At 32.4% G+C, this 51,404-nt stretch carries 52 protein-coding genes, 2 tRNA genes and 2 riboswitches (1 of these 56 cut by a window edge); of the genes, 42 read left to right on the top strand and 12 right to left on the bottom strand.

Annotation, left to right across the window (positions count from 1 at the left end):
* Positions 1-122 precede the first annotated feature (122 nt).
* Positions 123-563 (bottom strand): hypothetical protein, encoded by a 441-nt coding sequence (locus tag ABEY15_RS11525; RefSeq protein WP_429890216.1) that lies wholly within the window; start codon positions 561-563, stop codon positions 123-125.
* Between the two features lie 94 nt (positions 564-657).
* Between ABEY15_RS11525 and ABEY15_RS11520 the strand changes: the two genes are divergently transcribed.
* The 6 genes from ABEY15_RS11520 (at position 658) to ABEY15_RS11495 (ending at position 5,615) form a co-directional block, all read left to right on the top strand.
* The gene (locus ABEY15_RS11520) at positions 658-1,173 is read left to right on the top strand and encodes a hypothetical protein (RefSeq protein WP_429890215.1); all 516 of its coding nucleotides are present in this window, start codon (positions 658-660) and stop codon (positions 1,171-1,173) included.
* A 112-nt stretch (positions 1,174-1,285) separates the two neighbouring features.
* The gene (locus ABEY15_RS11515; protein WP_069034571.1) at positions 1,286-1,639 is read left to right on the top strand and encodes a hypothetical protein; all 354 of its coding nucleotides are present in this window, start codon (positions 1,286-1,288) and stop codon (positions 1,637-1,639) included.
* A 2-nt stretch (positions 1,640-1,641) separates the two neighbouring features.
* Complete coding sequence (locus ABEY15_RS11510; RefSeq protein ID WP_429890214.1) at positions 1,642-2,886, top strand: glutathionylspermidine synthase family protein; 1,245 nt, start codon at positions 1,642-1,644, stop codon at positions 2,884-2,886.
* Positions 2,887-2,909: 23 nt separating this feature from the next.
* Complete coding sequence (locus ABEY15_RS11505) at positions 2,910-3,311, top strand: DUF350 domain-containing protein (protein WP_069034569.1); 402 nt, start codon at positions 2,910-2,912, stop codon at positions 3,309-3,311.
* Between the two features lie 189 nt (positions 3,312-3,500).
* Positions 3,501-4,385, top strand: a complete 885-nt coding sequence (locus ABEY15_RS11500) for an ABC transporter ATP-binding protein (protein ID WP_429890212.1) — start codon at positions 3,501-3,503, stop codon at positions 4,383-4,385.
* Positions 4,386-5,615: an ABC transporter permease gene (locus tag ABEY15_RS11495; RefSeq protein WP_429890211.1), complete on the top strand. Its 1,230-nt coding sequence runs from the start codon at positions 4,386-4,388 to the stop codon at positions 5,613-5,615.
* Between the two features lie 64 nt (positions 5,616-5,679).
* On the opposite strand, the gene ABEY15_RS11490 is transcribed toward ABEY15_RS11495, so the two are convergent.
* From ABEY15_RS11490 to dat, 3 genes are all read right to left on the bottom strand, one after another.
* Positions 5,680-6,516, bottom strand: coding sequence for an SGNH/GDSL hydrolase family protein (locus ABEY15_RS11490; protein ID WP_429890210.1), 837 nt, complete (start codon positions 6,514-6,516; stop codon positions 5,680-5,682).
* 277 nt (positions 6,517-6,793) lie between these two features.
* Positions 6,794-7,093, bottom strand: coding sequence for a hypothetical protein (locus tag ABEY15_RS11485; RefSeq protein WP_429890209.1), 300 nt, complete (start codon positions 7,091-7,093; stop codon positions 6,794-6,796).
* 69 nt (positions 7,094-7,162) lie between these two features.
* A complete protein-coding gene (dat, locus tag ABEY15_RS11480) occupies positions 7,163-8,047 on the bottom strand; it encodes a D-amino-acid transaminase (RefSeq protein ID WP_429890208.1) in 885 nt (294 codons plus the stop codon).
* A 154-nt stretch (positions 8,048-8,201) separates the two neighbouring features.
* Here dat and ABEY15_RS11475 point away from each other — a divergent pair, with 154 nt between their 5' ends.
* The 6 genes from ABEY15_RS11475 (at position 8,202) to ABEY15_RS11450 (ending at position 14,378) form a co-directional block, all read left to right on the top strand.
* Positions 8,202-9,011 carry a sugar nucleotide-binding protein gene (locus tag ABEY15_RS11475; RefSeq protein WP_429890207.1) on the top strand — a complete coding sequence of 270 codons (810 nt, stop codon included), beginning with the start codon at positions 8,202-8,204 and terminating at the stop codon, positions 9,009-9,011.
* Positions 9,012-9,137: 126 nt separating this feature from the next.
* Positions 9,138-10,844, top strand: coding sequence for an AMP-binding protein (locus ABEY15_RS11470; RefSeq protein WP_429890206.1), 1,707 nt, complete (start codon positions 9,138-9,140; stop codon positions 10,842-10,844).
* Between the two features lie 264 nt (positions 10,845-11,108).
* Positions 11,109-11,696 carry a TetR/AcrR family transcriptional regulator gene (locus tag ABEY15_RS11465; protein WP_056472373.1) on the top strand — a complete coding sequence of 196 codons (588 nt, stop codon included), beginning with the start codon at positions 11,109-11,111 and terminating at the stop codon, positions 11,694-11,696.
* Positions 11,697-11,733: 37 nt separating this feature from the next.
* The gene (locus ABEY15_RS11460) at positions 11,734-12,504 is read left to right on the top strand and encodes an enoyl-CoA hydratase (RefSeq protein WP_429890205.1); all 771 of its coding nucleotides are present in this window, start codon (positions 11,734-11,736) and stop codon (positions 12,502-12,504) included.
* Positions 12,505-12,560: 56 nt separating this feature from the next.
* Complete coding sequence (locus tag ABEY15_RS11455; protein WP_429890204.1) at positions 12,561-13,334, top strand: electron transfer flavoprotein subunit beta/FixA family protein; 774 nt, start codon at positions 12,561-12,563, stop codon at positions 13,332-13,334.
* A 66-nt stretch (positions 13,335-13,400) separates the two neighbouring features.
* The gene (locus ABEY15_RS11450; protein ID WP_429890203.1) at positions 13,401-14,378 is read left to right on the top strand and encodes an electron transfer flavoprotein subunit alpha/FixB family protein; all 978 of its coding nucleotides are present in this window, start codon (positions 13,401-13,403) and stop codon (positions 14,376-14,378) included.
* 179 nt (positions 14,379-14,557) lie between these two features.
* On the opposite strand, the gene ABEY15_RS11445 is transcribed toward ABEY15_RS11450, so the two are convergent.
* The 3 genes from ABEY15_RS11445 to ABEY15_RS11435 all read right to left on the bottom strand — a co-directional run bounded on the left by ABEY15_RS11445 (position 14,558) and on the right by ABEY15_RS11435 (position 15,942).
* A complete protein-coding gene (locus ABEY15_RS11445) occupies positions 14,558-14,797 on the bottom strand; it encodes a hypothetical protein (protein ID WP_429890202.1) in 240 nt (79 codons plus the stop codon).
* 308 nt (positions 14,798-15,105) lie between these two features.
* Positions 15,106-15,264 (bottom strand): FbpB family small basic protein, encoded by a 159-nt coding sequence (locus tag ABEY15_RS11440; protein WP_129687991.1) that lies wholly within the window; start codon positions 15,262-15,264, stop codon positions 15,106-15,108.
* 207 nt (positions 15,265-15,471) lie between these two features.
* Positions 15,472-15,942, bottom strand: a complete 471-nt coding sequence (locus tag ABEY15_RS11435) for a GNAT family N-acetyltransferase (RefSeq protein ID WP_429890201.1) — start codon at positions 15,940-15,942, stop codon at positions 15,472-15,474.
* Positions 15,943-16,112: 170 nt separating this feature from the next.
* Here ABEY15_RS11435 and trxA point away from each other — a divergent pair, with 170 nt between their 5' ends.
* From trxA to ABEY15_RS11420, 3 genes are all read left to right on the top strand, one after another.
* Positions 16,113-16,430, top strand: a complete 318-nt coding sequence (gene trxA / locus ABEY15_RS11430; protein WP_056472391.1) for a thioredoxin — start codon at positions 16,113-16,115, stop codon at positions 16,428-16,430.
* A gap of 278 nt (positions 16,431-16,708) precedes the next feature.
* Positions 16,709-17,146, top strand: a complete 438-nt coding sequence (locus tag ABEY15_RS11425) for a MarR family winged helix-turn-helix transcriptional regulator (protein ID WP_098860166.1) — start codon at positions 16,709-16,711, stop codon at positions 17,144-17,146.
* 77 nt (positions 17,147-17,223) lie between these two features.
* Entirely contained in the window at positions 17,224-18,852 is a 1,629-nt protein-coding gene (locus tag ABEY15_RS11420) for an MDR family MFS transporter (protein ID WP_429890200.1), read from the top strand.
* A gap of 477 nt (positions 18,853-19,329) precedes the next feature.
* Here the strand turns inward: ABEY15_RS11420 and ABEY15_RS11415 are convergent, their stop codons facing one another.
* Positions 19,330-19,761 carry a hypothetical protein gene (locus ABEY15_RS11415; RefSeq protein ID WP_429890199.1) on the bottom strand — a complete coding sequence of 144 codons (432 nt, stop codon included), beginning with the start codon at positions 19,759-19,761 and terminating at the stop codon, positions 19,330-19,332.
* A 147-nt stretch (positions 19,762-19,908) separates the two neighbouring features.
* Between ABEY15_RS11415 and uvrC the strand changes: the two genes are divergently transcribed.
* Both uvrC and ABEY15_RS11405 read left to right on the top strand, forming a co-directional pair.
* Complete coding sequence (gene uvrC, locus ABEY15_RS11410) at positions 19,909-21,684, top strand: excinuclease ABC subunit UvrC (protein ID WP_429890198.1); 1,776 nt, start codon at positions 19,909-19,911, stop codon at positions 21,682-21,684.
* 74 nt (positions 21,685-21,758) lie between these two features.
* A riboswitch (Lysine riboswitch) is annotated at positions 21,759-21,934 on the top strand.
* 106 nt (positions 21,935-22,040) lie between these two features.
* The gene (locus tag ABEY15_RS11405; RefSeq protein ID WP_429890197.1) at positions 22,041-23,282 is read left to right on the top strand and encodes an aspartate kinase; all 1,242 of its coding nucleotides are present in this window, start codon (positions 22,041-22,043) and stop codon (positions 23,280-23,282) included.
* 614 nt (positions 23,283-23,896) lie between these two features.
* Here ABEY15_RS11405 and ABEY15_RS11400 read toward each other — a convergent pair.
* Positions 23,897-24,343 (bottom strand): YslB family protein, encoded by a 447-nt coding sequence (locus tag ABEY15_RS11400; protein ID WP_097978386.1) that lies wholly within the window; start codon positions 24,341-24,343, stop codon positions 23,897-23,899.
* A gap of 301 nt (positions 24,344-24,644) precedes the next feature.
* Between ABEY15_RS11400 and ABEY15_RS11395 the strand changes: the two genes are divergently transcribed.
* The 8 genes from ABEY15_RS11395 (at position 24,645) to ABEY15_RS11360 (ending at position 34,128) form a co-directional block, all read left to right on the top strand.
* On the top strand, positions 24,645-25,280 hold the full coding sequence (locus tag ABEY15_RS11395; RefSeq protein ID WP_429890196.1) for a succinate dehydrogenase cytochrome b558 subunit: 636 nt from the start codon (positions 24,645-24,647) through the stop codon (positions 25,278-25,280).
* 9 nt (positions 25,281-25,289) lie between these two features.
* Positions 25,290-27,059: a succinate dehydrogenase flavoprotein subunit gene (gene sdhA, locus ABEY15_RS11390; protein WP_091022795.1), complete on the top strand. Its 1,770-nt coding sequence runs from the start codon at positions 25,290-25,292 to the stop codon at positions 27,057-27,059.
* Between the two features lie 7 nt (positions 27,060-27,066).
* Positions 27,067-27,828, top strand: coding sequence for a succinate dehydrogenase iron-sulfur subunit (gene sdhB / locus ABEY15_RS11385; RefSeq protein ID WP_429890221.1), 762 nt, complete (start codon positions 27,067-27,069; stop codon positions 27,826-27,828).
* Positions 27,829-27,987: 159 nt separating this feature from the next.
* The gene (locus tag ABEY15_RS11380) at positions 27,988-28,464 is read left to right on the top strand and encodes a hypothetical protein (RefSeq protein ID WP_429890195.1); all 477 of its coding nucleotides are present in this window, start codon (positions 27,988-27,990) and stop codon (positions 28,462-28,464) included.
* Between the two features lie 417 nt (positions 28,465-28,881).
* Positions 28,882-29,355: an acyl-CoA thioesterase gene (locus tag ABEY15_RS11375; protein ID WP_429890194.1), complete on the top strand. Its 474-nt coding sequence runs from the start codon at positions 28,882-28,884 to the stop codon at positions 29,353-29,355.
* 407 nt (positions 29,356-29,762) lie between these two features.
* A complete protein-coding gene (gene thrS, locus ABEY15_RS11370; RefSeq protein ID WP_429890193.1) occupies positions 29,763-31,679 on the top strand; it encodes a threonine--tRNA ligase in 1,917 nt (638 codons plus the stop codon).
* A gap of 245 nt (positions 31,680-31,924) precedes the next feature.
* Complete coding sequence (locus ABEY15_RS11365; RefSeq protein WP_429890192.1) at positions 31,925-33,604, top strand: DUF2339 domain-containing protein; 1,680 nt, start codon at positions 31,925-31,927, stop codon at positions 33,602-33,604.
* A 17-nt stretch (positions 33,605-33,621) separates the two neighbouring features.
* Positions 33,622-34,128, top strand: coding sequence for a GNAT family N-acetyltransferase (locus ABEY15_RS11360; protein WP_429890191.1), 507 nt, complete (start codon positions 33,622-33,624; stop codon positions 34,126-34,128).
* A 684-nt stretch (positions 34,129-34,812) separates the two neighbouring features.
* Here the strand turns inward: ABEY15_RS11360 and hmpA are convergent.
* Positions 34,813-36,057, bottom strand: a complete 1,245-nt coding sequence (gene hmpA, locus ABEY15_RS11355; RefSeq protein ID WP_429890190.1) for an NO-inducible flavohemoprotein — start codon at positions 36,055-36,057, stop codon at positions 34,813-34,815.
* Between the two features lie 186 nt (positions 36,058-36,243).
* Here hmpA and ABEY15_RS11350 point away from each other — a divergent pair, with 186 nt between their 5' ends.
* Complete coding sequence (locus ABEY15_RS11350; protein WP_429890189.1) at positions 36,244-36,687, top strand: RrF2 family transcriptional regulator; 444 nt, start codon at positions 36,244-36,246, stop codon at positions 36,685-36,687.
* A 97-nt stretch (positions 36,688-36,784) separates the two neighbouring features.
* Here the strand turns inward: ABEY15_RS11350 and racE are convergent, their stop codons facing one another.
* Positions 36,785-37,576, bottom strand: coding sequence for a glutamate racemase (gene racE / locus ABEY15_RS11345; RefSeq protein WP_429890188.1), 792 nt, complete (start codon positions 37,574-37,576; stop codon positions 36,785-36,787).
* A gap of 231 nt (positions 37,577-37,807) precedes the next feature.
* A riboswitch (TPP riboswitch) is annotated at positions 37,808-37,917 on the top strand.
* Positions 37,918-38,004: 87 nt separating this feature from the next.
* Between racE and ABEY15_RS11340 the strand changes: the two genes are divergently transcribed.
* Genes ABEY15_RS11340 through ABEY15_RS11320 form a run of 5 tightly spaced genes read left to right on the top strand, consistent with a single transcriptional unit; the run spans position 38,005 to position 41,567 of the window.
* Entirely contained in the window at positions 38,005-38,997 is a 993-nt protein-coding gene (locus ABEY15_RS11340; protein ID WP_429890186.1) for an ABC transporter substrate-binding protein, read from the top strand.
* Between the two features lie 12 nt (positions 38,998-39,009).
* Positions 39,010-39,300, top strand: coding sequence for a thiamine-binding protein (locus tag ABEY15_RS11335; protein ID WP_069035213.1), 291 nt, complete (start codon positions 39,010-39,012; stop codon positions 39,298-39,300).
* Positions 39,300-40,067 (top strand): ABC transporter permease, encoded by a 768-nt coding sequence (locus tag ABEY15_RS11330; protein WP_098566247.1) that lies wholly within the window; start codon positions 39,300-39,302, stop codon positions 40,065-40,067. The genes ABEY15_RS11335 and ABEY15_RS11330 overlap by 1 nt, the downstream gene beginning before the upstream one ends.
* Positions 40,064-40,795, top strand: coding sequence for an ABC transporter ATP-binding protein (locus ABEY15_RS11325; RefSeq protein WP_429890185.1), 732 nt, complete (start codon positions 40,064-40,066; stop codon positions 40,793-40,795). Before ABEY15_RS11330 ends, ABEY15_RS11325 begins: the two co-directional genes overlap by 4 nt.
* A 4-nt stretch (positions 40,796-40,799) precedes the next feature.
* Positions 40,800-41,567 carry a TatD family hydrolase gene (locus tag ABEY15_RS11320; RefSeq protein ID WP_429890184.1) on the top strand — a complete coding sequence of 256 codons (768 nt, stop codon included), beginning with the start codon at positions 40,800-40,802 and terminating at the stop codon, positions 41,565-41,567.
* Between the two features lie 294 nt (positions 41,568-41,861).
* On the opposite strand, the gene ABEY15_RS11315 is transcribed toward ABEY15_RS11320, so the two are convergent.
* Positions 41,862-42,086: a helix-turn-helix domain-containing protein gene (locus ABEY15_RS11315; protein WP_056472461.1), complete on the bottom strand. Its 225-nt coding sequence runs from the start codon at positions 42,084-42,086 to the stop codon at positions 41,862-41,864.
* A 200-nt stretch (positions 42,087-42,286) separates the two neighbouring features.
* Here ABEY15_RS11315 and ABEY15_RS11310 point away from each other — a divergent pair, with 200 nt between their 5' ends.
* The 11 genes from ABEY15_RS11310 to lonB all read left to right on the top strand — a co-directional run.
* Positions 42,287-43,330, top strand: coding sequence for a GerMN domain-containing protein (locus ABEY15_RS11310; RefSeq protein WP_429890182.1), 1,044 nt, complete (start codon positions 42,287-42,289; stop codon positions 43,328-43,330).
* Positions 43,331-43,517: 187 nt separating this feature from the next.
* Positions 43,518-44,258: a ribonuclease PH gene (gene rph / locus ABEY15_RS11305; protein WP_069035208.1), complete on the top strand. Its 741-nt coding sequence runs from the start codon at positions 43,518-43,520 to the stop codon at positions 44,256-44,258.
* A 24-nt stretch (positions 44,259-44,282) separates the two neighbouring features.
* Positions 44,283-44,903, top strand: coding sequence for an XTP/dITP diphosphatase (locus tag ABEY15_RS11300; RefSeq protein WP_429890180.1), 621 nt, complete (start codon positions 44,283-44,285; stop codon positions 44,901-44,903).
* Positions 44,903-45,406, top strand: a complete 504-nt coding sequence (locus ABEY15_RS11295) for a YfcE family phosphodiesterase (RefSeq protein WP_429890179.1) — start codon at positions 44,903-44,905, stop codon at positions 45,404-45,406. Before ABEY15_RS11300 ends, ABEY15_RS11295 begins: the two co-directional genes overlap by 1 nt.
* 238 nt (positions 45,407-45,644) lie before the next feature.
* Positions 45,645-45,718, top strand: a tRNA-Gly gene (locus ABEY15_RS11290).
* Between the two features lie 3 nt (positions 45,719-45,721).
* Positions 45,722-45,795, top strand: a tRNA-Arg gene (locus ABEY15_RS11285).
* A 207-nt stretch (positions 45,796-46,002) separates the two neighbouring features.
* Positions 46,003-46,560 carry a DUF4240 domain-containing protein gene (locus ABEY15_RS11280; protein ID WP_429890177.1) on the top strand — a complete coding sequence of 186 codons (558 nt, stop codon included), beginning with the start codon at positions 46,003-46,005 and terminating at the stop codon, positions 46,558-46,560.
* A gap of 116 nt (positions 46,561-46,676) precedes the next feature.
* The gene (locus ABEY15_RS11275) at positions 46,677-47,660 is read left to right on the top strand and encodes a hypothetical protein (protein ID WP_429890176.1); all 984 of its coding nucleotides are present in this window, start codon (positions 46,677-46,679) and stop codon (positions 47,658-47,660) included.
* Positions 47,661-48,077: 417 nt separating this feature from the next.
* Positions 48,078-49,358, top strand: a complete 1,281-nt coding sequence (gene tig / locus ABEY15_RS11270; protein ID WP_429890175.1) for a trigger factor — start codon at positions 48,078-48,080, stop codon at positions 49,356-49,358.
* A gap of 353 nt (positions 49,359-49,711) precedes the next feature.
* The gene (gene clpX, locus ABEY15_RS11265) at positions 49,712-50,983 is read left to right on the top strand and encodes an ATP-dependent protease ATP-binding subunit ClpX (protein ID WP_098860190.1); all 1,272 of its coding nucleotides are present in this window, start codon (positions 49,712-49,714) and stop codon (positions 50,981-50,983) included.
* A gap of 187 nt (positions 50,984-51,170) precedes the next feature.
* Positions 51,171-51,404 carry the 5' portion of an ATP-dependent protease LonB gene (lonB, locus tag ABEY15_RS11260; protein ID WP_429890173.1) on the top strand. It continues 1,464 nt past the right edge of the window, so 234 of the gene's 1,698 nt are visible here — the first part of the coding sequence; it begins with the start codon at positions 51,171-51,173; its stop codon lies off the right edge, out of view.

Raw genomic sequence — 51,404 nt, 5'->3', positions numbered from 1 at the left:
CATCCTGTAGTGGAAATCAGCCCCACGCAGGCTCCTTTTACGAAAATTTGGTAATTAATTGACTAGAGTGTTTTTCAATAGCGTGAAATAAGCTACCTAAGAAGACTTAGGTAGCTTATTTTTTATTCATTATACCGCTTGACATACATCACGTAAGTATTACGGTCTTGATCAACTTCATTTGAAGTTTGCTCGTAAATTTGATGATTTATTGTTATATAAGTTGATTGAAGCCAAGATAGTAGATCCAATTCATCTCCGCTCTCAAAGAAATGAATTTCATCAAAAGAATCCACATCTCTAATTTCAATGCCTAACGGTCTGTTTAAATGGTAAAAAGGAGTATTTTCCATATCTGACTCAATTACTTCAATTACATATCGATCCTCTTCGATATAAGAACCTCTATTCTCGTAAACGAAACCATTTAAAATAAAGTAATCGCAATATCTTCTTGTAAAGATTTGGACCTTAGATAAAAATGGAAAATGATAAATAGGTCGTGTAAATTCTCCATCAAGTAATCGATATTCAAGAACAAAGATGTTGTCTGTATTAAACATTGTTCAAACTCCTTTAATAATTGTATATACATTAGTATATAACACAGTTTAGGATAGAAATGTATGTATTTATATATTGAACTAGGAGAAAACAATGTCAAAAACATCAAAATTAATGAAAAAAGTAAGTATTGCCTTAACAAGTGGTATTGTAATAAGTTCATTAACCGGGTGTGGATCTGAACAAGAATCGATTGAGACAACTGATAATTCTCAAGATTATTATGAATCAAGTCAACCGGCCTATGAAAATACAAAGCAAGTAAATGAGGTTGATGAGGGGACGACGACTGAAGATAATTTAGATGAGACAGATTATACTGATAGTGAGGAAACAGAATTTGCGTATACAGATTCTGAAATGCCTGATGACGAAAATTGTAGTGATTGGGAATTTGACTATGAAGATAATATTTGGATTTGTGATGATAGTTCAAGCTCATTTTACCGAAATTTCTTCTTTTTAGGCTCATTCTTTGCAACAAAAAATATGTTATATAGCAATAATGATTTTAATCAATACAAATCCGCAGGCATTATTAAAGAAACAAATTCCTCAGTTAAAAAAAGTGGTTTTGGTAGTGGAGTTTCTGGAGGTTTTGGCGGTTAGTTTAAAAGATAACGAGAGTAAGAGGGATAGTTAAAGTTAATTTCTATATACTTTAATAGAGGGATTAGTTTAGTATAGATTAGAATAATTCAATACTTGAAAGGAGATCCCAATGTCAAAAACATCATTATTAATGAAAAAAGTTAGTATCGCATTAACGAGTGGATTAGCAGTAAGTACATTAGCTGGCTGTGGTTCTCAAAATGCTGACAGGCCAGACAAACCGAAAAATGACGATTGTCGTGATTGGGAGTTTGATGATGACGAAGGTGTTTGGGTTTGTGATGATAGCACTAGTCATTACTACCATAGTTATTATCATGGCGGAATATTTTATCCAACAAGAACTGCACTTCATGCAAGTAGTTCTTATAAGAGTTATAAATCTTCTAGTAAATATGCAGGGCATACTTCGTCTTCTAAAAGTGGTTTTGGAAAAGGTTCATCTGGAGGATTTGGTGGTTAATAATGGATAATGTGAATTTACAGAATCATAGACGAAAACGTAAAGAAGTATATCAAAAACTTCCAGATTTTTGGGCGAATCTACAAGATTCATATTATGCTTTATTAGACTACTATCCATTGACTGAAAGTGAAGTTGATGAAATTCATTCAATTACGGAGCAAATTGGAAAAATCTATGATAAGACTGCTCGGTTAATGAGACAGTTACCAGATGATATTTTTTATATGCTTGGTTATTCAAAGGAAATCGTACCATTTTTACGTCATAAAACGATTGAAAGTGAAGGAATCATTAGAAGAATTGACCTTGTTCGTACAGTAGATGGGTGGAAACACTATGAATGTAATAGTGACACCCCAACTTTTATTATGGAGACCCATCATGTCAATGGTTACATTACGGATTATTTTAACTTGAAGAATCCTAATGCTGATAGTGAAAAGAAACTTTCGAACATCATAAATCATGTTGTCAATAAAAGCATAAAAGGGTTAGATAAACCAATTATTGTTTTTACAGCTCATAGTGATCATGAAGAAGATTGGAAGACAGCTAAATATATCCAATCCCTATACAATGGTAAGAGTCAATTAATATCGCTAGAAGATATACAGATTATTGAGAACGATGGTCTATATACACCTAAAGGGGAAAGAATACATATTCTTTACCGACAGACCTATCCAATTGAACACCTAGAGCTTGATCAATCTTCAGATGGAACAAAAATTGGCCTGGCACTATTAGAACTTGTAAAAGACGGTAAATTGATTATTTTCAATCCATTATCTTCATTCTTACTACAGTCCAAGGCTATTCAAGCATTAATTTGGAATTTACATATAGAGCAATCAGATGTTTTTACTGTAGAAGAACATGATGTAATTAGAAAACATTTTCTACCAACATTTTTAGAGCCAGATTTCTTTATAGAAAACAATCTTCCATATGTTGAGAAACCTGCATTTGGCCGTGAAGGAGATTCAATTAAGATTATTAACGGAGAAAACTGTCAACAAAGTAAACAAAATAACTATCATGATCAAGTTATGGTGTTTCAACAATATTCACCTTTACCAATGAGAAAGGTGATGACTCCTGATGGAATGCTAGATTTACATGTATTAATAGGTAGTTTTTTAATGAAAGAAGAATACGGCGCAATTGGTGTCCGTGCCGGGAATATTATTACCGGAAACGAAAGTTGTTTTTTACCAGTAGGAATCGTTGAAGAAAAAAATTAATTAATGAGGGGATGAGAAGATAGATGGATAGTATTGTTAGTACGTTGATGTATTTAGGATCGGGACTTATTCTTTTATTTATTGGATTTTTAGCTTTTACTTTTACCACTAAGATGAGTGAACAAAAATTAATTTTAGAAGATGGTAATATTGCCGTTGCACTGAAATTAGCGGGAAAATTAGTAGGGCTAGCAATTGTTATTATGTCAGCAGCAAAGTATTCAGTTAACTATGGTGATTTCATTATTTGGAGCTTAGTTGGTATTATAGCTCAAATGGTTACATATTGGATCGCAGAATTTGTATTATTTCCAAAAATTTCGTTTGCTAAAAAGGTTGAAGAAGGAAATATTGCAGTAGCTGCTTTATTGTTTACTCTAAGTGTAACGGTAGGTTTATTAATTTCAGGTAGTATTTCATATTAATAAATAAATGAGAATGCTAGAGCGGCATTCTCATTTTTTCATTTCTATCTTTAGTCTAATCAAGTTAGATAAACTGACTAACTAATTACGAATTTTACCTTTTATTAAAATTCTTTTAAATGTATGCTTTATATATAGGAATTACATTTAAGTATATTTTTGCTTAAACTTCAAAAAGGGGGAAGAGCGTTGACTTTAGAAATAAAACAGCTTTCTAAAAATTTTGGAGATACTATTGCCGTTAACGAATTGTCATTTACTTTGCCTACAGGAAGAGTATTAGGTTTATTAGGTAGAAATGGAGCAGGTAAAACGACCACCATTAAAATGTTATTAGGTCTTCTTACACCTACAAAAGGAGAAATAACTTGGAAAGGGAGCCCATTTAAATCCGATAAAGTTAAGGTAGGATATTTACCAGAAGAAAGAGGATTATTTACCAAAAGCAAGGTTGTTGATCAGCTTAAATATTTCGGGAAATTAGAAGGGATGTCTAATAAAGAGGTTGATGTAGCAATAACATATTGGCTAGATCGTCTAGAAATACCACATTATCGAAATAAAAAAGCAGGTGAGCTTTCAAAAGGTAACCAACAAAAAATTCAACTAATTGTAACTTTATTACATAACCCTGAATTGATTATTTTAGATGAGCCTTTTAGTGGACTAGATCCAGTTAATGCGGAGTTAATGGCTTCAATTATTACCGAACAAATTCAGAAAGGGAAAACGGTTATATTATCAAGCCACCGTATGGATCAAGTGGAGGCTTTTTGTGAGCATGTTTGTATACTTAAGAACGGTAATGTTGTCGCAGAAGGTAGTTTAAGTAGCTTAAAAGAAGACTATGGGTATAGAAATTTAATTTTAGAAGATATAACAACGATTAAACAAATACTAGATTCCAATAATGTAAGTTATGAACAAAAGCAATTAGGAATTTACGTAAAGGTAAAAAGTGATGAGGAGGCTTTTACGATTTTAAATCGTATTAAGTCAGACTTCGGTTCTATAAAGAAGTTCCAATTATTAGAGCCTACACTAAATGATATCTTTATAGAGAGGGCGAAATAAATGAAAAAGTTTAGAACGGTCTTTTTATTTCATTTACGTGAAGGTCTTTTGGCGAGAGCAACGATGATTATGAGTATTATTTTATTTGTATTAGTCGTTGGAATATTTGGAGTACAAAAATATTTTGCTGGTACAGAAAAGAGTAATAAGGATAAAGATAAAATTGTTTTAATAGATAACTCGAAAAATTATTCGTTAGATATTGCTAGTTTAAACAAAACGATTAAATCTGCAAAGATTGAGCAAAGCGATGCATCGAAAGAAAAAGATTTAAAAAATCAAATTGAAGATGGTTCAAAAGATGGACTGATTATTCTTTCCGAAAAGAACAATATCCCGTCAATTCAATATACGTATAAAAAGTTTTCAAATAGTGAATTGCTTTCAGTCGTAAATATGACTTTACAGCAAAATTACTTAAATAAAACTGCCCAAGATTTAAAGCTATCACCTGAATCTGCAACAAAGTTATTGCAAAAAGTAGAAGTAAATGAAATTGTTCTAAAAAATCCAATGGCTACATTCGGAATTGCTTACTTTTTTGGTTTCTTATTGTATATGTTTCTATTAATTTATGGAAACTCAATTGCAACAGGAATTGTTGCTGAGAAGTCTTCTAGGGTAATGGAGGTATTACTACCAAAAGTAAGTCCTGTCGTGACCCTATACGGAAGAGTCATTGCGGTATTTTTTGTAGCTTGTGCACAATTAATTGTATTAGGAATAGGATTTCTTTTTGCCAATTTATTAGGCTGGGTTAATACTAATGCGATCTCTTTTTTCGGAATGAAAATAGATTTAGAGGCATTAGATACTACAACCATCATTGCATTTGTAGTTTATTTCTTATTAGGCTATTTACTTTATGGATTACTTTACGCTGCAATTGGATCAGTTGTTTCAAGAACAGAAGAGCTTCAAATGGTTCTGATGCCAATTACTATTTTAGTCGTGGCTGCATTCTTTATTAGTATTAATGCATTAGTAAATCCAGGTGGTACATTTGTTCAAATTAGCTCATATATTCCATTTTTTGCTCCACTTGTAGCATTTTCTAGATTTGTAAGTGGAGAAATGAATTTTATAGAAATAAGTGCTAGTATATTAATTTTAATTGTTTCAATAATGATTTTAACTCGTGTTGCAAGCCGTATTTATGTTAATGGGGTAATGTATTACAGTGAAAAAGTAAAGTGGAAAGATGTAGCTAGATTATTAAAAAGACAATAAAAAAATAGATCTCATAGGTCAAATTTCTGACTCTTGAGATCTATTTTTTAGCAGTTTTTATTGTCTAAATTTCTGTTGTATGACTATTACCCTCTTCTTCTATACTACTTTTAACATCCTGCTGTAGAACTTCTAACTCTCCAATTACAATCTCTGAAACACGTTTATATCCTCTTGTTTTATTTGGATGCATACTATCAATTAAATAATATTCACCGTTCATTCTATTCCATCCAACATTAGAGTATAGGTCGATGCATGGCAATGCGTAAAATGAAGCTACATCTTTAACAGCTCTAGCATAATCAGATGTTAAAAATCCAGCCTTGTTTTTATCTTCATATTTTCCGTTGTGATATCTAGGTACAGGCGTCATAAGAATAATCCTACAATTTGGTAACCTTTTTTGTATTTTTTCAATCATTGAACACAAAGCACCGATAAATGTAGATTCGTCTAAATTGGGTCGTTCATTTGTTGGAAACCCTTTTCCTAAAGGAATACCTCTACCAAAGTCATTTGTTCCACCCATTATTGTTAAAAGTTGAGTATTAAGTGGAATCGTAGCATTGATCCTTTGACTGTTACACATACTTGATAAAATTTCAGTCGTTCCATTTGGCTGTGGTTTAGGTGGTTGACCTTTGTAATTTCCATTCTTATCAATCCAAGCAATCGAACCATTTTCAGCTATAGTTGTGCCACCAATCCCTCTATTAACATGAGTCAAGCCTAACTTTTCTGCTACAGCAGGCTGCCATCCGTTAGACGAAGTGATACTATCTCCGTAACTAATCCAATTTTTTGATTTGTAACCGGTTATTTTTTTTCCTTTTGCCTCAGCTATATTTGTAAATAATGAATTAAAAATACGTTTTACATACGATGTTAATCTTGCCATAGCAATCACCCTTTTTACATATTTACTTCATAAACATGTAAAGCCTATATACTAAAAATGAAATTACAATGACAGTAGTGGATTTTGCAGTATGTAACATTTTATATTTAAAAATTATTCTATATTACATTTATTCAAATAAAATCAACTGCACAATTTTACTTTATTCAATTGTTTAAACTGTTTAAAAGAAAGTTGCACTTCGATAGTTAGCAAAACAACAAAAAGCCTGTATCTTATAATTCTAGTCTAAGATACAGGCTATACTTTTAGGTATTTAATGGTACTTGTAAATGTTATTATCAGAGCTTTTTTTCATGAAGAGCCCTATAATTAACTGAATGAGACCAATAACAAATATGATTGGATACAATACCCACATCAACATCCCTGCCCAGCCATTTCCTTCGATAATAGCGTACGTAATTCCAATGGCAAATGACAAAAATGGCCCAATGGCTACCATATTCGCGATACCCCATATGATGTATTTTCGTTTTCTAGATTGCCCTACAGTAAAAACGAGAGCAAAAGCTGCGCCAAAAAAGGCGATCAAAATTGCTATAAAAATTGCCAAATCAAGTCACTCCTCACTAAGGTAAACCAGCATCTTTTAATGTGGTTTTATAATGCTATTTAGTGTAGTCTAGTTAGTTGACTGATCCTGCGGAATTTTATCAATTAAATTAGTGTATGAATCTTGTATTCTCTTTGTTATTTCTCCACGCTTTCCTAAACCAATAGGATAGGACTTTTCATCAATTAAAACAGAAGTAACAGGTAGAATGTCAGAAACGGATGCTGTCGTAAAAGCTTCATCTGCATTTAAAAGTTCATCAATTGAGAATGGAATCTCTTTTACTTCGAGTCTTTCTTTTTTCGCAATTTCAAGTACCACTTTTCGAGTAATGCCATTTAGAATTAAGTGATTGGCAGGATGAGTGAATAGAGTAGAGTTTTTTACGATAAAGACATTTGTTGCTGATCCTTCTGTAATGATCCCATCCCTATGCAAAATTGCTTCTTTCGCTCCTTTAGCGTAAGCCTCATTTTTTACTAAAACACTACCTAATAAGTTTAAACTTTTTATATCACAGCGAAGCCATCGAATATCATTCGTTATATAAGCAGTTATTCCTTTTTCCATTTGTTGTAATGGTCTATGATCTTCTCTTACTGTATATGCAATCAGTTGTGGCTTTAAATTAGCTTCGTCTTGGTAAATATGATTGCGGTTCATTACACCCCTACTAATTTGGATATAAACATATCCATTATCGTAATCGCAAGTATTCATTAAATAAACTAAATCACTTTCAAGCTTTTTCAGGTGCATTTTAAAAGGTATGAATATTTTTTCACAGCTTTCCTTCAAGCGAATTAAATGTGCATCGAGTTCAAAATATGACTTATTGAAAAAACGAATAACCTCATAAACGCCATCTCCGAATTGATAACCTCGATCTAAAATATTTACATTTGCAGATTTTAAATCGACAATACGGTTGTTTAAAAGAACCTTTGCTTTCATATGAACCCCACTCCCTATTATCATTAAAGTCTGTTTGATTAAAAGATTGCAACTAGTCTGGACTTTAAATTTATGACCTTTGTAAACACTGTTAATTATGATACATTCAATATATCACAAGTTTATTAAATATTTTGTAAAAAGGAGAGAGACAATGAAATTATTAATTTTAGGTGCTAGTGGACTAGTTGGGAAGGCTTTAATAAAAGAATTTTCTCCTGATTATGACGTTTTTGGAACGTTTAATCAAACAAAGTTAGATTTGAAAAATGATCATCAATTACAATGGGATATTAATGATTCAGAGAAAATATTGACTTGGATTGGCCGTATTTGCCCAGATGTAATAGTTTCTTGTTTACGAGGTGATTTTAATGTTCAATTTGAGGCACATTCTAGAATAGTAGAAAAAATAAAATCGACTTCAACGAAATTTTTATTTTGTTCTACAACAAATGTTTTTGATGGAGAAGTTTCAAAGCATCACGCTGAAAACGATTTCCCTGTTGCCGAATCGGATTATGGACAATTTAAAATAAAATGTGAAGAATTAATTAAGAATGAGATTGGCGATAATGGGATCGTATTAAGATTGCCAATGGTTTGGGGAAAACAGTCACCAAGACTAAATGAAATAAAAGATAAAATAGAAAAAGGTCAAGAAATTGACGCATATGATAATATTTTTTTAAATCATGCAATTGATACGGGAATTGCTAAGCAAGTAAGAAAAATTATTGAAAATGATTTAAAAGGGATATTTCACCTGGCAACAACTAATATTGACTCGCAATACTCATTTATTTTTAAACTTGTAAAAAGTTTATCAAAAGGGGGGAAAGTCAAATCTCTTACTTTAGAAAACTTTGATGAATACAATTTTGGATTATTGACTAATCGCACCGATTTGTCACCTAATTTTTACTATGATAGCGATGAAGTAATTGATCAATTAGTTCATTAATTTCCAAAACATATTCAAAATCCACTAGTGATTAAATATTCTTAATATTTTGATTGTATAGCTGAAATTTGTAACATATACTAATTTTAGTATGAACATACTTTTAAAATACTGGTGGTGAATGGTATGGAGGAACCAAGATTAAAGCCTTGGGTGAGTCAGTATCCAGAGCAAATACCAGCTACATTAGACGAACAGTTTGATCTATTACCAACATATTTAAAGCAAACAGCTTCAAAATATCCAGCTAAGAAAGCGCTTAATTTCCTTGGGAAATCGATGACCTTTAATGAAATTTATATTCAGTCTTTAAGATTCGCCAATTTCTTAAGGAATTTAGGAATTAAAAAAGGTGACCGAGTTGCAATTATGCTTCCTAATTGCCCTCAAGCAGTGATTGCTTATTATGGGATTCTTTTTGCAGAAGCAATTATCGTCCAAACAAATCCGCTATATACAGAACGTGAGCTTGAATATCAAATGAATGATAGTGGTGCAACAGCTATTATTTGTTTAGATTTATTAATTAATAGAGTGTACGAAGTAAAAAAATCTACTAATCTACAACATATTTTTGTTACTGGGATTAAGGACTATTTACCATTTTTTAAAAAGCTGTTATATCCATATTCAAAACAGCCAAAGGCACCTGAGATTCCAAATGATCACTCGATTCATCAGTTTAGTTTTATTATGCAAATATCTGCACCGATTGAACAGGATCTCTCAGATAGTAGTGTAGAAGATGTAGCAATACTTCAATATACTGGAGGAACTACTGGATTTCCTAAAGGTGTCATGCTTACACATAAAAATTTAGCATCAAATACGTTAATGGCAGAAAAATGGTTATATAAAAGTCAGAAGGGCCAAGAAAAGATTTTGACTGTCTTACCATTTTTTCATGTATATGGAATGACGACATGTATGAATTTATCAATCATGTGTGCGTATGAAATGATTATTGTTCCTAGATTTGATGCAACTCAAATGCTTAAAGCGATCAATAAATATCGACCTACATTGTTCCCGGGTGCACCAACAATGTATATCGCATTATTAAATCATCCTGATTTAAAGAATAACGATATCTCATGTATTCATGCTTGCTTAAGTGGTTCTGCAGCATTACCTGTTGAAGTTCAAGATCAATTTGAAAAGGTGACAGGTGGAAAATTAGTAGAGGGCTATGGTTTATCAGAAGCTTCTCCAGTTACACATAGTAATTTCCTATGGGATAAGCGAGTAACGGGAAGCATTGGAGTTCCTTGGCCAAGTACAGATGCTAAAATAGTATCTCTAGAAACTGACGAAGAATTACCTTATCGTGAAATTGGGGAATTAATCGTTTCAGGACCACAAGTAATGAAGGGGTATTGGAATAGACCAGAGGAAACCGCAACCACGTTAAAAAATGGCTGGTTATATACAGGTGATTTAGGCTATATGGATGAAGAAGGCTTCTTTTATATCGTTGACCGTAAGAAAGATATGATCAATGCAGGAGGGTTTAACGTTTACCCTAGAGATATCGAGGAAGTATTATATGAACACGAGGCTATTAAAGAAGCGGTTATTGTTGGTATTCCTGATGCATATCGTGGAGAAACAGTTAAAGCTTACATTGTATTAAAAGAAGGAAAATCAGTGACTGAGGCTGAACTAGACGATTTTTGTCGGAAATATTTAGCAGCTTATAAGGTTCCGAGAATTTATGAATTTAGAAATGAATTACCAAAAACAATGATTGGTAAAATCTTAAGAAGAACATTACTAGAAGAAGAAAAACAAAAGAATCCGAAACCAGAGGATTCTGATGAAAATTTAATATAATAATATATGGGGGATGATAACATAAGCATCCCTCTTTATTTTACGAACTGCTATAAAAATACTATGCTAAAATAAATTTAAAGATTGATTAAAAGATACCTGATAAAATTAAATGTAAGTACAAAGATTAAAAAGAATATTAAAAGTTTTGTAAGAAACTTTATACACAAAAAATATTACAGGACAATTGACAATTTTCTGATAAATTTGTATTATGAGAATATGAATGATTATTCATTCACTGTAAGAAGGGGTTAATAAAAAATGAAAAGAGATAAACCAAAATATAAACAAATAATTGATGCTGCAGTTGTTGTAATTGCTGAAAATGGTTACCATCAGGCGCAGGTTTCTAAAATTGCAAAACAGGCTGGTGTAGCTGACGGAACAATCTATTTGTATTTTAAAAATAAAGAATCCATCTTAATTTCACTGTTTGAAGAGAAGATGGGAAATTTTACTGAAAAAATTCGTGAAAAAATTGAAGGTAAACCGGACGCGATATCGAAATTATTAATGTTGGTAAAAACTCACTTTTATGAAATGTCTAAAGATTCACATTTAGCAATCGTTATGCAATTGGAAGTAAGACAAACAAATATTGACCTGAGATTAAGAATAAATGAGGTACTAAAAGAGTATCTACATATCATTGATTCCATTTTAAATGAAGGAATCAATAGTGGTTTGTTCGACAAACAATTGGATATTCGTACAGCTAGACAAATGATCTTCGGCACGATTGATGAAGTGATGACCCATTGGGTAATGACCGGTCAAAAACAAGATTTAGAGTCAAAAGCCGATAAAGTTCACCAACTATTAATAAGAGGATGCGGGTACCAAAATTAACGTTCTAGTACATTTTGAAAAATAGGGAGGAATAGTTGTGAGTTTAATTCAATGTAAAATATCCGATGGTATTGCATTATTAACAATTCAAAATCCACCAGCAAATGCAATGTCTTCGGTTGTATTTGCTGATTTAGTTAAGCATTTAGATGAATTAGAAAATAACAATGATGTAAGCGTTTTAGTTGTTCATGGAGAAGGTAGATTTTTCTCTGCAGGTGCAGATATTAAAGAATTTACTTCTTTCAAAAATGCTGAAGATGCAGCAGCAGTTGCAAGAAGAGGTCAACTAGTTTTTGATCGTGTTGAAAATTATTCTAAGCCGATCATCGCAGCAATTCACGGAGCTGCATTAGGTGGCGGACTTGAATTTGCAATGAGCTGTCATATTCGAGTTGTTGCAGAAAACGCAAAACTTGGTTTACCTGAATTAAACTTAGGAATTATTCCAGGGTTTGCTGGGACACAACGATTACCACGTTATGTAGGTAAAGATAAAGCGTTAGTTATGCTTGCGACTTCTGAACCAATTTCTGGTGTTGAAGCTGGGAAAATTGGATTAGCTACAATTGTAGTGCCAGAAGAAACTTTATTAGATGAAGCAAATGCATTAGCAGCTAAAATTGCTAATAAAAGTATGCAATCAATTGAATATATTCTACAACTACTATCTTCTACTAGAACTACTTCATATCATGAAGCGGTGGAAGAAGAGTCTAAATTATTTGGAGAAATTTTTACAACTGAAAATGCAAAAGAGGGTATTTCGGCATTTTTAGAAAAAAGAAAACCAGTGTTTAATAAATAAGTAGTTTAATATTTTAAAAAAATAGATGTAGTTACATTTCCTGGGAGGGTATAACAATGAACATTTATGTACTATTAAAAAGAACATTTGACACTGAAGAGAAAATTACAATTTCAAATGGTGCAATCCAAGAGGATGGCGCTGAATTTATTATAAATCCATACGATGAGTATGCAGTTGAGGAAGCGATTCAAATTCGTGACGCTAATGGTGGCGAAGTAACTGTCATAACAATTGGTAACGAAGATAGTGAAAAAGAACTTCGTACAGCACTAGCTATGGGTGCTGATAAAGCTGTATTAATTAACGTTGAAGATGACGTTACAAATGCTGATCAATATACAACTTCTAAACTTATTGCTAAATACTTAGAAGATAAAGATCCTTCAATTATTTTAGCAGGTAATGTTGCAATTGATGGAGGTACTGGTCAAGTAGGTCCACGCGTTGCTGAATTATTAAATATTCCTTACGTGACAACAATTACTAAAATTGATATTAATGGTACGACAGCTACAATCGAACGTGATGTAGAGGGTGACACAGAAATCATCGAAACGTCTTTACCATTATTAATCACTGCTCAACAAGGCTTAAATGAACCAAGATATCCTTCTTTACCTGGTATTATGAAAGCTAAGAAAAAGCCTTTAGATGAATTAGAATTAGATGATCTAGATTTAGAAGAAGATGAAGTTCAAGCAAAAACGAAAACAATTGAAATTTACCTACCTGCGAAGAAAGAAGCGGGCAAAGTTTTAACTGGTGAATTAAAGGATCAAGTAAAAGAATTAGTTTCGTTACTACGTTCTGAAGCAAAAGTAATCTAATTTTATTGAATATTAGAACAGAATAATAGATTAATATCGTAATAGAAAATTTTGGAGGGAAATAACATGTCACGTAAAGTATTAGTATTAGGCGAAGTTCGTGAAGGATCACTACGAAATGTTTCATTTGAGGCAGTAAGTACGGCTAAAACAGTTGCTGAGGGCGGAGAAGTAGTTGCTGTATTAGTAGGTAAATCAGTTAGTGCATTAGCTACTGAAATGATTCAATACGGTGCAGATCGTGCAATCGTTGTTGAAGATGAAAAATTAGCATCATATACTTCTGATGGGTATTCTCAAGCACTTTTAGCAGTTATTGACCAAGAAAAACCAGAAGGTCTAGTTTTCGGTCATACAGCTTTAGGTAAGGATTTATCTCCTAAACTTGCTGCTCGTATGCAAAGTGGACTTATTTCAGATGTTACAGCAATCGAAGTAGCTGGTGGAAATATTGTTTTCACTCGTCCGATTTACTCAGGTAAAGCATTCGAGAAAAAAGTTATGGTAGATCCATTTATTTTTGCGACAATCCGACCAAATAACATTTCAGCATTAGAAAAAGATGCTACTCGCACTGGTGATGTAGCAACTATTTCAGTTGAAATTAAAGACTTACGTTCAATCGTCAAAGATGTTGTGCGTAAAGCGAGTGAAGGTGTAGACCTTTCAGAAGCGAAAGTGGTCGTTGCTGGTGGCCGTGGAGTTAAGAGTGAAGAAGGCTTTAATCCATTAAAAGAATTAGCTTCAGTACTAGGAGCTGCTGTAGGTGCATCTCGTGGTGCATGTGATGCTAACTATTGTGACTACTCTTTACAAATTGGTCAAACTGGTAAAGTTGTAACACCTGATTTATATATTGCATGTGGTATTTCAGGAGCTATTCAACATTTAGCTGGTATGTCAAACTCTAAAGTAATCGTTGCAATTAACAAAGATCCAGAAGCTAACATCTTCAAAGTAGCTGACTACGGAATCGTTGGTGACTTATTCGAAGTATTACCTTTATTAACAGAAGAATTTAAAGCTGTATTAGTTAACTCTTAATATAGAAACTTTAAATGATAACCCACAAGAACTTTAGTATCTTGTGGGTTTTTTTGTTTTTTCAAGTGTACGTCACCCAAATGCCCTGAAAAAAATTTGAAATAAAAAAGAGGTGTTCAAAAGTACTTTAACTTTTGTAACACCTCCTTTATAGTTTTTCTATTTACAAGCCATTGTCATTACATCCTAACAATGACTGATCCACCGCCACTTGTTACAACTTGATTTTGTTTTTGTTCAAGCTGTCTAAGTAATTCGTTATTTGCTTCGATTGCTTTTACAAGGTTTGTAATTTGATTTTCAAGATTCATAAACATTTGCATGATTGATTGATGATCAGTTTGTACATGACCTTGAACACCGTTTCTCATAGGATGTTGGGGATGATGCGGATGTGAATTCCAAAATGGATGATGCATACTTTTACCTCCAATTTCTAGACCAATGTACTATATTGTACGTCTTATTATGATAAGAGTTCGCCTATTTTAGTTTTTATTGCTACTTATATATATGAGAGAAGGTAAGAGTCAAATTTAACTTCATTTAAATGAATTTTTGTGATAAACATTGCACTGTATATATAAGAAAGAAGTATTTTTTTACACCTGGTGTTTGCTTATATGGAGGAACTTGAACATTGACAAATTGGTAGTTTCAAGGGAAAGGATTAAATCTTTTTAGAACAACACAAAAAAAGTAATCCCTTTATAGGATTACTTAAAATTTATGATATAGCTTTGTTTAGTTTGTTTTTTTCAGATAATAATTCGTGGCGCTTTTCAATTTTTCTTTCAATTTTTTCGATTTCTTCTTTGTTTCGTAATAAAGATTGTTTATTCTCATGAACTAATTGATTAAACGATTTACGTAAAGGTTTTCTCATAAATGCCACTCCTATCGTGTTAAATTTTTTGAATATTATTATTATATTCAACAATATATTAACATAAAAATCTGACATTAATTCGAGTAAGATTTTACGAATTTGTGACAAAAGTAGCGAATAGAATCGTTACTCATGGACTAAATCGATAATCTTGGCGTCTCATGAAGCTGACAATCAATAATTTAACATTTAAATATGAAAATATTATGAATAAATCTTTTCATAAACTTCTACTTCAATACCATCTGCATTCGTTTTATTTTCTATATATTTAAATCCTTGAGATTTCCAAAAAGATTTTGCTTGTTGGTTATTAATTAACACACCTAATCGTAAACCGTGAATTTTTCTTTTTATAAGTAGTTCTTCAAATAATATAAATGCGTTTGTTCCAAATCCATAACCATGGTAATCATGATGGATCATTAAAAGACCTAGCCATGGGAAACCATCTTTAGGATTTAACGCTAAATAATCAATTAATCCTATATAAGTATCATCTAATTTAATAAAATAAGTTTCCGTTTGGTGTGAGGAAAAAAAATATTCCTTCATTAGTTCTTCTTTTGTTCGTGTTAAACGACCATTCTCCATTAAATTGTAATTTTGATTTGAATTTGTAATTTCTTCAATCACTTCAATTAAGTCTGTTGTAATTCTTTCAAATGTTATCACTTTTTTAGTCCTTTCATTGGTATATCAACTATTTGTTTGGAAATAGTAAGTTTGAGCAAATAAATAGAAAATGCTAATTCTCATATGGTATACTTTCTTTAAAATTATAACAAATTATGTCAATCTACATATTTTACTTATGTAGCTTGCGCAGGTAGGAGGAAAAATAAATGGCAATTGTAAATGCAACAAACGCAACGTTTGCAGAAGAAACAAAAGAAGGTGTAGTATTAGTTGATTTTTGGGCAACTTGGTGTGGTCCTTGTAAAATGATTGCTCCTGTATTAGAAGAATTAGCTTCTGAATACGGAGAAAAAGTTAAAATTGTTAAAGTTGATGTTGATGAAAACCAAGAAACAGCAGCAAAATTTGAAGTTATGAGCATTCCATCATTATTCGTTCTTAAAGACGGCGAAGTAGTTGAAAAAACTTTAGGTTTCAAACCTAAAGAAGCTTTAGAAGAATTAATTACTCCGCATATTGGTTAATTATAATTTGTAAGAAATGCACTCATAATATGAGTGCATTTTTTTTTGCATTTTTAACTAAAAAAAGCTGGCTAGAACAATATTTATAAAACCAATACATTAAGCCAATGTAAATGTTTTCATTATAATTAGCAATATTAATAATTAGAGTCATGTTAAAAATTTCTAATGTAAATAAGATTGACTATTTTTCTGTCACGTTTTATATTTAATAAGCATTAATATTTAACAGGCATTAAATATTTATTTGGATTAATTTTTAAAGGAGGTTAACTTTCTTGGGTAACAAAAATGAGTACATTGAAAGGATTCAGATTGCACTTCAAAGTACTATTCATAAAATGCAACCAAAAGTGACAGAAAGTATGAATAGTCATGGTGTAACGGCTACTCAATTTTTTGTTTTAATGTACTTACGAAAAAAAGAAAGCTGTAAAATATCTGAAATAGCAGAGATGATGGGTGTAAAACCAAGTGCGGTATCATTTATGATTGATCGACTTGAACATAATGACTTTGTATATAGAGAACATGATAAAAAAGACCGAAGAGTTGTAAATATTATGTTAACTGAGGAAGGTATTAAAAAATTAGAATCAGTTATAAAAGATCGTAAAGAAATTTTTGAAAGTTTCTTGTTTAACCTTTCTGACGATGAGTTATTACAATTTGCAAAGATTACCGAAAAGCTTGCAAATGCTGCAGCAGATTTATAGAAATTTTTACAAAATACTTTTTTGTATTAGTAATTATAAAAAGAAAAAAGATATGGGAGAGAAGGGAGAAATATATTTTGACTACAAATACAGTTGTTCAAAAAGAAGGCAATCGTAAACTTTTGCTAATTGGTCTAATTATTGCAATGTTTTTCTCGGCATTAGATGGCACAATAGTTGGTACTGCAATGCCTAAAATAGTTGGGGACCTTGGTGGTTTAAGTATGATGACTTGGCTTACAACAGCATACTTATTAACTTCAACTACTGTAGTGCCGATCGCAGGTAAATTAGCAGACTTATTAGGTCGTAGAAGTGTTTATATTGCAGGTTTAGTTATATTTATGGCAGCTTCAGCATTATGTGGTATTGCCCATAACATGACTGAATTAATTATTTACCGTGGTATTCAAGGTATCGGTGGCGGCGTAATGATGCCAATGGCGATGATTGTAATCGGGGATTTATTTACAGGTAAAGAACGTGCGAAATTCCAAGGGGTTTTCGGTGGTATTTATGGTTTAGCTTCAGTAATCGGTCCACAAATCGGTGGTTGGATTGTTGACTCATTAAACTGGAAATGGGTATTCTACATTAACCTTCCAGTAGGGATTATCGCGACAATTTTTATTGCATTAGGTTTAAAAGGAAGAAAAAATACTGGACCAATCAATTTCGATATCGCTGGTATGGTGACTATGATTATCGGTGTAGTAAGCTTACTCCTTGCTTTAAGTTTAGGTGGAGTTAAGTATGATTGGAATTCTTGGCAAATTATTAGTTTATTTGTATTAGCAGTAATTGGAATCATTAGCTTCGTGATCGCAGAAAATAAAGCTAAAGAGCCAATACTACCAATGCATTTATTTAAAAATAGAACGTTCGTAACATTGAACTTAATTGGTTTCTTTATGACAATTGCGATGTTTGGTGCAATTATGTTCGTACCATTCTTCATGCAAGGAATTGTTGGAGTAAGTGCAACACAATCGGGGACAATTATGACACCAATGATGATCACTATGATTATTGCAAGTATTATTGGTGGTCAGGTTGTATTTAAAGTAGGTATTAAACCACAGATTATTACGGGTATGTTCGTAATTGCATTAGGTTTATACTTATTAACAACTTTAGATATGAATTCAACTAAAACTATTGCAACAATCTTTATGGGAGTTATGGGTCTAGGTATTGGTTTAGTAATGCCGACAATTACACTAGCTCTTCAAGAAGTATTTGATAAGAAGGAATTAGGGATTGTAACATCTTCTAGCCAATTCTTCCGTTCAATCGGTGGTACTTTTGGAGCAACTGTTTTAGGTGCTGTAATGAATAGTAAATCAGGAACACTTCTAAACAATGATTTAGTTCCATTTTTAAATAAATTACCAGCTCAAGCTGCACCATTAGTAGACAAATTTAAAGACATGATTAATACAACTCCTCAATCTGTATTTACAATGTTATTTAATGCGGATGCTAAGAAGCTAATTCCTAAGCCAATTTTAGAAGGAATGTTACCGATCATTAAAACATCATTAATGGATTCGTTACACCAAGTATTCTTTGTTGGTTTAGGATTCATCATAATTGGTGCAGTCGTAACATTATTCCTAACACCAATTAAATTAACGAATAGAAAAGCTGGAGATAAAGAAGGTAATGAGCAAGAACAAGTGGAAGTTGAAACTGCGACTTCTTAATTTCTCAAGCTGTAATATAAAAGTAAAAACCATCCAGAATATTTTGGATGGTTTTTATTTTTATGCTTTTCGAGAACATGAATTATGAAGTGTTGTGGGAGGTATTACAACTGCAAGAGTTAAAAAACTCAATCTTCATTTTTATTTTTATCAATTTTTTAATTGACGAGTGAAATAGATAAATTTGCAAGCCGTTTGAAAGTAGCTTCTAGTGTATAATTTTATAGGCTATAATACCTTAACTGGTAAGGGTAATTTTCAACTTTAATTGCAGTTTTGTTGATTTTATTTTTATTTACCGTTATCTAATTTTAATTGCTGTTTTGCTTATTTTAATTACGATTATCAGATTTTATTTGCAGCTCACTATTTAAATGCGCAAATTGATCTTTTTGCGTTTCAATGGTGCTTTTTTACAGAATGAAGAAAAAAGAAAGGTCCCATAAAAGATTTACCTTTTCAGGGACACCCTCTTTGCTATATAGCCATGGACACTTTTTCTTTTCTTTTTTTCATTTTTCGTTTATTACTCCACAAAATCCAAGATAAAGCTAATCCTGTTCCAGTAAGTATAAAAAGACCGATACCACTAATTAAGCCTATTATGCCAGTATGTAGGCTTTTCACTGAAAATGCAGACTGCTCAGGTCTCTTTCCCAAATTTTGAAATGGAGTTTGAGTATTATCTCCATTTTGTCCATTTTGAAGTGTAGTGGTTTGATCGCTATTTTGAGATTGTTGGTTTCCATTAAACTGTCCACCCGATGGAAACTGACCTTGCATAGAAAATCTTCCTTTTTCTTCGCCACCTTTATTGAAATACAGGATAATCCCTGTAGTAGATTCGATTAGTAGGAAAACCGAAACAATGACACCAATCCAAAAATGCACTACTCTTACTTTTTTCATCTTAACATTTCTCCTTTTCTTCTCTTGATGAAATTAAAGTTACAATAGAAAACTTAATTTTTACTTAATATCATTAAATTATTTTCAGTTTTTAAATGTGGAGATTATAATATTAAGTGTACAATTGCACGAAAGAGGTGAGAGGAAATGGACAATCACTTAAAAGAAAAATTAGCGCTTCTACCCGATCAGCCTGGTTGCTATTTGATGAAAGATATTCAAGGGACGATCATTTATGTAGGAAAAGCTAAAGTTTTAAAAAATAGAGTTAGATCTTATTTCACGGGATCCCATGATGGTAAGACATATCGATTAGTTCAAGAGATAACTGATTTTGAATATATTGTTACTTCTTCAAATATGGAAGCTTTAATTCTTGAGATGAATTTAATTAAGAAATATGATCCGAAATATAACATCATGTTGAAGGATGATAAATCATACCCCTTTATTAAAATAACTGCTGAAAAACATCCTCGCTTATTGATTACGCGAAATGTAAAAAAAGATAAAGGAAAATATTTTGGACCATTCCCTAATGCTACAGCCGCTAATGAAACAAAAAAATTATTAGATCGTCTATATCCATTACGAAAATGTTCTTCATTACCAGATAAAATTTGTTTATATTATCATATTGGTCAGTGTCTTGCTCCTTGTGTAAAAGAAGTAACTGATCATCAAAATCAGGAAATAGTTAATGAAATTGCCCGTTTTCTAAACGGTGGGGAAGACCAAATACGAAAAGAATTAGAGGCAAAAATGCTTGCTGCATCTGAACAATTAGATTTCGAGCGAGCGAAAGAGTATCGGGACCAAATTGTATCAATTGAAGCGACTATGGAAAAGCAGAAAATGATGAGTAGTGATTTAGTTGATCGAGATGTATTTGGATATGCGGTTGATAAGGGATGGATGTGTGTTCAAGTATTCTTTGTTAGAAGAGGAAAATTAATTGAAAGAGATGTATCATATTTTCCAATTTACGATGAACCAGAAGAAGAGTTCCTATCATTTATTGGGCAATTTTATGAAAAACCACACAATATAAAACCAAAAGAAATTTTTGTTCCAGATAAAGTTGATACTGAAATTTTAAAAGGGTTACTAAAAATTCCTGTATTCCAACCAAAAAGAGGCCAAAAAAAGGAACTTGTAGTATTAGCAAATAAAAATGCCAAAATTGGACTCGGTGAGAAATTTAAATTAATTGAACGAGATGAAGAAAGAACAGTTAAAGCAATAGAAAAACTAGGGGATATTCTAGATATTGAAACTCCATATCGAATTGAAGCATTTGATAATTCAAATATTCAAGGAACAAATCCTGTTTCAGCTATGATTGTCTTTATAGACGGAAAACCTTCAAAAAAAGATTACCGCAAATATAAAATCAAAACTGTCGTAGGACCTGATGATTACGATTCAATGCGTGAGGTAGTACGTAGAAGATATTCGAGAGCATTAAAAGAGAATTTACCTCTACCAAACTTAATAATCGTGGATGGTGGGAAAGGACATTTAGCTGCAGTTGAAGATGTACTCCAAAATGAGTTAGGCCTATTCATCCCAACAGCTGGACTTGTAAAAGATGAAAAGCACCGCACGTCAGAGTTATTAATAGGACAACCACCTCAAATTGTCCAACTTGGAAGACAAAGCCAAGAATTCTTTTTATTACAAAGAATTCAAGACGAGGTACACAGATTTGCGATTGAATTCTATCGTCAGCTTCATAGTAAATCAATGGTTCAATCTGCTTTAGATGGCATAGCAGGTGTTGGTGGAACAAGAAAGAAAGCCCTTCTTAAACATTTTGGATCAGTCAAAAAAATAAAAGAGGCATCAATCGATGAGTTAATAGCAGCTAAAATGCCAAAAAATGTTGCAGAAGAAATTTATCAGCATTTCCATAAAGAGTAACATAGTTACCAAAAATTTTATCTTGACACTATTTTCAAAATAATTTATATTTTAGTTAAAATTAAATGATTTTCTCTCGTAATAGAGGTGCAAAACTTAAAAGTATGCTGTCATAGACGTGTGGCGTTGTGATGGACAGTTGAAAGGAAGTTTTGCCGAAATAAAATGAATCCACAATTCATTTTGTTGGGACTGCATTTAAGAAATGTAGTACTGTCGCATAATAATTATGCGGGGAGCTATTGAAGAGATGTTGATGATTTGTCTATTTTATTTTATTTGTAAATTAGGCGCGTGAACATTGCTTCACGCGCTTTTTTGTATTCTTTTTTAAGTAAAAAGTGAGGATGAGAAAAATGGGAATTATTGTTCAGAAATTCGGTGGTACTTCAGTAGGCTCAATTGAACGAATTCAGCATGTTGCTGAAACAGTAACCAAATCATATAAAGAAGGAAACCAAGTAGTTACAGTTGTATCTGCGATGGGACATCATACAGACGAACTAGTTAGTTTAGCAGCTCAAATTAGTCCGCAAAACAGTAAACGTGAATTAGATATGTTACTTACTACAGGGGAACAAGTTTCGATTTCTTTACTAGCAATGGCAATCCAAGCAAAAGGATTTAAAGCTATATCACTAACTGGTTGGCAAGCTGGAATTCAAACTGAATCTGTCCATGGAAATGCGCGTATAGAAAACATTCATACTGATCGAATTCAACAATTACTTGATGAAGGATATATCGTAATTGTTGCTGGTTTCCAAGGTTTAAGTAACAACAATGAAATTACGACATTAGGTCGTGGTGGTTCAGATACAACAGCTGTTGCATTGGCGGCAGCTTTAAATGCAGAACGTTGTGATATTTATACGGATGTATTAGGTGTTTATACTACGGATCCAAGAGTTGAACCAAATGCATCTAAATTAAGCCATGTCTCTTATGATGAAATGCTAGAGCTTGCAGCTTTAGGAGCAGCGGTTTTACATCCAAGAGCAGTAGAATTCGCAAAAAATTATAATTTAATTATTCAAGTTCGTTCAAGTCAACATGATGAAATCGGTACATTTATTGGGGAGGAAACACAAATGGAACAACAATCAGTCGTAAGAGGAATCGCATTCGAATCTAATGTAACAAGGATGACTTTAAATGGTTTAGATAACCATGTTGATTTATTACCTAAAATCTTTACTTTACTAGCAAGTGAAGGTATTGATGTTGATATTATTATCCAAAGCGTAACATCAGATAACTTAGTAAATCTTTCATTTTCGATCAAATCTGAAAATATGATGGAGGCAATAACGGTTCTAGAGTCAAAGAAAGAATTTTTAGGTTACCGCTCATTTGATTTTGAAAGTGAACTTGCTAAAGTTTCAATTGTAGGCAGTGGAATGGTTTCAAATCCAGGTGTTGCTGCAAAAATGTTTAAATTTTTAGCTGAAAGTGAAATCCCTGTAAAAATGGTAAGCACTTCTGAAATTAAAGTATCAACTGTTGTACCAAAATCAAAATTACAAGAAGCAGTTCACGCTCTTCATAAAGGATATGAATTAGATCGTATTAATGAAGAAGTAATAGTAGAAAACTAAATATTAAAATAAACCTTTTTAAGCGTTCAAATTATTATATATAGGCTTTGAAATATTGATTTTATCAATATTCATCACGTTCAGATATACCGAGCCGTATAGTATAGAGATAGCGCTTAAAAGGGTTTTTTATTTGTTAAGCGAATAAATTATATAAAGATTCTGTAAATTAAAAATAAGTAAGGCGAACGGCTAAATGGTAAATAAAAGAAGGAGGTATTAATAATGAGGCATAGTATACTTGCCTACGGATATGGAGAAATTGTGCTACAGTTCGTTCTATTAATACTCGCCATTTTGTTTTTTGTTTCTATTTGTTTATTCTTGCTAAATTCTATTATTAAAGGAGTTAAAAGAAACAAGAATTTTGAGGGAATTAGAAGGCAGGATCCAAGTAAGGAAAGGAAAGAGAAGGGGTAAGGTAGTTGAATAAGACTATAATGTCCTTAACTGATCTTTTTCTTAAATTAAAGTAAAAATTTGGACTTAAATGATTTATTTGTAAATACTCATTGTTGTACCTGTATTTGAACTTATATTTCAATATTTCAAAAGAAAATTCATTCAAAAGAAAACACCACAAGGGACCTAAATCCCTTATGGTGTTTTTCGTGTTATCTCCTTGTAATTGGATCCTTTAAATCCCATTTTACTTGGAACTTTACTTTGTCGCCTCTTTTGCTTTGCTCTTCATACGTTTCAGCGATCACATCGATTTGCTGTTGAATTTGCATCGCTAGAAATCCAGCTTCTAATTGATAAGATACGTTCTTTTTTTGTTGATTTCTGTATGTAATTAATTCAGAAGATAGTGTTAAATGAACTTCTTGCTTCTTTTCTTCTTCAACAGTAAGAGTACCCCAACCAGCTTGATCAAAAAATTCTATAATTTCTTCAAAGGTTGCTAAAGGATATTTTCGAGCAATCATTTTTCCCGCCCAATATAAAATATCATTTTGCTCTTTTCCTAATAAATCATTCAATAGATCGTTACGTATTAGCTCATAGCCAAAACCAGAAATATTTCCCGGAATATTTAAATTTTCAATGCCGTTCGTCATGGTCGGATAACTCTCCCTTTCCTAAAAAAACATGTTTTTATTATATACAATATTTAATAGTAAAAACAATAATTCGATACATGTAGATTACAAGGATTACCAATCTAAATGAGAAGTTTTTTCACTAAAGAAAAATGTACGCGTTTTCTTGACCTCCTATATTATCAGGAGTAAAATGGGTTGTAGATAAATGTCATAAAAATTTCGACTTTTTATGCGTATTGCTTATTTATTCTATTTTTTTAGAATAATAGAGGAATTAAATTTTCATGTGCACAAACTAAAGGGGGCAGGGGTTTACATGAGCAACAAGAATGGAAGGGAGTTTTTCTTTAGAAAACTTCATTCATTGCTAGGAGTTATTCCGGTTGGAATCTTTTTAACACAGCACTTAGTTGTCAATCATTTTGCGACAAATGGAGCGACATCGTTCAACAAAGCTGCTGAATTTATGGCGAATTTACCATTCCGCTATTTTTTAGAGGTTTTTGTCATTTTCTTACCAATTTTATACCATGCAGTTTACGGACTATACATTGCGTTCACAGGAACTAGCAATGTTAAAAATTATGGATACTTACGTAACTGGTTATATTTATTCCAACGTATTTCTGGCGTAATTACGTTAATTTTTATTACTTGGCATGTATGGCAGACACGTATTGCTGCTCAATTGGGAGCAACAGTTGATTATAATATGATGGCTGATATTTTCCAATCGAAATTTATGTTAGTTTTCTATATAGTAGGTGTTATTTCAACAATTTTCCACTTTGCTAATGGCTTATGGTCATTCTTCGTATCATGGGGAATTACTGTAACACCTAGATCACAACGTATTTCAACATATGTTACATTAGGTGTTTTCGTTGTATTATCATTCGTTGGATTAACTGCTATCTTTGCATTCATTGATCCAACACTAGCGTACAAGTAAGGAGAGAGAATCATGAGTGGGAAAATAATTATCGTCGGTGGCGGATTAGCTGGTCTTATGGCAACTATTAAAGCCGCTGAAGCTGGCACAAAAGTAGATTTATTTTCATTAGTTCCCGTAAAACGATCACATTCAGTATGTGCTCAAGGTGGAATTAATGGTGCGGTTAATACAAAAGGTGAAGGTGACTCTCCTTGGGAGCACTTTGATGATACAATTTATGGTGGGGATTTCTTAGCAAACCAACCACCTGTAAAGGCAATGGCAGAAGCAGCACCTGGCATCATTCATATGATGGACCGTATGGGTGTAATGTTCAACCGTACGCCTGAAGGACTATTAGACTTCCGTCGTTTCGGAGGAACGCAACATCACCGTACAGCATTTGCTGGTGCTACGACTGGGCAACAATTATTATATGCATTAGATGAGCAAGTTCGTCGTTACGAATCTGAAGGTCTTGTTCAAAAGTATGAAGGCTGGGAATTTTTAAGAGTTGTTGTTGATGATGAAGGAGTATGTCGTGGAATCGTTGGACAAAACTTAACATCAATGGAAATCGTAAGTTTCCCTGCGGATGCTGTAATTATGGCATCTGGTGGCCCTGGTATTATCTTTGGTAAAACTACAAATTCAATTATTAACACTGGTTCAGCTGCTGCAGCTGTATATCGTCAAGGTGCAGTTTATTCAAATGGTGAATTTATTCAAATCCATCCAACTGCAATTCCTGGAGATGATAAAAACCGTTTAATGAGTGAAAGTGCTCGTGGTGAAGGTGGACGAGTTTGGACTTATAAAGATGGTAAACCATGGTATTTCTTAGAAGAGAAATATCCTGCATATGGAAACCTTGTACCAAGGGATATTGCTACACGTGAGATTTTCTCTGTATGTGTTGACCACAAGCTTGGTATTAATGGTGAAAACATGGTTTATTTAGATCTTTCACATAAAGATCCACATGAACTTGATGTAAAACTTGGTGGAATCATCGAGATTTATGAGAAATTCACAGGTGATGATCCGAAAAAAGTTCCAATGAAGATATTCCCAGCAGTTCACTATTCAATGGGTGGATTATGGGTTGACTATGACCAAATGACTACAATTCCTGGTTTATTTGCTGCTGGTGAGTGTGATTACTCAATGCACGGAGCTAACCGTTTAGGAGCTAACTCATTACTTTCTGCTATTTATGGTGGAATGGTTGCTGGACCAAATGCTGTAAGATACGTAAATGGTTTAGCTAAATCTTCGGATGATGTTTCTACTTCTGTATTTGAATCAAATGCTAATGAAGAAAAAGAAAAAATGAATCGTATTTATAAAATGGACGGTAAAGAAAATGCATACCTTCTTCATAAAGAGCTTGGAGAGTGGATGACAGACAACGTTACTGTAGTTCGATTCAATGATCGCTTATTAAAAACTGATGAAAAAATTCAAGAGCTTTATGAGCGCTATCAAAACATTAATATTAATGATACAGCTAAATGGAGTAACCAAGGTGCTTCATTTACTCGTCAACTTGAAAACATGCTTCACTTATCACGTGTAATCACATTAGGTGCATATAACCGTAATGAAAGCCGTGGAGCTCACTATAAACCTGAATTCCCAGACCGTAATGATGAGGAATTCTTAAAAACTACAATGGCTAAATTTGATGAGAAATCAAATTCACCATTATTCCATTACGAAGATGTTGATACATCATTAATTGAACCAAGAAAACGAGATTATTCTAAGAAGAAGGAGGACAAAGCAAATGCATAATGGAACAATGACTGCTGAAAAGACAATTACTGTAATTGTTAAACGTCAAGATTCACCAAATACTGCTCCATATGAAGAAACATTTACTGTCCCTTATCGTCCGAATATGAACGTAATCTCGGCGTTAATGGAAATTCGTAAAAATCCAGTTAATTCAAATGGTAAAGAAACGACTGCAATTTCTTGGGACATGAACTGTCTTGAAGAAGTTTGTGGAGCGTGTTCTATGGTTATCAACGGTAAACCAAGACAATCATGTTCTGCGCTTATTGACAAATTGGAACAACCAATTCGTCTTGAGCCAATGAGCACATTCCCAATAGTACGTGACTTACAAGTTGATCGTAGCCGCATGTTCGATTCTTTAAAACGCGTTAAAGCATGGATTCCGATTGATGGAACGCATGACTTAGGTCCTGGACCAAGAATGCCTGAAAGAAAACGTCAATGGGCTTATGAATTATCAAAATGTATGACTTGTGGTGTATGTTTAGAAGCTTGTCCAAACGTTAATAGTAAATCTAACTTTATTGGACCTGCACCGCTTTCACAAGTACGTTTATTTAATGCTCATCCAACTGGAGAAATGAATAAGGAAGAACGTCTACATGCAATTATGGGAGACGGTGGACTATCAAACTGTGGTAACTCACAAAACTGTGTACAATCTTGTCCAAAAGGTATTCCTTTAACAACTTCAATTGCAGCGTTAAACCGTGCAACTACAATCCAATCTTTCAAAGACTTCTTTGGAAGCGACGAAATTTAATAAACATAAAAGCATGTCCTTTCGGGACATGCTTTTTTTGCATTTTTAATTAAATATCTTCTAATAAACGCCACTTTTAAATCATATCAATAGTAAAGGTAGCAAAGGGATGTTTGGATTCATACCACACTTACCCCTTTCGAACGGAGGATGACTTGAATGAAACAGTTTGAAGTGACATTTGAGACGAAATGCTATGAAAAAGATTGGGAAATACTTTTAAAGACAGACCGGATCGAAAAAATGATTGAGTTTAATCAATTTCAATTTAAAGAAAAAATTTTATATATTAATAACGTCCAAGATGTAAGGGATGTCTTATCGTCATATGTAATAGTTGATGATTATTCAAATGAAGCCCTTAATTATTTTGATGTTACTAAGGAGAGCTTCAAAGGTGATTATTACTATTCAATCTCAGAACTTGTTAGTATTTATCTTTGCAATACTGAGTATTTACTTCATTTTTCAAGTGATTCCATTTTAGAAAAGCCTTTTAATTGGATTGATTTATCAAATTTAAAACTTCAAGATGACGAAAGAATCAAAGTAGCAAATCCAGTTTGGAATGGAAATATTTTTGAAGCAAAACAAGAATCAATAGATGAAGATGAAAACTTTTATATTGGTTATTGATTTTCAGATCAATGTTACTTAATCAGAACAAATGATTTTAAAAATAAGATATATAATGAAAAAAATCCTATATTTGAAAGATACCCAATATATGGAGGAGAACTTTTTGAAAAACGAGTAGATGCTTGGATGCGAAATAATCATTTTAAAAGAATCACATTCAAACACGGAAATTATATTCATCAAAATTATTGAATGTTAAGGATGTTTTTTAATAACTGAACAGGGTTAGGTTAAAGAATGGGAGATCAGTAGATAGAAAAGCTAGTAGAGAAGATAAAAAACAATTCTCTAATGACGCCTTTTACTATTTTATAGGTCCCTTATTTCCTTCATCCTGTCCCCTTTAAAACTGAATGAATATTCATTCTTTAAAGAAATTAATGCTATAATATAGATAGTAAGGGGGCAAACTCGATGGGAAAAATGAATTATGTATCTAATATACAGGAGTGGCAATCTGAGTTTTCATTTAAGATAACTATTAAAGTTCGGTTTAGTGAAACGGACATGTTTGGCCATATGAATAATACAGTTCCATTCGTTTATTTTGAAGAAGCACGAATTGAGTATTTAAAATATTTAGGGCTTATGCAAGAATGGACGGCAAATCATAGTGAAGTTATTCCAGTTGTTGCTGATTTACAATGTGATTACTTACGACAAGTATTTTTTAATGAAATCATCGATGTGTACGTAAAAATTGCAAAAGTAGGAAATTCATCAATCGATTTACACTATATGGGGATTAATCCCCAAAGTGAAATTTGCTTTACTGGACGAAATTCCTTAGTAAATATAAATCGTCATACAGGGCGAAGTGAGCAATGGAAAAAAGAATGGAAAGAAAAATTATTAAATGAAATAAAGAATTCAGTAGTTAGTGTTTAAAACAAGTAATGTTGTCACATACTGAATAAAGATTGAATAGAATGATAAAACAATTAAATTTATCTTAAGATGAGTACTTGAAGAATTCAATGACATTCTATATAATACTTTTATACGAATAAGGAAAAGCAAAGATCAAGGACACGAGCGTTCAAGACGATAGTAAGAGAGGAATTCATTTGGTGTGAGAATTCTCTATACGTTGAATGTCTTACCACCTTGTAGCTATAGTGGGGAACGTAATTTTTTTACAAGTAACTACTATCGGTGTAGACCGTTAAAACGTTGAGATTTTGTATACTTATTTTTGTGTACATTAAATTAGGGTGGAACCACGAGCACATTCGTCCCTACGAGTGTGCTCTTTTTTTATTGTCAAAATTAATTTGAAAAAGGAGTGAACTTAAATGATTTCAATTAAATTACCAGATGGATCAATTCGCGAGGTGGAACAAAATACAACAGTTGAAGATTTCGCGGGTTCAATCTCCATTAGCTTAAAGAAAAAAGCGCTTGGTGGAAAAATTAATGGTAAATTAGTGGATTTAAATACACCTATTACTGAAGATTGTGAAGTTCAAATAATTACTCAAGATGATCAAGATGGATTAGAAATGATGCGTCATAGTTCAGCGCATATTTTAGCTCAAGCAGTAAAACGTCTTTATAAAGGCGAAAAAGCTGCATTTGGCGTTGGACCAGTAACTGCTGATGGTTTCTATTATGATATTGATCTTCCTGTTTCAATTAAAGTAGAAGACCTACCTAAAATTGAAAAAGAAATGGAAAAAATTATTAAAGAAAACTTACCGATTACTCGTTCAGAGGTTAGTCGTGAAGAGGCAATTAAATTCTTCACTGAATTAGACGATGAGTTTAAACTAGAATTAATCCGTGATTTACCAGAAGATGCAGTTATTTCAATGTATACTCAAGGTGAATTCGTAGACCTTTGCCGTGGACCACATGTTCCTACAACTGGCCGTGTAAAAGCGATTAAATTATTATCAGTTGCAGGTGCATATTGGAGAGGCGATGCGAATAATAAAATGCTTCAACGTGTTTATGGTACTGCTTTCCCAAGTAAGAAGGAATTAGAAGAGCATTTATACTTATTAGAAGAAGCTAAAAAACGTGATCACCGTAAATTAGGTAAAGAACTTGAATTATTCATGTTCTCTGAAGAAGCACCTGGTATGCCATTCTTCTTACCAAAAGGTACTATTATCCGTAATGAATTAGAACAATATGAGCGTGGATTACAAACTTCAAAAGATTACAAAGAAGTTCGTACACCATTCATTATGAATCAAAGATTATGGGAGCAATCAGGTCACTGGCATCACTACCATGAAAACATGTACTTTACTGAGGTCGATGAAACAAAATTCGCATTAAAACCGATGAACTGCCCGGGTCATATGTTAGTTTATAAAAATAAATTACATTCATACCGTGATCTACCAGTTCGTATGTGTGAAAATGGTCAAGTTCACCGTCATGAATATTCTGGTGCCTTAAATGGTATGATGCGTGTGCGTACTTTTACTCAAGATGATGCGCATATCTTCTGTCGTCCAGACCAAATTGAAGGCGAAATTATTGAAGTAATTAACTTAATTAAAGAAATTTATGGTGTATTCGGATTCACTTACAAAGTAGAATTATCAACTCGTCCAGAAGATTCAATGGGTTCAGAAGAGTTGTGGAACTCAGCAGAGCAGGCGTTAGAAAATGTTCTAAAATCTGAGAACTTAGACTTTAAATTAAACCCAGGCGATGGCGCATTCTATGGTCCGAAAATCGATTTCCATATTCAAGATGCATTAAAACGTAGCTGGCAATGTGCTACAATTCAATTAGATTTCCAAATGCCTGAGAAATTTGATTTAACTTATGTTAATGAAGATAACCAAAAAGAACGTCCAGTTGTTATCCACCGTGCAATTTATGGTTCAATTGACCGTTTCTTAGGAATCTTAACTGAACATTTTGCTGGGGCATTCCCATTATGGTTAGCACCAGTTCAAGTAGCAGTATTACCAATTTCAAGTGTTCACAATGAATATGCACAAAAACTTGCTGAGCAATTAAAAGCTGCAGGAATCCGTGTTGAAGCTGATTTACGTGGCGAAAAAATTGGCTATAAAATCCGTGAAGCACAACTTCAAAAATTACCTTATATGTTAGTAGTTGGAGATCAAGAGGTTGAAAATAATACTGTAGCTATTCGTAAACGTGGCGAAGGTGACATTGGTACACAACCATTCGATAGCTTCTTAGAAATGATCAAACAACAAAAATTAGAAAAAGTTCTATTTTAATTTTAAAAATCCTCTATTTTTATAATAGAGGATTTTTTTATTTAACCGATAATTAAAACCGATTGATTTCTAGTAGAACTGATAGCCTTTATTTTCTGGGAAATATGACGAAATTTGCAAAAAAACATACTTCATAAACATTTTTTTATAGGATAAATCTTAGGAAATAGCGAACTTATATGAAGGATGTCTTTTCAGTTATTTAGTCTTAATAAAATACATAGTTATGATAAGAGGTGATGCAGTTGGATAATCAGAATCAAGATCTTCAAAAAAAGGTAGAAAAGCTTGAAGAAGAAGTCAGAGAAATGAGGAAACAAATTGAATTTCTCTTAATCACGAAAGAAACTTCAAACGAGATTAAACAAATAACCCAAACTAATGTAAATAATCCTAAACCACAAAAAACAGTTAGTAGACAGGTTAAAGTAACATTTGAAAATGAAAAAGTTGACTATGAAGCACTTATTTTCCAAAAGTGGCTACCTAGATTTTTTATATTTATTTTCATTCTTGGCGTAATGTGGGGATTTAAAGCAGCATCAGATTATGGGGTATTAAATAAGTATGCAAAAGTAGGAATTGGATTTGTTATAGCCATTTCCTTATTCTGGTACGGTAATCGTCAAATGAAAGCTAAACGATCAACACTTGGCCAATCATTAATTGGTGGCGTGTTACCTGTATTATTTTTAACTACGTTTGCTATGCATCATTTATATCACATGATTGGGTCAACATTTGCATTTACCCTTTTAATTATGTGGGTATGTACTGGTTTTTATTCTATGAATAGATACAAATCAGAAGTAATTGGATTAATAAGTATAGTAGGAGCCGTATTGGTACCATTCCTAGTTAAAAGTGATTCGCCAAACTATTTATTTTTCCCTATCTATGAAACAGTGATTTACTTATGCTTTATGTTTTATGCAGCATTTAAAAAATATAAATTTATCTATCTTTCGTCTGCAATATTATTACATTTATCCTATTTAATTGTTGCTTTAGTTAATTTTAATACGAATGGAATTAACTATTTCGCGCTCAGTATTATCGTTCAACATATTAGTTTGCTAACTATTATGATCACATCTAAGCTTGGTATTAAAAAGCAAGTATTAATTCTTCACACTAGTTTTATTTTAACAATTGGTTGGATCTTTAGTGCATTTGAAGATAAGACTAGAACAATGATTTTAATCTTTTTATGTGTAGGATATTTATTCCTAACCTTTTATTATAAAAAGAAATCGGATTTTTTCTTTGGATTTACGACTAATTTTATATTAGCCATTTCATTCTTATGTTTGGACAGTGTTTCAGAAAACTTACTATGTACTGTATTAATAATTCAAGCAGTATCAACTTATTTATTTTATTTAAGATATCGAGATCTACTGAAATTAATTATAGCTGCTCTTACATTTATTCCTGTAGGGATATCCATTTTATCAGTTGGAATAGATTCTTTTTGGTCTTTTGAAACGATGAACTGGCTTATGTTAATTCTAGCTCTAATTACGATTACAATTTTGGCTTATAAAAATGAAGATGAAAAGCAATTTATCTTATTAAGCAGTTCTTTATTAATTACGGTTATATTGATTGCTTTTATAACACAAATTGTTCAAATACTTGCAGTAGATCAGTCTGACAATATGATTCGATTATTAATTAATATAAGTTGGATCTTGCTTTCAATTTTAGCCATGATACTTGGTAATATTAAGAAGTTTAAAGTTTGGACCTATACTGGGATAGGTTTATTATTACTGACGCTAGGAAAACTTGTTTTAATAGATTTACCAAATATTACACTGATGGTTAGAGCCGGTTTATTTATACTGCTTGGCTTGATTGGATTAGTAATTTCTAGAATATTTTTTAAGGGAAGCAGTAGTCAAAAAAACTATAAAATTTAGTATACAGGAGTCAGTTAATGCTAATCACTGAAACTAAAAACTTACTATTAATGACTTTTACAGCAGAAGCGATGATTTCTGTTTTAAGTGGAAATAAAGAGTTAGAATTTGAAAATCAATTTTATAGATTCGCTAATGGGTGGCCAATTCTCGTATATAAAAATCTTTTCCCTTATAAAATCTCTCGTTTTCAAACTCATCCTGCTGAAGAAAAATATGAAGGAATTATTATTCATAAAAAAGATCGAGTAATTATTGGGGACATGGGATTTAAAGGTGGTCCTGATGAAGCTGGGATTATGGAAATTGGTTATAGTATTGCACCTAGTTACCAAGGTGAAGGATATGCAACGGAAATGGGTAGGGCTTTTTGTGAGTGGGGGTTGCAGCAAAATCATGTTACAAGAATATCTGCTATTTGTTCCATTTATAATCATGCCTCTATTAGAGTTTTAGAGAAAATTGGCATGATAAAAGTAAAAGAAGAAATTGAAAAGTATTATTGGATGTTAGATAAAAAATAAATTTGTGATTTTCATTGATTAGAATGATTAATTATTTTAGAAGAAGGTGGGCTTATTCTTACAACAAGAAATGCATCTATCATCTTTATGGTCATAACTAAACGTGAATTTGGTCGATTCTTTTTGTACGATCTTATGATAAGTGGCTTAGTATATGGCACCCTAAAAAAATACTACTCAAGTGACCTAATCGCAATTTTTGGTAGCTTTACAATACCGATCGTTTTAAAAAGAGTGGCTGTATTATTAGAACAGAAATAAAAAAGGGTGCTCTTAATTGAGAGCTCTATAGGGAATATGATATTTAGTGGAACAGTATTGATGTTAAAATTCATTTTAATAATTTATTAATGATTTTAAATGTTTATGTGTTTCAACAATTTTAATATATTAACAAACTCTAGAAATTGTTTTTCTTGAGAAGTTAAAAATATTTAAGAGCCAATTTTTGAAAAACATGTTCAAATGATTATTATATTACGCTGCTGTTCGTTCTTAACCAACAAACTGATTAAAGCTGTTATGCTACTCTAAGTACAGGATATTAAATTAGCTTTTTATCGTAAACTTTTTTTGTGGAAATCAACCTCGCAGGCTTCTTTTACGGAAATTTGGAAACTTATTGGTAAGACTTTTTTTCAACAACGTGAAAAGGATGCTCTTAAATGAGCATCCTTTTCTATATTAACCTTGTTGTACAGGGCTTTTAGGTTCAGTATCTAAATTCATTGCTGGTCCGAAGAATTCGTAATGAATTTGTGAATCTTTAATTCCTAATTCTTTTAAGCTTGTTATAATGGCTTTTAAAAAAGGTACTGGTCCACATACGTAATAATCTGCATTGTCTGATTTAACATTGTTATTTAACCATTCTGCATCAATATAACCTTGCTTTTTAAAGTTGTTATTTTGAAGATCTTCCTCAGAAGGATTTTCATAAACAAATGATAAATTGTAATTTGTTAATTGCTCTTTTAATTGGTTTAGTTCATTTTCAAATGCTTGTAATTTACCGTTTCTTGAAGCGCTTATGAAGCTGACTTGACGTTTTGGTTGATTGCTTGCAATTGACTTTGCCATACTGATTAATGGTGTAATTCCTACACCACCACTTAAGAAAACAACATCTGAATCAATTTTAGTATTTAAAGTAAATTCACCTGCTGGAGCAGTAACTTCTAATGTATCACCAACATTTACTTGATTGTGCAGGTAGTTTGAGAATTTACCAAGTGGTTGGTTTTCTTCAGCTTCTCTTTTTACTGAAATTCTAAAGTAATTTTTACCTGATGCATCAGATAAACTATATTGTCTGTTTGATAAATATTCTTCACCAGGAATTTGTGAACGAACAGTAATATATTGGCCAGGTAAGAAACTAGGAACTGAAGAACCATCTTTAGGAACTAAGTAGAATGATGTTATTACAGCGCTTTCTTCAACTTTTTTGATGACTTTAAACTCTTTAAATTCAGACCAACCGCCTTCTTGAGAAGATGCTTCCTCATACATTTCTTTTTCAATATCGATAAATACTTGTGCAATAACTCCATATGCTTCTGCCCAAGCACCTAGTATTTCATCAGTTGCAGCATCACCAAGTACTTCTTTAATTGCCCCTAGTAAATGTTGCCCTACGATTGGATAGTGCTCTGGTTTAACTTGAAGACTGCGGTGCTTTTGCGCAATTTGTTTTACAACAGGAATAATTGTTGCTAGTTTATCAATGTTCTGTGCAGCAGCTAAAACAGTATTTGCAAGTGCAGTTTGTTGTCTACCTTGTTGTTGATTTGTATGATTAAATACATTTAATAGTTCAGGATGATTAGTAAATAAGTTTTTATAGAATACTTTAGTGATTTCTGTACCCTTTACTTCTAAGACTGGAACTGTTGACTTAATAATATCAATTGTTTTTTGAGATAGCATGATAAATCCCCCTAATCACGTTTTAAAGTAGTATTATAAATACATCTTTATCTTAGACCTAGAATTCACTTAAAGCAATATGTAAAATACATCTTTTGTGAATTTTTTCGCAAAAATACATAAAAGTTTAAAAAAAGTTCACAATTATGCTATGATTAATCTTAAATAAAACAGTGAGGACAAGTTATGCGTTTAACAACTTATTCGGATTACTCTCTTCGTGTACTAATATTTCTAAGCTCTGAGCCAAGTGAAAAATTAGTTAATATTAAGGACATCGCTGAAGCTTATGATATTTCTAAAAATCATTTAATGAAAATAATCTATAATTTAGGAAAGATGGGTTACATCGAAACGATCCGTGGCAGAAACGGTGGAATCCGTTTAGCTAAATTACCATCAGAAATAAATATTGGTGAAATAATTCGTAAAACTGAAGAAGACTTTAATATTGTAGAATGTTTTGAACACGGTAATACTTGTGTTATTACACCTGTTTGTTCTTTAAAACATATATTTAATAATGCATTAGAACAATTTTTACAAGTTTTAGATCAATATACATTAGATGATATTGTAAAGAACAATGCGATGCTTAAAGATTATTTTTCAAGTAATACAAAAGAATAAATATTATGTAATAGAAGAGCGTTCGCAATTTAAAAACACAAAAACCAACAAAGGCTTACTTTGTTGGTTTTCTTCATTTAATGTGGTCTATTGACCTTTATAGTTTAATATACTTTACGTTTTCCATTGGTTCTTGGAATAAGGATGAAGCTATTTTACTAAAAATGGTTGGATCCCCAGTTGTAAAAAATTCATGTGAAGTGATTTCAGAGTTAGATAATATATTTTGTTGATCCAAAATTGCACTTACTTCTAAAGCTGTTTCATCACCAGAGCTGATAAGTTGGATTGATGGTCCCATCACTTTTTGGATGATTGGAGTTAATAATGGGTAATGCGTGCAACCTAGTATTAGGGTATCAATATTTGAATCAATAAGCGGTGCAAGAGTGTGTTTAACAATCTCAAATATTTCAGGTTTATTGTAGTCCCCATTTTCAACAATTCCAGCAAACTCTGGGCAAGCCAAACCTTCAATTATTACTTTGTCATTAATCCGCTTTAGTGCAGAATGATATGCTTTACTATTAATAGTAGCATTCGTTCCTATGACACCGATTTGGTCATTTTGTGTTAATTTTATTGCTGCTCTAGCACCTGGGCGGACAACTCCAATGACTGGAATTTGAAGTTTTTCTCGCATTTCATTTAAGACTACTGAAGTTGCTGTATTACAGGCGATGACTAACATTTTTATATCCTTCTCCATTAGAAAATTAGTCATTTCCCAAGTGAATTCTCTGATTTCCGTATATGGCCGTGATCCGTATGGACATCTTGCGGTATCGCCTAAGTATAAAATGTCCTCTTTAGGTAATTGTCTTATAATTTGTTTGGCAACTGTTAAGCCCCCAACACCTGAGTCAATGACTCCGATTGGTTTATTCAAAAAATCCCCTCATTTTACTTAATAATTTGTTGATGTAGTATATTCTTTATTCATTTAAGATTTTACTATAATAAATGATATTTTTGTTTATTATTCTCTTTTTAAAAGTGTTAAAATTTCATAGTTATATTGCGCCTATTAACAGAGTATTAAAACTTTTAAACACAAGTTAAAAATAATTCGTAAATTCAATCATTATCTGTTATATTAATGAGGAAAAGTTTATATATGAGAAAAATGTGGAGGAGCCAGTGTTGCTGGCTGAGATAGCATCCTTAAGATGTTGACTCTTAGAACCTGATCTGGGTGATGCCAGCGTAGGGAACAGTATCTCTTTTTAGATATGTTTTTTACAGCGCATTTACGTCCGGGTTAGTTCCGGACGTTTTCTTTTTGTATAAACCAAAAACAAAAAGGAGATATAGATAATGAAAAAATTAGTAGTATTTTTAGTAGCTATTTGTTTAATGTTAACCGGGTGTGGTCAAAACAAATCTGCTACTACTAAAAAGACAAAGCAATTAAAAAAGGTGACTGTCGTACTAGACTGGACGCCAAATACAAATCATACTGGGCTATTTGTTGCTAAGGAAAAAGGTTACTTTAAGGAACAAGGACTTGATGTAGATATAATCAGCCCAGGAGAAACAGGTGCAGACCAATTGGTGGCATCAGGTAAAGCAGACTTTGGTGTTTCTTATCAAGAATCAATTACACAAGCAAGAGTTCAAAATGTACCGATTGTTTCAATTGCAGCAATTATTCAACATAATACTTCTGGATTTGCATCACCAGTGAAAAAAGAAATTAAGTCTCCAAAAGATTTCGTTGGAAAAACGTATGGTGGATGGGGTTCACCGGTTGAAAAGGCTATTTTAAAATCACTTATGTCAGAAGAAAATGCTGATGTTAATAAGTTAAATATCGTTAATATGGGTGATGCTGATTTCTTTACAGCAGTTAAAAGAGATATCGATTTTGCGTGGATTTATCAAGGATGGACAGGGATTGAAGCAGAGCTACGTGGAGAAAAATTAAACATGATTTATTTAACTGATTATAGTAAAAAGCTAGATTACTATACTCCAGTTTTAGCTACGAACGAAAAAATGATTAATAAAAACCCTAAAATAGTAAAAGCGTTTGTGGCTGCAGCATCTAAAGGATATAATTTTGCGATTAATAACCCAAAAGAAGCTGCATCGATTTTAATAAAGGATAATCCGGATCTAGATAAAAAATTAGTGGAAAAAAGCCAAGAATGGTTAGCATCTAAATACAAAGATGATGCAGACCGTTGGGGTGAGCAAAAGTTATCAGTTTGGAAAAACTATGCTGATTTCTTAGCTGAAAATAAATTATTAGAAGGAAACTTTAAGCCAAAAGAAGCATTTACGAATGATTTCTTACCGGCAAAATAAGGAGGAGCAAAAATGCAAACTACTTTAATGAGTGTCCAAATTATACCAAAAACAAATAATATTGAGGATGTTATTCCAGCAGTTGATGAAGCAATTAAGATTATTGATGAATCAGGTGTAAAATATCAAGTTCAACCATTGGAAACAACTATGGAAGGCGACTTGAATCAATTATTAATGGTTGTTCAAAAAATGAATGAAAGAATGATTGAAATAGGTTGCCACAATGTAATAACTCAAATGAAAATACTTTATCAACCACAAGGTATTACGATGGATGTGTTAACGGAGAAGTACCGTTAATGAAATCTAAAAATATAAAAGGATGGCAACCAATCGTTGTCATCCTGCTTTTTTTAATTTGCTGGCAGCTAAGTATTAAAATTTGGAAAATCGAATCTTGGTTATTGCCAGGACCGATCGCAATCTTTAAAGAAGGAATGAAATCAACTGATTCACTACTTCCTCATATTTCTTCTACGATTCAATTAACGATTATTGGTTTGTTAATTGGTAGTTTATTAGGTTTTTTAATCGCATTTCTATTGCATTTAATTCCAGGTGTTAGGGAAGCTTTTTACCCATTATTAATTCTTTCACAAAATGTACCAATTATCGTATTAGCACCGCTTTTAATTATTTGGTTTGGATTTGGTGTATTACCTAAATTAATTATTATTTCTCTTGTTTGTTTTTTCCCTGTTACAGTTTCAGCGTTGGATGGTTTCCGACAAACACCAAGTGAACTAATAAATTATATGAAAATGGCGGGAGCATCCAAATCACAAATTTTTTGGAAAGTTGAATTGCCTTTTTCTCTACCTTCCATTTTTTCTGGCTTAAAGATTTCAGCGACTTATAGTGTTATGGGAGCAGTTATCTCTGAATGGCTAGGAGCGAAATCTGGAATTGGAGTGTATATGACTTTAGCTTCATCTTCATTTAGAACAGATCGAGTATTTGTTTCAATTTTTATCATTATGTTTTTAAGTATGCTTTTCTTCTTCCTAATAGTTGTAATTGAACGTTTTACTGTTAAATGGAAAGTTAAAGGGGAGAAACGGAAATGACATTACAAGTGGAACAATTATCAAAGAGTTATAGCGGTCATCAAGTGTTAGAAAATATATCCCTTTATGTAAACGAGGGTGAATTTGTATCGATTCTAGGTCCATCTGGTAGTGGGAAAAGTACGTTGTTCCATCTTATAGGTGGTTTAGTAAAACCAGATTCTGGAGAAGTAAAGTTAAATGGGTCGATAATAAATGGAGAACTTGGTCATGTTAGTTTTATGCCTCAGGATCATTCATTACTACCTTGGAGAACAGTATTAAAAAATATTGTTTTGTCACAAGAATTAAAACATAAACCTAATGAAAAATTGGCAAGAGATTGGCTTAAAAGAACTGGTTTAGAAAACTATGAGAATGCTTACCCTCATGAATTATCTGGTGGTATGAAACAAAGAGTTTCATTTTTAAGGTCTCTACTAGCACCGCAGTCGTTCATGTGTATGGATGAGCCTTTTTCAGCTTTAGATGAGTTCACTAGACTTGAAATGCAACAATGGCTATTATCAATTTGGGAGGAGAAACGACGATCAATTTTATTAGTAACGCATAATATTGATGAAGCGTTGTTAATGTCTGATCGAATTTATATATTTTCTGACAAACCCGCCAAAATCAAAGAAGAAATCATTGTGCCATTTCAAAGACCACGTAAAAAAGAATTATTATTAAGCGATGAATTTACGGAATATAAAAGAAAAATCTATTTGGCTTTAGAGAAGGAGTAATACGATGAAAATGATAGATGCTCATATTCATTTAGATTCTTATGATACTAGTCAAAGAGAAGAAATAGTAACTAATTTAGAAAGACACGAAATCGAGGCGCTCATTTCGGTATCAATGGATTTAAAATCTAGTAAGAATAATTTAGCGTTGAAAAATCAAAATAATAGTGTATATCCAGCATTCGGATTTCACCCTGAACAAGAAATCCCATCTGATGAAGAGGTTGATGTATTAATTGAATGGATTAAGAAGCATCAGGATGAAATGGTCGCAATCGGAGAAGTTGGATTACCATATTATAAGAATTTAGAAGAACAGATTGATTACGTACCTTATATTCAATTACTAGAAAAATTTATCTCACTTGCAAAAGAGTTAAATAAACCGATTATATTACATGCAGTGTATGAGGACGCCGAAACAGTATGTAATCTATTAGAAAAGTATTTTATTAAAAAAGCCCATTTTCATTGGTTTAAAGGGGACGAACTTACAATTAACCGGATGATAAAAAATGAGTATTTTATCTCAATTACACCAGATGTACTATATGAAAATGAGATTCAAGACTTAGTAAAAAAGTATCCTTTAGAATTAATGATGATAGAAACAGATGGTCCTTGGCCGTTTGAAGGGCCTTTTGAGAATGAGTGGACACATCCTAAATTTATGCATCAATCAGTTGCAAAGATAGCTGAGTTAAAAGACATAGATTTATCAAGTGCATATAAAACTTTATATGAAAATACTAAGAAGTTTTATAGTATATAAAATAAGAAAATCGTTTTCCAACAGGAAACGATTTTTTTTACTTTAATATTAGATAGGTAAAAAGAGCTAAAATAAAATCCCCCTATAGCAGAGCATCTATCCTAATTTACAGATAGGCTTTTTATCTACTATAAGTAGGATATAAAGTAAAACTTTCAATTTAGTTAATCAGATTCTTTACAAGCAAGAAAATAGTGAAATGTAAAACTTAAGTTTCAATGTAAATACCAAAACCGGCATGTCAATTAGAATGCCGGCAGTATGTTGGTTTGTAGAAGTGTTTCTACAAAAGAACTACAGTTCAAGCTCTCCCATACGAAGAAGCTCAATAACTGCTTGTGATCGCCCCTTAACCCCAAGCTTCTGCATTGCATTTGAAATATGATTTCTCACAGTTTTTTCACTTATAAAAAGTTCTTCAGCAATTTCTCTTGTAGTCTTATCTTGAACAAGAAGCTCGAATACTTCTTTTTCACGCTTTGTGAGTGTGTGCTTTGTTTGATAGTCTCTATCCTTCAACTGTGCTAACCCTCCTTGCTTGACCGAGCTGTTCTTCGGATGGGTATTCATTTAGTCTTTTTATCATATGAACGATAGGTCTTTTAGGTGAATATTTCCAGTAAATTTAGAGCTAGATTTAAATTATTTATTTTTTTCTATTTAGCTTGTTCTAAAAAATGTACAGGCTCGTATAAATAGTAAAAAAGCGTGGGGGGAGTATGGTGATGAAAAAAAGATTGTTAGTAACAGCGGCAGCGGTATGTGGAATTGCAACAATGAGTGGATGTAGTTTACTTCCAACGAAATCTTCAACTGACATTGATCCACCTAAAACTGTAGTTTATAAAAGTGATCAGCCTTCAAAAGAAGTAGCAAAGAAAGAGGAAACAGTAAAAAGGGAATTATATTTAATTGATCGTAACGGGTATGTTGTACCGCAAACATTCCAATTACCTAAGTCTACTAGCTTGGCTAAACAAGCGTTAGAGTACTTAGTAAAAGATGGTCCTGTTACAGATGAATTACCGAATGGTTTCCAAGCAGTTTTACCTCCGAATACTGAAGTTTTAGGTGTTCAAACTCAAAAGGATGGTACGATTATTGCTGATTTTTCACCAGAATTTAAGCAATATCGTGCAGAAGATGAATTAAAAGTGTTTCAAGCTGTTACTTGGACGTTAACTCAATTTGATAATGTGACAAAGGTAAAAATTCGAATAAACGGAAAAGAGCTTGCATCGATGCCAGTAAATAAAGCTCAGATTGGTGATGGGTTAACAAGAGATGATGGAATTAACTTTGATAAAGGTGATATTGTAGATATTATGAACTCCAGACCAGTTACACTATATTATGTATCCCAAGGGGAAATGGGAGACACTTATTATGTACCTGTAACGACTAGGATTTCAAATTCTGAAACAGATTCATATTCGGCAATCGTAAGTGAACTTGTAAAAGGTCCTTCTGAATATTCAAATTTAGTATCAGATTTTGGAACTGATACGAAACTAGTTAGTCAACCTGTTTTCAAAGGCGGAAAGCTTGTACTTAATTTTAACGATGGTATCTATGGAAATATTGCAAAAAATATGATCAATAATGATGTATTACAGCCACTTGTACTTTCTTTAACGGAGCAAAAAGGTGTTAAGTCCATTGAAATTCAAATCAATGGTAAATTAACTGCGCTAGACCAACAAGGCAAGCCTTTAAGTCAACCTGTTTCAAGACCTAAGGATGTAAATACGAAAAAATTGTAAGTCGGTATTTAGGAAAAGATAATAATTACCTTTTAATAAAATGGTTTAAATATTAACCTTGTACAAAAATTGTGCTGATTTTTGTACAAGGTTTTTAATTTTATCTTTAAATTACACTTAATAAGTAGAAATGAAATCATATTTTTGTCTATACTAGTATTTGGAAGATTTTGTAGGAGGTATAATCATGACAAGAACAGATGGAAGATTAAATAATGAACTTAGACCTATAGAGATTATTACTCACTATACAAAGCATGCAGAAGGTTCTGTGCTTATCAGTATTGGTGATACAAAGGTAATTTGTAATGCAACAGTTGAGGACCGTGTACCACCATTTTTGAGAAATAGTGGAAAAGGTTGGATTTCAGCTGAATATTCAATGTTACCTAGGGCTACTCAAGAGCGTACAATACGTGAATCATCTAAAGGTAAAGTTACTGGGCGAACAATGGAAATTCAACGTTTAATAGGGAGAGCATTAAGAGCAGTAGTTGATTTAGAAGCACTTGGTGAAAAGACAATTTGGATTGATTGTGATGTAATTCAAGCAGATGGAGGAACACGAACTACTTCAATTACTGGTGCATTTGTTGCAATGATGCTTGCTTTTGATAAATTAATTAAAATGGATAAATTGAAATCATATCCTGTAAAAGATTATTTAGCAGCAACTTCGGTTGGTATTTTAGAAGACCTTGGACCAGTACTAGATTTATATTATGTAGAAGATTCTGCTGCAAGTGTTGATATGAATATTATTATGACTGGAAAAGGACAGTTTGTTGAACTTCAAGGAACTGGTGAAGAAGCAACATTTTCTAGAGAAGAATTAAATGAGTTACTATCTTTAGGTGAGTTAGGAATTAAATCTCTAATTGAAAAACAAAAAGAAGTGTTATTACAAGAAGGTATTAAATTTCAATAATCATTTCGAGGAGAGGCTTTAGGGATGGATACAATCATTATTGCTACAAATAATCAAGGCAAAGTGAAGGATTTTGAAGCACTTTTTAACCCAAAGGGATTTCAAATTAAGTCTTTAAAAGACTTTCCTGAAATTCAAGAAGTTGAAGAAACTGGAACTACATTTGAAGAAAATGCGATCTTAAAAGCTGAGTATTTAGCGAGTGAGTTAAAAACGCCAGTCATTGCAGATGACTCTGGTTTAATAGTGGATGCACTTGAGGGTAGACCAGGCGTTTATTCTGCTCGATATGCTGGATTACATAAAAGTGACGAAGATAATTTGCAAAAAGTATTAAGTGAACTTGAAGGAGTTTTTCCTGGAAAAAGAACTGCGCGTTTTTATTGTGCTTTAGCTTTAGCGGTTCCAGGTAAAGAAACAATCACTGTTTATGGTACAGTTGAAGGGTATATTGCCAATGAAAAAAGAGGAACAAACGGTTTTGGCTACGATCCAATATTCTTTTTGCCAGAATTAGATAAAACTATGGCTGAATTAACAACAGATGAAAAAGGTGGCTTAAGTCATCGCGCAAATGCAATTAAATCATTAATGAATGTTATAAATAAAGAAGATAAAGATATTTTATTTAGAGGATCAAATTAATGAAAGTATTAATTGTAAGTGATAGCCATGGATTGACAAAACCATTGCAAGAAATTGCCGAACGATATCGTGACAGTGTAGATTTAATGATACACTGTGGAGATTCGGAATTAGAAGTAAATGCTAAGGAACTAAAGGATTATAATGTTGTAAGGGGAAATTGTGATTTCAGAGGAGAATTCCCTGAAGAATTTATTCACCGTGGGAATGAATATATAATCTATGCAACACATGGTCATTTACATGGAATAAAACAGTCATTACAAAAGCTGTATTATCGTTGTAAAGAAGTTGGAGCAACAATTGCTTGTTTCGGTCACTCACATGTATTAGGAGCCGAAGTAATTGATGATGTGCTTTTTATTAACCCTGGTAGCATTTTATTACCGAGAATGCGAAAAGAAAAGACTTATGCTATTCTTGAAACAATTGGTAAGAAAGCTAATGTTACTTTTTATAATACAGATGGAACGGAGCTTATCACTACTTCATTTGAATTATAATGAATAAAAGGAGGTTAGTAGCTCATAATGCTACTAACCTTATCTAAAAACAAAAAAATTGGAGTACTAAAAGCCGAAAAACCCCAATAAACTAAGGTAATTATACAACTTTAAAATTTTTTCCTTTATTTTGGAAAAAAAGTTTTAAAATAGTGTTGACTTTAATTTGCATAGTGACTATAATAAAATATGTCGACAGGGTGATGTCGCAAAGAAATAAAAAAGAAATAACAAATATGCGGGTGTAGTTTAATGGTAAAATAGAAGCCTTCCAAGCTTCGGTCGTGGGTTCGATTCCCATCACCCGCTCCATATGTCCTGGTAGCTCAGCAGGATAGAGCAACGGCCTTCTAAGCCGTCGGTCGGGGGTTCGAATCCCTCTCAGGACGTCCAAAAGACACTTGTTTTACGAAATGTAAAATAAGTGTCTTTTTTTGTGTTCTACTTTTAATTGAAGAACTAAAGAAATAAAATGATGAATTACGTTTACTATATAAATTAGGATCGATTCATTTGAATTAATAGAAGTTTTATTCATCATTAAATTTATACTAGATTTGTTATTCTAGTATAAATAAAAGAGTGGAGTGATATAAATGAATGAAAAAGAATTTTGGAGCTTAATATCCAAAATGCATATTGTTGAAGAACCGTATGAATGGGTAATAAATCATTTAGCTAAACAATCAGAGGAAGAGATAGCTAGTTTTGAAATTCATTTTGAAACTTATTTTTCCAAAGCGTATGCCGCAAATCTTTTAGGAGCTGCATGGATCATCATGGATGGCTGTTCTGAGGATTCATTTGCACATTTTAGAGCCTGGTTAATCGGACAAGGAGAACAAGTTTACAAGAAAACGTTAAATGACCCAGATTATTTAGCTGAATACATCTTTCCTATTTATGAAGAAGAAGGACTTACGCCAGAATTGGAAGATATGTTAGATCTAGCTTTACAAGCGTATACAATCAAGCGTAAAGGCGATGATGATTGGGATGATCAATTGTGGAATGAGTTCAATTCCCTAATTGAAAGTAAAGGCTATGATTATCCTGAACAACAATTAACGATCGATTGGAAGTCAAAAGACGAACTAAAAGCTAAGTTTCCAAAGCTATGGAAAAGATTTGGCAATAAGCCGTTAGGGTACTAAAGCTAAAACAGATTCAAACATACACGTATCTTTAATATTTTAAATAATTTTAATTCATGATACACTTTTTCATAACTAGTTTGTGCAGGAAATAACAAATGTTAGGGGAGAGTAGCATGGAAGACAATATTGTCTTTTTTCCTAAACTGAAGGATCGGATAATAAATTTAGGTAAAAAAGCATTAGAAGAAAAAAATTTTAGTAAAGCTTTAATGTTATGTAATCAATTAAAAGAAATGAATGAGCATAATTCACAAACAGAGCTTGCGGCAGTCGCGTGTCTTTTAGAAGGAAATCGGGCTAGGGAGGCTAAGGAAAGATGTGAGGATTTAGTTTTCGGGCCATTTGAGAGTGATGAAGCAATTGAAGTGTACATAAGCATTTTATTTCAATTAAAAGAATATGAAGAATTACAAAAAAATATAAAAAAATTACTCACTCAAAAACGGATTGATGAAAATCAGATGGATAAGTTTCAAGCGATGCTCTCATTATCAAAGAAAGTAATTTCAGATCGTGAAGGTATTAAGGGTGAAGTTCTTAATTTACATATGATCGTTGAAAATTCTGAGCCGATTGATAAGCAACTTGAATTAATTAATGAATTAAGAAGTTTAGATTGTAATCTTGTTATCGATCAAATTAGCGAAATATTAAAAAGTACCAAAGCAAATCCGTTAATTCAAAGTTTTATTTTGTTTATTTTACAAGAACAATCAATCGATAAAGATTTTGAACTTAACAAAGTAAACCAGAGGATGATTTGGAATATATCGGTTTCTGTCGATGAACATAAAATCTTTGTAGATGCTATATTAAAAAAATTAAGTGACGTATTAGAAAGTGAAGACCCTTCTGCTTTCGAAATCGCAAAAACACACTTCCAACACTTTATAACAATTTACTTCCCATTTATCCCAATACCAGCGGATATAAATACATGGGCAGCTTGTTTTTATTGCATCGTCCAACAATTTTTTGATCGTAGTGTAGATGAAGAGGAATTAAAAGACTTATTTAATGTAGAATATTTTCCTGTAAAAAGTGCAATTGCTTTAGTAAAACGTTTTGAAGATGAAGGCTACTTTAACATAAAATAAAATAAAATAGTTGGAAAAAACATAGATGTACCATTTGGCGCTTCTATGTTTTTTTATGTAAAAAAAGGTATTTTAATGTGATGGAAGTGGCGATAAAACCGAGTTCTAATTGAAGTGAATGCGACGAGGGGCTTAGGTCAAGCCTTACGGAAAGCAAGCAAAAGGGAATGGAAGTCATCGTTCTTATTTTTTTGGAACTAAACTGATTTAAAATTCGAAATTAAAAATTTCTAATATTTTCTCCTTATAAAATTAGGAAATATTGAAACAAAAAAGTAATGTGTTATAATAGAATGGTTGTAACGACTATTTACTTAATTATACATGCATTTTCTTTATTAAAAATGGACAGGCATGTATAGTACGAAAATACGTAAACACATATATTTTTTTAGATAATTTTGGAGGGAACTAACAATGACTGCTAAATGGGAAAAATTAGAAGCTAACGTTGGTCTATTAACTGTAGAAGTTGAAGCTTCTGAAGTAGATAAAGGTTTAGATGCAGCTTTCAAAAAAGTTGTTAAAACTATCAATGTACCGGGATTCCGTAAAGGTAAATTACCTCGCCCAATTTTCGAACAAAAATTTGGTATTGAAGCACTTTACAATGATGCTTTAGATGTAATTTTACCAGAAGCTTACAGCAAAGCTGTTGTAGAGGTTGGTATTGAGCCAGTTGACCGTCCAGAAGTTGACGTTGAGCAAATGGAAAAAGGTAAAACTTTAATCTTCAAAGCAAAAGTTACTGTAAAACCTGAAGTAAAATTAGGCGAATACAAAGGCTTAGAAGTTGAAGAAATGGATGCAACTGTAACTGACGAAGACGTACAAGCTGAATTAACTACATTACAAGAGCGTCAAGCTGAGTTAGTAGTTAAAGAAGATGGTACTGTTGAAAACGGTAATACAGCTGTAATTGATTTCGAAGGTTTCGTTGATGGCGTAGCTTTCGAAGGTGGAAAAGGTGAAAACTATCCACTAGAAATCGGATCAGGTTCTTTCATTCCTGGTTTTGAAGAAGCTTTAATCGGCACTAAATCTGGTGTAGAAACTGATGTTAATGTAACATTCCCAGAAGAATACCACAGTGCTGAATTAGCAGGAAAAGCTGCTACTTTCAAAGTAACTGTTCATGAAATTAAAGCTAAAGAACTTCCTGAGTTAAACGACGAGTTTGCTAAAGACGTAAACGACGAAGTAGAAACTTTAGAAGATCTTAAAGCTAAAATCAAAAATGACTTAGTTGAATCTAAAAAATCTCAAGCTGAAGGTAGCTTACGTGATGCTTTAGTTCAAAAAGCAGCTGAAAATGCTGAAATTGAAATCCCAGACGTAATGTTCGAAAGCCAAGTTGACCGTATGGTTAAAGACTTTGAACAACGTATTGCACAACAAGGATTAAACTTAGAGCTTTACTACCAATTCACTGGTACTAAAGAAGAAGATCTTCGTGCTCAAATGCGTCAAGATGCTGAAGCTCGTGTAAGAATCGACTTAACAATCGATGCGATCATCGAAGCTGAAAAAATCGATGCAACTGAAGAAGAAATGAACGAAGAATTAGCTCGTTTATCTGCAATGTACAATATTCCTTCTGAGCAATTAGTAACTATGCTAGGTGGAACTGACGCTGTACGTGATGATATTCAAATCCGTAAAGCTGTTGAATTATTAGTAGATAGCAGAAAAAAATAAGCGTTAAATAAACATATATTGACTTAAACAAGGCGCGAGATTTTTCGTGCCTTGTTTTTAAATAATGAAATATTTGGTAAAGTGAACTGTTTCCTTTAAAATACACATATACATATGTTAGAATCTGTTATACAGATTTTAAAAAATTATTGTGGCTATACTAAAAATAATTCTTCAAAAGAAGGATTATTGGCTTTAGATTAGAATATATATATTCTAAAAATTTAAACAATTTTAGAGTAGTAATTAATTGCTTTGTCTATTTTGTATGCTATTATATAGCTACAAGATACATATTTTTGGGATTACATACATATTGAGTGTTTTTAGAAATTTTTAGAGGGAGTGAACATATGTTCAAATTTAACGAAGAAAAAGGACAGCTAAAATGTTCGTTCTGTGGGAAGTCACAGTCTCAGGTTAGAAAATTAGTTGCAGGACCTGGTGTATATATTTGTGACGAGTGTATTGAGCTTTGTACTGAAATTGTTCAAGAAGAGCTAGCAAAAGAAGAGGAAGTAGAGTTTAAAGACGTTCCGAAACCGAAAGAAATTTGCGAAATTCTTGATGAATACGTTATTGGTCAGGACAATGCGAAAAAAGCGTTATCTGTTGCTGTATATAATCACTACAAACGTATTAATTCAAATAGTAAAATTGATGAGGTTGAGTTATCAAAAAGTAATATTGCCATGATTGGGCCAACTGGTAGTGGTAAAACATTATTAGCTCAAACTTTAGCACGAATTTTAAATGTACCATTTGCAATTGCAGATGCAACTTCATTAACTGAGGCTGGATATGTTGGGGAAGATGTTGAAAACATTCTTTTAAAATTAATCCAAGCAGCTGATTATGATGTAGAACGCGCTGAAAAAGGTATTATTTATATCGATGAAATTGATAAAGTTGCACGTAAGTCTGAAAACCCTTCAATTACACGTGATGTGTCAGGTGAAGGTGTTCAGCAAGCACTTTTAAAAATTCTTGAAGGAACAGTTGCAAGCGTACCTCCTCAAGGTGGTCGTAAGCATCCACATCAAGAATTCATTCAAATTGATACGACAAATATTTTATTTATTTGTGGTGGAGCATTTGATGGCATCGAACAAATTATCAAACGCCGTTTAGGTAAAAAGGTAATTGGTTTCAGTGGTGATTCTGAAAAGAGCGATTTAAGCTCAAAAGAAATCTTAAACCATGTATTACCAGAAGACTTATTACGCTTTGGTTTAATTCCAGAGTTCATCGGTCGTTTACCAGTTTTAGCTAATTTAGAGCAACTTGATGAAGCATCATTAGTTGAAATTTTAACTAAACCAAAAAATGCTTTAATTAAGCAATATCAAAAATTACTAGAGCTTGACCAAGTTGAGCTTGAGTTTGAGGATAACGCATTAACTGAAATTGCTAAAAAAGCAATTGAGCGTAAAACCGGAGCACGTGGACTACGTTCGATCATTGAAGGGATTATGTTGGATATTATGTTTGAATTACCTTCACGTGAGGATATTCAAAAATGTATTATCTCAGCTGAAACTGTTAAAACTGGTGCAGCTCCTAAGCTTGTACTAGAAGATGGAACAGAATTAGAGTTAAAGAAAAAAGCAAATAAATTAGCTTAAGTAAGGAACCAAATGCATTTGCATTTGGTTTTTTATTTTGACTTTTTTACATGATTTTTTTAAATCTGTCTTATTTGCATAGGAACTTTACTCGGTAAACCTTACCTTTAATTTTAAAAATTTGGTTTATCCTTCCATTTAGAGGGCGATACTAAAATTAATTTCTACTTCAGTGGAGGGGTAAAGAATGAGTTTAACAACTATTATATTATTAGCTCAATTAGCATTAGGTACAATCGTTGCATTGTATTTTATTCATTTATTAAAGGGTCAACGAACAACTAAAGTTTCGATTGACAGGGAATCTAAAAAAGAAATGGAGCAGTTACGTAAATTAAAGTCAATCTCTTTAACAGTTCCGTTAGCAGAGAGAGTTAGACCAACCACTTTTGATGATATAGTTGGCCAAGAGGATGGAATC

This window comes from Gottfriedia acidiceleris, from assembly GCF_050457485.1.
GTDB lineage: Bacteria > Bacillota > Bacilli > Bacillales > Bacillaceae_G > Gottfriedia > Gottfriedia acidiceleris_D.
The sequence above is the reverse complement of the archived record's forward strand: the minus strand, read 5'-3'. Positions and strand labels throughout refer to the sequence as shown.

Bases quoted from the DNA above. Each gene is read 5' to 3' on its own strand.
- ABEY15_RS11525 (WP_429890216.1), bottom strand. From the start codon at position 563: ATGTTTAATACAGACAACATCTTTGTTCTTGAATATCGATTACTTGAT.
- ABEY15_RS11520 (WP_429890215.1), top strand. From the start codon at position 658: ATGTCAAAAACATCAAAATTAATGAAAAAAGTAAGTATTGCCTTAACA.
- ABEY15_RS11515 (WP_069034571.1), top strand. From the start codon at position 1,286: ATGTCAAAAACATCATTATTAATGAAAAAAGTTAGTATCGCATTAACG.
- ABEY15_RS11510 (WP_429890214.1), top strand. From the start codon at position 1,642: ATGGATAATGTGAATTTACAGAATCATAGACGAAAACGTAAAGAAGTA.
- ABEY15_RS11505 (WP_069034569.1), top strand. From the start codon at position 2,910: ATGGATAGTATTGTTAGTACGTTGATGTATTTAGGATCGGGACTTATT.
- ABEY15_RS11495 (WP_429890211.1), top strand. From the start codon at position 4,386: ATGAAAAAGTTTAGAACGGTCTTTTTATTTCATTTACGTGAAGGTCTT.
- ABEY15_RS11490 (WP_429890210.1), bottom strand. From the start codon at position 6,516: ATGGCAAGATTAACATCGTATGTAAAACGTATTTTTAATTCATTATTT.
- dat (WP_429890208.1), bottom strand. From the start codon at position 8,047: ATGAAAGCAAAGGTTCTTTTAAACAACCGTATTGTCGATTTAAAATCT.
- ABEY15_RS11475 (WP_429890207.1), top strand. From the start codon at position 8,202: ATGAAATTATTAATTTTAGGTGCTAGTGGACTAGTTGGGAAGGCTTTA.
- ABEY15_RS11470 (WP_429890206.1), top strand. From the start codon at position 9,138: ATGGAGGAACCAAGATTAAAGCCTTGGGTGAGTCAGTATCCAGAGCAA.
- ABEY15_RS11465 (WP_056472373.1), top strand. From the start codon at position 11,109: ATGAAAAGAGATAAACCAAAATATAAACAAATAATTGATGCTGCAGTT.
- ABEY15_RS11455 (WP_429890204.1), top strand. From the start codon at position 12,561: ATGAACATTTATGTACTATTAAAAAGAACATTTGACACTGAAGAGAAA.
- ABEY15_RS11450 (WP_429890203.1), top strand. From the start codon at position 13,401: ATGTCACGTAAAGTATTAGTATTAGGCGAAGTTCGTGAAGGATCACTA.
- ABEY15_RS11445 (WP_429890202.1), bottom strand. From the start codon at position 14,797: ATGCATCATCCATTTTGGAATTCACATCCGCATCATCCCCAACATCCT.
- ABEY15_RS11440 (WP_129687991.1), bottom strand. From the start codon at position 15,264: ATGAGAAAACCTTTACGTAAATCGTTTAATCAATTAGTTCATGAGAAT.
- trxA (WP_056472391.1), top strand. From the start codon at position 16,113: ATGGCAATTGTAAATGCAACAAACGCAACGTTTGCAGAAGAAACAAAA.
- ABEY15_RS11415 (WP_429890199.1), bottom strand. From the start codon at position 19,761: ATGAAAAAAGTAAGAGTAGTGCATTTTTGGATTGGTGTCATTGTTTCG.
- uvrC (WP_429890198.1), top strand. From the start codon at position 19,909: ATGGACAATCACTTAAAAGAAAAATTAGCGCTTCTACCCGATCAGCCT.
- ABEY15_RS11405 (WP_429890197.1), top strand. From the start codon at position 22,041: ATGGGAATTATTGTTCAGAAATTCGGTGGTACTTCAGTAGGCTCAATT.
- ABEY15_RS11400 (WP_097978386.1), bottom strand. From the start codon at position 24,343: ATGACGAACGGCATTGAAAATTTAAATATTCCGGGAAATATTTCTGGT.
- ABEY15_RS11395 (WP_429890196.1), top strand. From the start codon at position 24,645: ATGAGCAACAAGAATGGAAGGGAGTTTTTCTTTAGAAAACTTCATTCA.
- sdhB (WP_429890221.1), top strand. From the start codon at position 27,067: ATGACTGCTGAAAAGACAATTACTGTAATTGTTAAACGTCAAGATTCA.
- ABEY15_RS11380 (WP_429890195.1), top strand. From the start codon at position 27,988: ATGAAACAGTTTGAAGTGACATTTGAGACGAAATGCTATGAAAAAGAT.
- ABEY15_RS11375 (WP_429890194.1), top strand. From the start codon at position 28,882: ATGGGAAAAATGAATTATGTATCTAATATACAGGAGTGGCAATCTGAG.
- thrS (WP_429890193.1), top strand. From the start codon at position 29,763: ATGATTTCAATTAAATTACCAGATGGATCAATTCGCGAGGTGGAACAA.
- ABEY15_RS11360 (WP_429890191.1), top strand. From the start codon at position 33,622: ATGCTAATCACTGAAACTAAAAACTTACTATTAATGACTTTTACAGCA.
- hmpA (WP_429890190.1), bottom strand. From the start codon at position 36,057: ATGCTATCTCAAAAAACAATTGATATTATTAAGTCAACAGTTCCAGTC.
- ABEY15_RS11350 (WP_429890189.1), top strand. From the start codon at position 36,244: ATGCGTTTAACAACTTATTCGGATTACTCTCTTCGTGTACTAATATTT.
- ABEY15_RS11340 (WP_429890186.1), top strand. From the start codon at position 38,005: ATGAAAAAATTAGTAGTATTTTTAGTAGCTATTTGTTTAATGTTAACC.
- ABEY15_RS11335 (WP_069035213.1), top strand. From the start codon at position 39,010: ATGCAAACTACTTTAATGAGTGTCCAAATTATACCAAAAACAAATAAT.
- ABEY15_RS11330 (WP_098566247.1), top strand. From the start codon at position 39,300: ATGAAATCTAAAAATATAAAAGGATGGCAACCAATCGTTGTCATCCTG.
- ABEY15_RS11325 (WP_429890185.1), top strand. From the start codon at position 40,064: ATGACATTACAAGTGGAACAATTATCAAAGAGTTATAGCGGTCATCAA.
- ABEY15_RS11320 (WP_429890184.1), top strand. From the start codon at position 40,800: ATGAAAATGATAGATGCTCATATTCATTTAGATTCTTATGATACTAGT.
- ABEY15_RS11310 (WP_429890182.1), top strand. From the start codon at position 42,287: ATGGTGATGAAAAAAAGATTGTTAGTAACAGCGGCAGCGGTATGTGGA.
- rph (WP_069035208.1), top strand. From the start codon at position 43,518: ATGACAAGAACAGATGGAAGATTAAATAATGAACTTAGACCTATAGAG.
- ABEY15_RS11300 (WP_429890180.1), top strand. From the start codon at position 44,283: ATGGATACAATCATTATTGCTACAAATAATCAAGGCAAAGTGAAGGAT.
- ABEY15_RS11295 (WP_429890179.1), top strand. From the start codon at position 44,903: ATGAAAGTATTAATTGTAAGTGATAGCCATGGATTGACAAAACCATTG.
- ABEY15_RS11280 (WP_429890177.1), top strand. From the start codon at position 46,003: ATGAATGAAAAAGAATTTTGGAGCTTAATATCCAAAATGCATATTGTT.
- ABEY15_RS11275 (WP_429890176.1), top strand. From the start codon at position 46,677: ATGGAAGACAATATTGTCTTTTTTCCTAAACTGAAGGATCGGATAATA.
- tig (WP_429890175.1), top strand. From the start codon at position 48,078: ATGACTGCTAAATGGGAAAAATTAGAAGCTAACGTTGGTCTATTAACT.
- clpX (WP_098860190.1), top strand. From the start codon at position 49,712: ATGTTCAAATTTAACGAAGAAAAAGGACAGCTAAAATGTTCGTTCTGT.